51 protein-coding genes (1 of these 51 cut by a window edge) are annotated in these 57,671 nt (G+C 71.8%); 33 read left to right on the top strand and 18 right to left on the bottom strand.

The genetic code is table 11. The features are described from left to right. The 3 genes from PWG71_RS07030 to PWG71_RS07020 all read left to right on the top strand — a co-directional run. On the top strand, positions 1-530 hold the 3' portion of the coding sequence (locus tag PWG71_RS07030; protein ID WP_274808797.1) for an iron-containing alcohol dehydrogenase family protein. 520 nt of this gene lie to the left of the window's left edge; only the last 530 of its 1,050 coding nucleotides appear in the window; the start codon falls outside the window, past its left edge; it ends in the stop codon at positions 528-530. Beyond that, entirely contained in the window at positions 508-1,278 is a 771-nt protein-coding gene (locus PWG71_RS07025; protein WP_274808715.1) for a CDP-alcohol phosphatidyltransferase family protein, read from the top strand. Before PWG71_RS07030 ends, PWG71_RS07025 begins: the two co-directional genes overlap by 23 nt. A gap of 291 nt (positions 1,279-1,569) precedes the next feature. Further along, on the top strand, positions 1,570-2,400 hold the full coding sequence (locus PWG71_RS07020; protein WP_342455944.1) for a glycosyltransferase family 2 protein: 831 nt from the start codon (positions 1,570-1,572) through the stop codon (positions 2,398-2,400). Between the two features lie 401 nt (positions 2,401-2,801). On the opposite strand, the gene PWG71_RS07015 is transcribed toward PWG71_RS07020, so the two are convergent. Further along, the gene (locus PWG71_RS07015) at positions 2,802-3,182 is read right to left on the bottom strand and encodes a MarR family winged helix-turn-helix transcriptional regulator (protein ID WP_274808712.1); all 381 of its coding nucleotides are present in this window, start codon (positions 3,180-3,182) and stop codon (positions 2,802-2,804) included. A 362-nt stretch (positions 3,183-3,544) separates the two neighbouring features. Between PWG71_RS07015 and PWG71_RS07010 the strand changes: the two genes are divergently transcribed. The 6 genes from PWG71_RS07010 to PWG71_RS06985 all read left to right on the top strand — a co-directional run bounded on the left by PWG71_RS07010 (position 3,545) and on the right by PWG71_RS06985 (position 9,210). Continuing rightward, on the top strand, positions 3,545-4,618 hold the full coding sequence (locus PWG71_RS07010; protein WP_342455942.1) for a PP2C family protein-serine/threonine phosphatase: 1,074 nt from the start codon (positions 3,545-3,547) through the stop codon (positions 4,616-4,618). A 152-nt stretch (positions 4,619-4,770) separates the two neighbouring features. Then, positions 4,771-5,655 (top strand): STAS domain-containing protein, encoded by an 885-nt coding sequence (locus tag PWG71_RS07005; protein WP_274808711.1) that lies wholly within the window; start codon positions 4,771-4,773, stop codon positions 5,653-5,655. 15 nt (positions 5,656-5,670) lie between these two features. Next, positions 5,671-6,066 carry an STAS domain-containing protein gene (locus PWG71_RS07000; RefSeq protein ID WP_274808710.1) on the top strand — a complete coding sequence of 132 codons (396 nt, stop codon included), beginning with the start codon at positions 5,671-5,673 and terminating at the stop codon, positions 6,064-6,066. Continuing rightward, positions 6,063-6,506, top strand: coding sequence for an anti-sigma regulatory factor (locus tag PWG71_RS06995; protein ID WP_274808709.1), 444 nt, complete (start codon positions 6,063-6,065; stop codon positions 6,504-6,506). Before PWG71_RS07000 ends, PWG71_RS06995 begins: the two co-directional genes overlap by 4 nt. Then, positions 6,506-7,555 (top strand): SpoIIE family protein phosphatase, encoded by a 1,050-nt coding sequence (locus PWG71_RS06990; RefSeq protein ID WP_274808708.1) that lies wholly within the window; start codon positions 6,506-6,508, stop codon positions 7,553-7,555. Before PWG71_RS06995 ends, PWG71_RS06990 begins: the two co-directional genes overlap by 1 nt. Continuing rightward, positions 7,552-9,210 carry a PP2C family protein-serine/threonine phosphatase gene (locus tag PWG71_RS06985; protein ID WP_274808707.1) on the top strand — a complete coding sequence of 553 codons (1,659 nt, stop codon included), beginning with the start codon at positions 7,552-7,554 and terminating at the stop codon, positions 9,208-9,210. The genes PWG71_RS06990 and PWG71_RS06985 overlap by 4 nt, the downstream gene beginning before the upstream one ends. 71 nt (positions 9,211-9,281) lie before the next feature. Here the strand turns inward: PWG71_RS06985 and PWG71_RS06980 are convergent, their stop codons facing one another. The 4 genes from PWG71_RS06980 to PWG71_RS06965 form a co-directional block, all read right to left on the bottom strand. Then, positions 9,282-9,884 carry a malonic semialdehyde reductase gene (locus tag PWG71_RS06980; protein WP_274808706.1) on the bottom strand — a complete coding sequence of 201 codons (603 nt, stop codon included), beginning with the start codon at positions 9,882-9,884 and terminating at the stop codon, positions 9,282-9,284. Between the two features lie 97 nt (positions 9,885-9,981). Further along, complete coding sequence (locus PWG71_RS06975; protein WP_274808705.1) at positions 9,982-11,157, bottom strand: glycosyltransferase family 4 protein; 1,176 nt, start codon at positions 11,155-11,157, stop codon at positions 9,982-9,984. A 231-nt stretch (positions 11,158-11,388) separates the two neighbouring features. Beyond that, on the bottom strand, positions 11,389-12,741 hold the full coding sequence (locus PWG71_RS06970) for a nucleotide sugar dehydrogenase (RefSeq protein WP_274808704.1): 1,353 nt from the start codon (positions 12,739-12,741) through the stop codon (positions 11,389-11,391). A gap of 106 nt (positions 12,742-12,847) precedes the next feature. Next, positions 12,848-14,518: a glycosyltransferase family 4 protein gene (locus tag PWG71_RS06965; RefSeq protein ID WP_274808795.1), complete on the bottom strand. Its 1,671-nt coding sequence runs from the start codon at positions 14,516-14,518 to the stop codon at positions 12,848-12,850. A 282-nt stretch (positions 14,519-14,800) separates the two neighbouring features. On the opposite strand from PWG71_RS06965, the gene wecB reads away from it, so the two are divergent. The 3 genes from wecB (at position 14,801) to PWG71_RS06950 (ending at position 20,304) form a co-directional block, all read left to right on the top strand. Further along, positions 14,801-15,913 (top strand): non-hydrolyzing UDP-N-acetylglucosamine 2-epimerase, encoded by a 1,113-nt coding sequence (gene wecB / locus PWG71_RS06960; protein WP_274808794.1) that lies wholly within the window; start codon positions 14,801-14,803, stop codon positions 15,911-15,913. Positions 15,914-16,286: 373 nt separating this feature from the next. Beyond that, complete coding sequence (locus tag PWG71_RS06955) at positions 16,287-18,044, top strand: hypothetical protein (RefSeq protein WP_274808703.1); 1,758 nt, start codon at positions 16,287-16,289, stop codon at positions 18,042-18,044. Positions 18,045-18,102: 58 nt separating this feature from the next. Further along, entirely contained in the window at positions 18,103-20,304 is a 2,202-nt protein-coding gene (locus PWG71_RS06950; RefSeq protein WP_274808702.1) for a glycosyltransferase, read from the top strand. Between the two features lie 128 nt (positions 20,305-20,432). On the opposite strand, the gene PWG71_RS06945 is transcribed toward PWG71_RS06950, so the two are convergent. Further along, positions 20,433-21,719, bottom strand: coding sequence for a sensor histidine kinase (locus PWG71_RS06945; RefSeq protein ID WP_274808701.1), 1,287 nt, complete (start codon positions 21,717-21,719; stop codon positions 20,433-20,435). A gap of 68 nt (positions 21,720-21,787) precedes the next feature. Then, a complete protein-coding gene (locus PWG71_RS06940; RefSeq protein WP_017570862.1) occupies positions 21,788-22,456 on the bottom strand; it encodes a response regulator transcription factor in 669 nt (222 codons plus the stop codon). Positions 22,457-22,916: 460 nt separating this feature from the next. On the opposite strand from PWG71_RS06940, the gene PWG71_RS06935 reads away from it, so the two are divergent. Together PWG71_RS06935 and PWG71_RS06930 are read left to right on the top strand one after the other, a co-directional pair. Then, positions 22,917-23,492, top strand: a complete 576-nt coding sequence (locus PWG71_RS06935) for a hypothetical protein (protein WP_274808700.1) — start codon at positions 22,917-22,919, stop codon at positions 23,490-23,492. 218 nt (positions 23,493-23,710) lie between these two features. Continuing rightward, entirely contained in the window at positions 23,711-24,121 is a 411-nt protein-coding gene (locus tag PWG71_RS06930; protein ID WP_274808699.1) for a hypothetical protein, read from the top strand. A gap of 91 nt (positions 24,122-24,212) precedes the next feature. Here the strand turns inward: PWG71_RS06930 and PWG71_RS06925 are convergent, their stop codons facing one another. Then, complete coding sequence (locus PWG71_RS06925) at positions 24,213-26,306, bottom strand: bifunctional metallophosphatase/5'-nucleotidase (protein ID WP_274808698.1); 2,094 nt, start codon at positions 26,304-26,306, stop codon at positions 24,213-24,215. 303 nt (positions 26,307-26,609) lie between these two features. Between PWG71_RS06925 and PWG71_RS06920 the strand changes: the two genes are divergently transcribed. After that, entirely contained in the window at positions 26,610-27,155 is a 546-nt protein-coding gene (locus PWG71_RS06920; protein ID WP_274808697.1) for a hypothetical protein, read from the top strand. On the opposite strand, the gene PWG71_RS06915 is transcribed toward PWG71_RS06920, so the two are convergent. Beyond that, positions 27,140-28,207, bottom strand: coding sequence for a serine/threonine-protein kinase (locus PWG71_RS06915; protein ID WP_274808696.1), 1,068 nt, complete (start codon positions 28,205-28,207; stop codon positions 27,140-27,142). The genes PWG71_RS06920 and PWG71_RS06915 overlap by 16 nt on opposite strands. Before the next feature lie 143 nt (positions 28,208-28,350). Here PWG71_RS06915 and PWG71_RS06910 point away from each other — a divergent pair, with 143 nt between their 5' ends. The 8 genes from PWG71_RS06910 (at position 28,351) to PWG71_RS06875 (ending at position 37,442) form a co-directional block, all read left to right on the top strand. Then, complete coding sequence (locus tag PWG71_RS06910) at positions 28,351-29,415, top strand: hypothetical protein (RefSeq protein WP_274808695.1); 1,065 nt, start codon at positions 28,351-28,353, stop codon at positions 29,413-29,415. A gap of 84 nt (positions 29,416-29,499) precedes the next feature. Further along, a complete protein-coding gene (locus PWG71_RS06905; protein ID WP_274808694.1) occupies positions 29,500-29,898 on the top strand; it encodes an MmcQ/YjbR family DNA-binding protein in 399 nt (132 codons plus the stop codon). 13 nt (positions 29,899-29,911) lie between these two features. Next, positions 29,912-32,155, top strand: a complete 2,244-nt coding sequence (gene recD2 / locus PWG71_RS06900; protein ID WP_274808693.1) for an SF1B family DNA helicase RecD2 — start codon at positions 29,912-29,914, stop codon at positions 32,153-32,155. After that, positions 32,137-32,556, top strand: a complete 420-nt coding sequence (locus PWG71_RS06895) for a (deoxy)nucleoside triphosphate pyrophosphohydrolase (RefSeq protein ID WP_274808692.1) — start codon at positions 32,137-32,139, stop codon at positions 32,554-32,556. Before recD2 ends, PWG71_RS06895 begins: the two co-directional genes overlap by 19 nt. 144 nt (positions 32,557-32,700) lie before the next feature. Beyond that, the gene (gene typA, locus PWG71_RS06890; protein ID WP_274808691.1) at positions 32,701-34,593 is read left to right on the top strand and encodes a translational GTPase TypA; all 1,893 of its coding nucleotides are present in this window, start codon (positions 32,701-32,703) and stop codon (positions 34,591-34,593) included. 87 nt (positions 34,594-34,680) lie between these two features. Beyond that, complete coding sequence (locus PWG71_RS06885; RefSeq protein ID WP_274808690.1) at positions 34,681-35,340, top strand: DUF6758 family protein; 660 nt, start codon at positions 34,681-34,683, stop codon at positions 35,338-35,340. A gap of 103 nt (positions 35,341-35,443) precedes the next feature. Continuing rightward, the gene (locus tag PWG71_RS06880) at positions 35,444-36,319 is read left to right on the top strand and encodes a PHP domain-containing protein (RefSeq protein WP_274808689.1); all 876 of its coding nucleotides are present in this window, start codon (positions 35,444-35,446) and stop codon (positions 36,317-36,319) included. Positions 36,320-36,428: 109 nt separating this feature from the next. Further along, positions 36,429-37,442 carry an MBL fold metallo-hydrolase gene (locus PWG71_RS06875; protein ID WP_274808688.1) on the top strand — a complete coding sequence of 338 codons (1,014 nt, stop codon included), beginning with the start codon at positions 36,429-36,431 and terminating at the stop codon, positions 37,440-37,442. 56 nt (positions 37,443-37,498) lie between these two features. Here the strand turns inward: PWG71_RS06875 and PWG71_RS06870 are convergent, their stop codons facing one another. Both PWG71_RS06870 and PWG71_RS06865 read right to left on the bottom strand, forming a co-directional pair. Continuing rightward, on the bottom strand, positions 37,499-38,407 hold the full coding sequence (locus PWG71_RS06870; RefSeq protein WP_274808687.1) for an alpha/beta fold hydrolase: 909 nt from the start codon (positions 38,405-38,407) through the stop codon (positions 37,499-37,501). Between the two features lie 138 nt (positions 38,408-38,545). Continuing rightward, positions 38,546-40,093: a DEAD/DEAH box helicase gene (locus tag PWG71_RS06865; protein WP_274808686.1), complete on the bottom strand. Its 1,548-nt coding sequence runs from the start codon at positions 40,091-40,093 to the stop codon at positions 38,546-38,548. 580 nt (positions 40,094-40,673) lie between these two features. On the opposite strand from PWG71_RS06865, the gene PWG71_RS06860 reads away from it, so the two are divergent. The 3 genes from PWG71_RS06860 to PWG71_RS06850 all read left to right on the top strand — a co-directional run bounded on the left by PWG71_RS06860 (position 40,674) and on the right by PWG71_RS06850 (position 42,412). Further along, the gene (locus PWG71_RS06860) at positions 40,674-41,369 is read left to right on the top strand and encodes a ferritin-like fold-containing protein (RefSeq protein WP_274808685.1); all 696 of its coding nucleotides are present in this window, start codon (positions 40,674-40,676) and stop codon (positions 41,367-41,369) included. A gap of 216 nt (positions 41,370-41,585) precedes the next feature. Beyond that, positions 41,586-41,897: a DUF6401 family natural product biosynthesis protein gene (locus PWG71_RS06855; RefSeq protein ID WP_274808684.1), complete on the top strand. Its 312-nt coding sequence runs from the start codon at positions 41,586-41,588 to the stop codon at positions 41,895-41,897. Positions 41,898-42,169: 272 nt separating this feature from the next. Beyond that, positions 42,170-42,412 (top strand): hypothetical protein, encoded by a 243-nt coding sequence (locus PWG71_RS06850; protein WP_274808683.1) that lies wholly within the window; start codon positions 42,170-42,172, stop codon positions 42,410-42,412. A gap of 149 nt (positions 42,413-42,561) precedes the next feature. Here PWG71_RS06850 and PWG71_RS06845 read toward each other — a convergent pair whose 3' ends face one another. The 3 genes from PWG71_RS06845 to PWG71_RS06835 form a co-directional block, all read right to left on the bottom strand. Beyond that, positions 42,562-43,353 carry a mechanosensitive ion channel family protein gene (locus tag PWG71_RS06845; protein WP_274808682.1) on the bottom strand — a complete coding sequence of 264 codons (792 nt, stop codon included), beginning with the start codon at positions 43,351-43,353 and terminating at the stop codon, positions 42,562-42,564. Between the two features lie 317 nt (positions 43,354-43,670). Beyond that, complete coding sequence (locus tag PWG71_RS06840; protein ID WP_274808681.1) at positions 43,671-44,315, bottom strand: TetR/AcrR family transcriptional regulator; 645 nt, start codon at positions 44,313-44,315, stop codon at positions 43,671-43,673. A 185-nt stretch (positions 44,316-44,500) separates the two neighbouring features. After that, on the bottom strand, positions 44,501-44,716 hold the full coding sequence (locus tag PWG71_RS06835; RefSeq protein ID WP_274808680.1) for a hypothetical protein: 216 nt from the start codon (positions 44,714-44,716) through the stop codon (positions 44,501-44,503). Between the two features lie 283 nt (positions 44,717-44,999). Here PWG71_RS06835 and moeZ point away from each other — a divergent pair, with 283 nt between their 5' ends. The 6 genes from moeZ (at position 45,000) to PWG71_RS06805 (ending at position 54,803) form a co-directional block, all read left to right on the top strand. Next, a complete protein-coding gene (moeZ, locus tag PWG71_RS06830; protein ID WP_274808679.1) occupies positions 45,000-46,163 on the top strand; it encodes an adenylyltransferase/sulfurtransferase MoeZ in 1,164 nt (387 codons plus the stop codon). Between the two features lie 138 nt (positions 46,164-46,301). After that, a complete protein-coding gene (locus PWG71_RS06825; protein WP_274808678.1) occupies positions 46,302-46,688 on the top strand; it encodes an SPW repeat protein in 387 nt (128 codons plus the stop codon). A 76-nt stretch (positions 46,689-46,764) separates the two neighbouring features. Continuing rightward, complete coding sequence (locus PWG71_RS06820; protein ID WP_274808677.1) at positions 46,765-47,091, top strand: MGMT family protein; 327 nt, start codon at positions 46,765-46,767, stop codon at positions 47,089-47,091. An 86-nt stretch (positions 47,092-47,177) separates the two neighbouring features. Next, complete coding sequence (locus PWG71_RS06815) at positions 47,178-50,318, top strand: ATP-dependent helicase (RefSeq protein WP_274808793.1); 3,141 nt, start codon at positions 47,178-47,180, stop codon at positions 50,316-50,318. Continuing rightward, a complete protein-coding gene (locus PWG71_RS06810) occupies positions 50,311-53,868 on the top strand; it encodes an ATP-dependent helicase (protein ID WP_274808676.1) in 3,558 nt (1,185 codons plus the stop codon). The genes PWG71_RS06815 and PWG71_RS06810 overlap by 8 nt, the downstream gene beginning before the upstream one ends. A gap of 80 nt (positions 53,869-53,948) precedes the next feature. Next, entirely contained in the window at positions 53,949-54,803 is an 855-nt protein-coding gene (locus tag PWG71_RS06805) for an aminoglycoside phosphotransferase family protein (RefSeq protein WP_274808675.1), read from the top strand. A 4-nt stretch (positions 54,804-54,807) separates the two neighbouring features. Here PWG71_RS06805 and PWG71_RS06800 read toward each other — a convergent pair whose 3' ends face one another. Continuing rightward, positions 54,808-55,158: a DMT family transporter gene (locus PWG71_RS06800; RefSeq protein WP_274808674.1), complete on the bottom strand. Its 351-nt coding sequence runs from the start codon at positions 55,156-55,158 to the stop codon at positions 54,808-54,810. Beyond that, positions 55,155-55,907, bottom strand: coding sequence for an SDR family NAD(P)-dependent oxidoreductase (locus PWG71_RS06795; RefSeq protein ID WP_274808673.1), 753 nt, complete (start codon positions 55,905-55,907; stop codon positions 55,155-55,157). Before PWG71_RS06795 ends, PWG71_RS06800 begins: the two co-directional genes overlap by 4 nt. A 164-nt stretch (positions 55,908-56,071) precedes the next feature. On the opposite strand from PWG71_RS06795, the gene PWG71_RS06790 reads away from it, so the two are divergent. Beyond that, on the top strand, positions 56,072-56,686 hold the full coding sequence (locus tag PWG71_RS06790) for a TetR/AcrR family transcriptional regulator (protein ID WP_274808672.1): 615 nt from the start codon (positions 56,072-56,074) through the stop codon (positions 56,684-56,686). Positions 56,687-56,743: 57 nt separating this feature from the next. On the opposite strand, the gene PWG71_RS06785 is transcribed toward PWG71_RS06790, so the two are convergent. Together PWG71_RS06785 and PWG71_RS06780 are read right to left on the bottom strand one after the other, a co-directional pair. Next, positions 56,744-57,229 (bottom strand): SRPBCC family protein, encoded by a 486-nt coding sequence (locus PWG71_RS06785; protein ID WP_274808671.1) that lies wholly within the window; start codon positions 57,227-57,229, stop codon positions 56,744-56,746. Continuing rightward, positions 57,226-57,591, bottom strand: coding sequence for an ArsR/SmtB family transcription factor (locus tag PWG71_RS06780; protein ID WP_274808670.1), 366 nt, complete (start codon positions 57,589-57,591; stop codon positions 57,226-57,228). Before PWG71_RS06780 ends, PWG71_RS06785 begins: the two co-directional genes overlap by 4 nt. Positions 57,592-57,671: the final 80 nt, after the last annotated feature.

Here is a 57,671-nt window from a genome sequence, read left to right as displayed (position 1 = left end):
AGCTGTCGGGCCGGACCAACGGCGAGCCGGTCGACGGCATGGCCGTCACCTTCGCGCGGGTCGCGGCCGAGGCGATCCTGCACCGGCCCGACTCGGTCGACTCCGACGCCTTCCTCACGGTCCTGGCCGAAGGACTGGTCCTGTCCGGGATGGCCATGTCGGTGGCCGGGTCGAGCCGGCCGGCCAGTGGCGCCTGCCACGAGATCCTGCACGCCGTCACCCAGCTCCACCCGACTGCCGGGAACCACGGCGAACTCGCCGGTCTGGGCGCGCTGTACGCGTCCTTCCTGCGGGTCCGCCACCTGGGCTGGTCCGAGGCGCGCCTGGGCGAGATCCGCGACTGCCTGATCCGCCACGGGCTGCCCGTGATCCCCTCCGACGTCGGCCTCGACGAGGAGGAGTTCACGCGCGCCGTGGTCCACGCTCCGGGCACCCGGCCGGGCCGGTTCACCATCCTGGAGCACCTCAACCTCTCAGAGCACGAGATCGGGCGGAGTGTCGCCGACTATGTCGAAGCCGTCGGTCGCTGAGGTCCGCGCGGGCGGCCAGCCCGCGGGGATCAAGGAGCGGACGAACGAGGAGCACTGGGCGGGCCGCCTCTACATGAGGGACCTCTCGCCCTACGTCAGCACCGTGTTCGTCCGGCTCGGCGTGCCGCCGAACCCCATCACCTACCTGATGATGGCGTTCGGCGTTCTGGCAGGGGTGGTCGTCGCCTTCGGCGGCCCGTGGACGGCCCTGGTCGCCGCCCTGATGATCCAGATCTACCTGCTGTTGGACTGCTCCGACGGCGAGGTGGCCCGGTACACCGGACGCACCAGTGTCACCGGGATCTACCTGGACCGGATCGGGCACTACGTGTCCGAGATCGCGCTCCTCATCGGTCTGGGCGTGCGTGCCCAGGGCGATGGGGAGGCGGGCGGCTGGGTCATCCTGGGCATGATCGGCGCGATCGGCGTCGCGCTCATCAAGGCCGAGACCGACAACGTCGTGGTGGCCCGGGCCAAGGCCGGATTGCCGGAGAAGGTCACCGACGAGGCGATGCGTCCGCGTTCGTCCGGCCTGAGTCTGGCCCGGCGGCTGGCGTCCGCCCTCATGGTCCACCGGCTCATCCAGGCCGTGGAGCTCTCGCTGCTCATCGTGGTGGCCGCCGTGGTGGACGTGGTCCTCGGAGACCTGACCGCCACCCGCGTCCTCGTCGCCGCCTGCGCGGCGGTGGCGGCGCTCATGAGCGTCGCCCACTTCGTGAGCGTGGTGGCCTCGCGCCGCCTCGAATAACGCGTCGGTGACGTTCCCGTCACATACGGGGCCGCGGACACTACCCCGTCCGTGGCCCCGTACACCTGGCCTTTATCCTTTCGTTAGCCTGTTTCTGCGAATGTCGGTCTCCGTCAATCTGCAGGAAGCCTGTCGTCCACTGATACGGTCCCGAACATGACCACACCCGTGATTCCGCCCCGGTCGGACCCCGAGGAGTCCGAGGCGGAGGTCTCCCCAGGGTCCAGAACCGAACGGAGCCGTCCCCAGGTGTCCGGTAGCAAACCCAGCCTCTCCTGCGTTCTGCTCACCATGGGCAACCGTCCCGCCGAGCTGCGCCGCGCCATCACCAGCGTGTTCGAGCAGGAGGGCGCCGACGTCGAGGTGATCGTCGTCGGTAACGGCTCGGATCTCCCCGAACTGCCCGAGGGTGTGGTCACCGTCCGGCTGCCGGAGAACGTCGGTATCCCCGAGGGGCGCAACCACGGCGTGCGCGCGGCCCACGGGGACGTGATCCTCTTCCTGGACGACGACGGCTGGTACCGGTCCACCGACCTGGCCCGGCACGTGCGCGAACGGTTCGCGGCCGAACCGTCCCTGGGCGCCCTGTCCTTCCGCATCGCCGACCCCGACGGCGGCCCCGACCAGCGTCGGCACGTGCCCCGGCTGCGGGTCGGCGACCCGCGCCGCTCCAGCGTGGTCACCACCTTCCTCGGCGGCGCCTGCGCGATCCGCCGTACCGCCTTCGAGGCCGGCGGCGGTCTGCCGGGCGACTTCTTCTACGCCCACGAGGAGACCGACCTCGCCTGGCGGGTCATGGACTCCGGGTACACCATCGAGTACGACGCCGAGGCGGTCATGTACCACCCGGCGGTCGCCCCGACGCGGCACGAGAACTTCTACCGCCTCAACGCCCGCAACCGGGTGTGGCTGGCCCGCCGCAACCTGCCCTGGCCGCTGGCGTTCGTCTACCTGGGCACCTGGGTCCTCCTGACCGTGCTGCGCGAGCGCGACCGCGCCTCCCTCAAGGCCTGGTTCGCGGGCTTCCGCGAGGGCTGGCGCGAGGACGCGGGCCCGCGCACCCCGATCCGCTGGTCCACCGCCTGGCGCATGACCCGCGCCGGTCGCCCCCCGGTGATCTGAGCCGCCCGTGCCATGAGGGGCGCCCCGCCTCCACGTCCTGGGGGTCCCACACCCCGGGGAGGATCGTGTTCTCCGGTCCGTTGGTCGTGATCGTGGTCCGGGCCGCCGAACCCGAGGCACCGCACCGTCCGCCCCCTCGGGGGCAGGGGAACCCGCCGCCGCAGGGCCGGGACGGCCCCGGCGCCCCGCGCTGAACCGTGAACGACGAAGGGCTCCTCACCGGGCGGTGGGGGGCCCTTCGGGTGTGCGTCCGCCCTGATGGTAACTGTTGTCGCTTGACAATAGTTGCACTTGTCGGCATTGTTTCGGTTGGGATGCGGACCCTTCGGGGTCGCGGCGCTCCCCGGTGACGCGGGGGAGCGGAGCCCCTCCGCCCGACCCGGTCCGACGGGCGTGCCGCGTCAGGCCGTTCGGATGTCGGACCGCCCGGATCCATCGGAGTGCCGGTCGGAACGGTGTGCCGCCTCGCGGAAGGACGTCAATCCCTCCAGGAGCATCGCCCGCTTACGCGGGGGCATGCGGGCGATCACGTCGTGGAGCTCCGCCTCCCTGCGGGACCGCAGGTCCCGGAGGAAGGAGCGCCCGTTCTCGCTCAGCCACAGGCGCAGCTCCCGGCGGCTGGTGGCACTCGCCGTCCGCTTCACGAAGCCGACCGCCTCCAGGCGGTCGCACAGCCTGCTCACGGACGGAGGGGTGGAGCTCAGACGCTCGGTCAAGGTACGTAGGTTGACCCCGTCCTCCTCGTCGAGGACGAAGAGGACCTTGAGTTGCGATGGGGACACGGGGGATGAGGCGACCTCGCGGCCGCGTCCCCAGAGCACTTCCATGAGTTCGGTGGCGTCGGACGCCGCGCGGGCCGTCTCCGCCGTGTCTTCCCGCGGTTCAGGACTCACTTTCCACTCTCGCACTATCGCCTCGGTGAGCCGCGCCCGGTCGTGAACGGGCATCGGGTATCTCTACGACCATAACGGAACGTCCCCCTCCGCGCCCGCTCATGGCGCCGCGCCGGCACGAGGGCGCTGATAGAAAACGCAGGTTTACCACAGTGAACAGATCTCAGGCCGTGGCGCGCTCCCTCCGGGAAGCCGAGCCCTACCGGCTCATGTCAGTCGTCCGGGCCTCGCTCGCGCGAGACCACGGAGCGGTGTCCGCCGAGCTCTACCTGGCGGACTACGGACTCAAGACGCTCTGCCGCGTCGAAGGCCTCCCGGAGGAGGAAGGCCGCGATCACTCCGTTTTCAACACCGTCATCGGTCGCGTCTTCGGTTCGCAGGAGGTGTTCGCGGAGGAGCCGACCGAGGACGGGACGCGCGCCGTCCACCTGCCCGTCACCGCACGGGGCGAGCGGCTGGGCGTGCTCACCGTGCGCACGAGGCCCGGGACGCGGGTCCGCGCCGTGCTCCCCGACCTCGTCGACACGGCCGGCGCCCTGGGGCACGAACTGCTCGTGGCCGGGCGCCACACCGATCTCTACCGCGCGTTCCGACGGCGGGAACGCCTCACCCTGGCCGCCGAGATCCAGTGGGACCTGCTGCCGGGGCGCGGCTACGAGTGCGCCGAGTACGTCATCGGCGCCCAACTCGAACCCGCCTACGACGTCCGGGGGGACAACTTCGACTGGTCGGTGATGCCCGACCGCCTTGAGATCGGTGTCACCAACGGCATGGGCGAGGGCATCGATGCCTCGCTGCTCACCAACCTGGCCGTCAACGCCCTGCGCAACGCCCGGCGCGGCGGAATCTCCCTGGCCGACCAGGCGGCCCTCGCCGACAAGGCCGTCTACGCCCTCCACCGGGGAAAGCGCCACGTCGACATGCTCCTGCTGGGCTTCGACCTGGACACCGGCCGGGTCGAGGTGGTCGACGCGGGCTCCCCGCGCCTGTACCTGCTGCGCGGCGACCGCGTGACCCGTGTCCCCTTCGACGCCCAACTGCCGCTCGGCATGGCCGAGGACACGGTCTACGTCGCCCAGCGCTTCCAGGTCGAGCCGGGGGACCGGCTCGTCTTCGCCAGCGACGGCGTGTTCGACGCCGTGGGCCCCTCCGGTCCGGAGGCGTTCGGGGACCGGGCCCTGGCCCGTGCGATCCTGGGCACCCGGCTGCTGCCGGGCGCCTCGGTGCCGCAAGAGGTGCTGCGCCACCTGGTCGAGCATCAGGGCGGCCGGGAGTCCGAGGACGACGCGCTGGTGGTCTGCGTGGACTGGAGGGGGCGCCCCTGAGCCCTTCGGTCCCGGGAAGCCCTTCCTCCACGGTCGCGGTTCCCTCTTCGCCCCTTCCCGTTTTCGCGGGTTCCGGGGTCGTGGATACTTGTCGAGCGACAACTGAATGCCATCCACGAGGGTCGAGAGGACCCCTGAGGACGAGGAGACCCATGATCGACGGACCGCCCGACTCCGGCCTGTCGTCGACCGAAGCGCTGTCCGCGTTCCTGCGGCGGCGTACCGAACAGATCGCCCAACGATGGGCGGACCTGCCGCTCTTCCAGGCGGTGTTCACCGTGACCCGCGACGAAGCGGTCGAGGCCTGCCAAGCCGTGCTCTCGTGCCTCGTGGAGGTCGCCGAGAGCGGACGCCTGGAGGACCTGGAGGCCCCGGGCTTCCTTCCGGCCCGCCGACAGCTGGTGGCCATGACGGCCTCCCGCTCCCGCTCGGGTCTGTCCATCGCCCAGGTCGACCGCGAGTTCGGCGTCCTGCGCGACGCGGTGCTCGACATGCTGGCCGCTGACTCCTCCGGTGCGGCCCCGGAGGAGTCAGCGCGGCTCCGCCTGCTGCTCGTCACCCTCTTCGGCACCCTGCGCGTGGTGGTCGTCGAGACGATGCTCCAGGAGAACCAGGAGATCGTCCAGCGCCAGCGCCAGCAGCTCCTGGAGATGGCCACCCCCGTCGTCAAGCTCTGGGACCGCCTCGTGGCGGTGCCCCTCATCGGCATGCTGGACAGCGCGCGCAGCCAGGTCGTGATGGAGAACCTCCTGGAGGCGATCGTCGAGCACAACGCGGACATCGCCATCCTCGACATCACCGGAGTGCCCACCGTGGACTCCCTGGTGGCCCAGCACCTGATGAAGACCGTCGCCTCGGCCCGGCTCATGGGCGCCGAATGCGTGATCTCCGGCATCCGACCCGCCATCGCCCAGACCATGGTCCAGCTCGGACTGGACCTGGGCCACGTGACGACCCGGGCCACCCTGGCCGACGCCCTGGAGTGGGCGCTCGAACGGCGTCGACGTCGGGAGCGAGACTCCCGGATCCCGGAATGAGGGAGTGAACCGCACATGACGACGCATTCCTCGATCCCCGTCCTCGACCTCGGCGGCCTGCTGCTGGTCACCATCCAGGGCGAGCTGCCCGACGACGCCGCGGTCGCCCTCCAGGAGGAGGTGACCGAGACGATCTCGCGCACCGGGGCGCGGGGCCTCATCATCGACATCGGCTCGCTGGAGATGGTGGACTCCTTCCTGGCCCGCGTGCTGGCCGAGGTGGCCGCCGCCTCACGTCTCCTCGCGGCCAGGGCGGTTCTGGTGGGCATGCGCCCGGCGGTGGCCATCACCCTGGTCGAACTCGGCCTCACCCTGCCGGGCCTGGCCACGGCCCGGACGCTCACCGAGGCCGCGGCCGGTTTCGGGGTCTCCATCGAGCACGCCGGTTCGCGGGGACAGGGGGAGACGTGATCCCGGAGCGCGAACGGGTGGAGCTCGTGCACCTGCCGATCCGCGAGGACACCGACCTGACGGTGATCCGCCACCAGGTGCGCTCCCTGGCGCGGCTGGCCGGGTTCGGGCTGGTCCAGCAGACCAAGCTCGTCACGGCCGCCAGCGAACTGGCCCGCAACACCCTCCTGCACGGCGGCGGGGGAGAAGCGGAGATCCGGGTCCTGGACGGTCCCGACGGGCCGGGTCTGAGGGTGGTCTTCACCGACTCCGGCCCCGGCATCCCCGACGTGGAGCGCGCGCTCCAGGACGGTTTCTCGACGGCGAACGGACTGGGCATGGGACTGGGAGGTTCCAAACGCCTGGTGCAGGAGTTCCGGATCGAGAACCCGCCCGAAGGCGGGGCCAGGGTCACCATCGCCTCGTGGTCCGCCTCCTTCCCCGCGCGGTACGGAGTGTGATGACAGAGGTCTGGGAGATCGCCGTCACCGACACGAGCCGCATACGCGACGCCGCACGGGCCGCGTCCGAGGCGGCCCGTGCCGTGGGCCTGGACGCGTCCCGTACCGCCGCCGCCGTCCTCACGGCCTCCGAACTCGCCACCAACATGTGCCGCTACGCCGGTGGTGGTCGGTTCCTGGCCGAGACGGCGCGCGAGCCGTGGGGCGCGTCCCGGGCGCTCCAACTCGTGGCGCTGGACCACGGGCCCGGCATCGAGAACGTCCCGCGCGCCCTGGCCGACGGGTTCACCGGTCACCCCGACTCGCTGGGGGCCGGTCTGGGCGCGTGTCTCCGGGCCGCCGACTTCTTCGAGGTGCAGAGCAGCCCCGGTCGCGGCACGGTCGCCGTGGCCCGCTTCGCCCTTCCCGCCGACCGTGAGCGGTTCGCCGGGCCCGCCGTCACCGGCGGCCTGCACGTGCCCCTGGACGGCGCCGCCCTCTCCGGCGACGCCCTCGCCTTCCGTAACGACCGGGGGCGCCGCACCGTCATGCTGGCCGACGGGCTCGGCCACGGCGCCGCCGCCGCGCAGGCGTCCGAACTGGCCGCCCGCTTCGTCCTGGGACGGGGCGGAGACCCTCCCGAAACGCTCCTGCGCGACATGCACGAGGCCCTGCGCCGCAGCCGCGGGGCCGCGGTGGCCGTCGCCGACATCGACGAGTCCCACCGGCGGTTGACCTTCTGCGGGGTCGGGAACGTCGGGGCGCGGCTGTACCACGGAGGGCGGTGGCGGACCCTGACGTCCAAACCCGGGATCGTCGGGGCCTTCGCCCCGCGCACACCGTTCCCGCAGCGGCACGGGTGGGAACCGGGCGACATGCTCGTCCTGCACACCGACGGGCTGCCGAGCCGCTGGACACCCGACGGCGTCGAACGGCTGGCCGCGCACGACGCGGCCGTCGTCGCCGCCGTCGTCTTCCGGGACGCGGGCAGTGCCGCGCGTCCCCTGCGCGACGACACCGGGGTCGCCGTGGCCACGCACACCGTTCGACCGGACGGAGGAGACCGATGAGACGCAGTCGGATCGAGGTGCCGGTGCGCGGGAAGGTGGACGCGGCCCTGGCGCGCACCGCGGCCGCGCGCCTGCTCGACGCGGCCGGAATCTCCGACGAAGCCGGACTGGAGTTCCTCGACGCCGTCACCGACCGGGTCCTGACGGAGGTCGAGACCGGTCCGATGAAGCTGATCGTGGAACCCGAGGAGGCCGACGCCGTCATCCGGGCCACGGTCCGAGACGGCTCCGGGACCGACCGGTGGGTCGGGGTGCTGAGGCTGCCCGCCCCCGTCGACCCGGACGTCCTCGCCCTCGGGCGCCCCGAGGGCGACGCGCGCACGCTGGCCGAGGAACTGCTGCGCGTCTCCGCGAGGGCCGGCCGGCTCGCCTCCGTGGCCGCCGAGCGGGCCCGGGCGCTGCGGTGGCACCAGGCCGAACTGGAAGAGACCAATCAGGGCGTGCTCGCCCTGCACGCCGAACTGGCCCAGGTCGGGGACGAACAGCGGCGGGCCCTGGCCGCCGAACGCGCCGCCCGGGACGAGGCCGAGACCGCCCGCAGCCGGCTCACCTTCCTGTCCGGGGCCAGCGCCCGCCTCATGGCCACCCTCGACCAGAAGGAGTTGTTCAGCCTGCTGCGGGGCCTGATGGTCCCCGAGTTCGCCCACGAGATCCGGGTGTGGACCCTCGTGGAGGACATCGGGCTGCGGCGAGCCGACGACCCGTCGGACAGGAGCGCCCCTCCGGCCCCCGCCCAGGCCGCCGCCACCGGGAGCCGTTCGGTGCACGAGGGAGGGTGGTCGTGCCTGCCCCTGATCTCGGGAACCGAGGTGCTGGGGGTTCTGGAGCTGCGTCGATCCCGGCCGCACGGGGACGAGGAGCTGCTCCTCTCCGAGCTGGCCCGCCGCGTCGCCGTCGCCCTGGACAACGCGCGCCGCTTCGAGCACGAGCGCGACGTCGCCGCCACGCTGCAACGCGCCATGCTCACCCGGCTTCCGCGCACCCCGGGTATGGAGCTGACCGCCCGCTACCTGCCGGCCGCCCGGGGCATGAACGTGGGCGGTGACTGGTACGACGTGTTCCCTCGGGGGAACGGCGAGTTCATCGGTGTGGTCGGCGACGTCACCGGACACGGGATCCAGGCCGCGGTCATGATGGGCCAGCTCCGTACCGCCCTGCGCGCCTACGCGTTGGAGGAGCGCAGCCCGGCCGGCCTGCTGGCACGTCTGCACCGTCTGCTCGGTCACCTGGAACCCGACCTGTTCGCCACCGCCGTCATCGTGCGGTTCCGCCCGGGGGACCCGGAGATCACGATCTCCGGAGCGGGACACCCCCCGCCGCTGTGGCGGGACGGCACCGGGTCGGCCCTGGCCGTGGAGCTGCCCCCCGGCGGGATGCTGGGGCTGCCGATCGACCCCGCCTACACCGATCACACCGTGGTCCTGCCCCCGGGCACCGCGCTGTTGCTGTACAGCGACGGCCTGGTGGAGCGGCGGGGCGAGTCCATCGACGACGGCATCGGCCGCCTGCTGGAGTGCTTCTCCGGCCCGCCGTACTGGGAGGGCGGACCCGACGAGGCGGCCGACGACCTGCTCGACGCCATGGTCAAACAGCAGGACTGCGACGACGACGTGTGCGTGCTGGTCTTCCTCGCCTCGGAGCCCAAGGCGGGCTGAGCCGGGGCCGCCCCGAGGCGCGTACGACGATGGGCCCCTCGTTCCGCGAGGGGCCCATCTGACGGCGGGGATCAGACCTCGGTGACCACGAGGTCCTGCTCCAGGCGCGGCAGGCGGTCGAACCAGGCGTCCGGACCGGGGCGGCCGATGTTCATGACGACGACCGGGCGCAGGGGGGAGTCCTCACCGAAGAACTCCCCGCGCACGCCCTCGGCGTCGAACCCGGTCATCGGGCCGGCCGCCAGACCGGCCGCGCGCACGCCCACGATCAGGTAGGCGATCTGGAGGAACGCGTTCTTGACGGCCATGTCCTCGCGCGCCCCGACCGGCATCCCCGCGAAGTTCTCACGGGCGTCCGGGGCGACCGGGAAGGTCGTCGGGAAGTGCTCGTGGAAGTCGGTGTCCGCGGACAGGATGAGCGTCAGCGGCGCGGACGCGGTCTTGGGCGCGTTGTTGCCGGACATGTGCGGGACCAGGCGCTCCCGGGCCTCGGGGGAGCGGATCGCGGTGATCCGGAGCGACTGGAGGTTCATCGCGGTGGGGCCGTACTTGACCAGGTCGTAGATCGCGGCCAGCTGCTCCTCGGTCACCGGCTCGTCGGTGAAGGCGTTGGCGGTGCGGGCGGAGCGGAACAGGAGATCCTGGGCGTCCTTGTCGAGAAGCAACGGTGCCATGGTCCTACCTCGGTCGTGGTCGTGGGCTCCGACCGGCGGGAACGGTGCCTCCGGTCGCTACACGGATCCTCAACCTTGTTGACTGGGAAGATATTTCCTACGTCAGGTAGGTGTGGTCGTCCTCACTCGTCGCGGGGCTCTCGTCGCTGCGCTGCCGAGGGATCCTGGGCGCCGTCGGTCCGGCGGCCTCGTCCGCCCACTCCTCCAGCTGCTTGACGAACGCCCGAGCCTGCACCGGCCAGTGGTAGGAGGTCTGCGCGATGTGGTGCCCGGTCTCGGCCAGACGGTGGCGCAACTCCCGATCCGCGCGCAGCCGCAGGATCGCCTCGGCGGCCGCCGGTACGTCCCCGAACGGCACCACCAGGCCCGACGGGCCCTCGCGGCGTTCCGTCACCAGCTTCGTCGCCACCGGGCTCGGCGTCGTGATGACCGGCAGCCCGTGCGCCATGTACTCCACGACCTTCGTCGGCATCGAGTGGCGGTAGTTCGGGGTGTCGTGCAGCAGGCTCAGCCCCGCCAGCGCCCCCGCGCACATCCGCAGCGCCCGATCGTTGGGCACGAACCCGTACCAGGTCAGCGCGTCCTCCTGCTGGGCCTCGCGCAACAGCGGGCGGACCCCGGCGTCGGCGCCCCCGATGACCTCCAGCCGGATCCCCTGCGGACGCAGCAGCCGACCCAGTTCGATCATCTCCCGGGCGCCCCGGGCCAGGGACACGTGCCCCAGGTACACGATCCGGTCGTCGCCCGGCGGGCGGGCCGGCGCCTCGGGCACCTCGGTCGTGTTGGGCACCACCGGGTGCGGGCACCGGAATCGCGAACGGTAGCCCTCCTCGGCCAGCAGCAGGCGCATCCGCCGTTCCGCCCGGCGCTCGAAGGAGCGCACCATGAACCCCAGCGGCCTGCGGAGCGGTCCCGGCACCCACGGCTTGGTGAGCATGGCCGCCGCCGTGTCCTCGTGCACGTCCCACACCGTCACCGGGCGCTTCGCCGGCAGGGCCAGCAGGAGTTCCGGGTCGTGGAAGAGCAGGAGGTCGGCGCCGGGCGCGTGCTCGGCGAGCACCCTCCGGGCGGCCCGCAGAGCCGACAGGCGTTCCCGCCCGGAGGCACGCGGAACGTCCACCGAGCGCAGCTCGTTCCACGGGGTCACGCCGCACTCACGGAACGGCGCGACATAGGTCACTGTGTGTCCGGCGTCCAACAGGGCGCGGATCTGCCTGTGCAGGATCCGGGCATCCTCCGGATGATGAACGACCGTGGCCACAAGCGCGTGCATCAACTCACCTACCTGTGTCGCCGGTATGACGCATCTGAGAAGATGATCCGCTTTTGGGAAGCGGTACCGGCTATGCGACACGGTATTCAGTGGCGGAAACACGCAAAGGTCGGTGGGGTGGACTGTCGGCATGGAGCCGGTGAACCTTCACGTGATGGAATGTGAACGCACGAAGGCACGCCATCGGACACCGGGTGTCCGACGACGTGCCCTCGATGGGTCCGGCCGTGCCTAGAGGACCTCGATCCCTTCACGGCGGGCCCGCGAGGGAGCCGCCGGGGACTCGTCCGGGTGCGCACGACGCAGTACGCCACGGGTGTCCAGGAGCAACCGCGCGTACTCCTCCAACCGCTTGGGCCGGTACTCGCCGTGGTCGGTGAGCAGGATCGTGAGGTCGGCCTCGGCCAGCGCCCGGTCCAGGTCGGTGGACCGCTCCACGTCGGTGCCGTCGACCTGCCAGGAGTCCACGTGGGGGTCGTGGTAGGTCAGGGTGGCGCCCTTGGCGAGCAGCTTGCGGGCCACCGGGCGGGCCGGCGATTCGCGCTGGTCGGCGATGTCGGCCTTGTAGGTCACGCCGAGGAGCAGCACCTTGGACCGCGACAGCGCCAGACCGGACTCGTTGAGCAGTTCCTGCGCGCGTTGGATGACGTAGGACGGCATCCGACCGTTGATCTCCTGGGCCAGCTCCACGAACCGGAACGGGTATCCCAGGGTCTTGACCTTGTACGACAGGTAGTTCGGGTCGATGGGGATGCAGTGCCCGCCCACGCCCGGCCCCGGGTAGAAGGCCTGGAAGCCGAACGGCTTGGTGGCCGCCGCGGCGATCGAGTCCCACAGGTCGACGCCCAGCTCCTGGCAGAAGATGGCCATCTCGTTGACCAGGGCGATGTTGACGTGCCGGTAGGTGTTCTCCAGCAGCTTGGCCATCTCGGCCTCGCGGGTGCCGCGTGCGCGGACCACCGTGTTCACGAACCGGCCGTAGAACGCGGCCGCCGCCTCACCGCACTCGGGCGTCAGGCCGCCCACGACCTTGGGCGTGTTGACCACGCCGAAGGTCGGGTTGCCCGGGTCGATGCGCTCGGGCGAGAAGGCCAGGTGGAAGTCGGCTCCGGCGACCAGGCCGGACTCCTCCAGGAGCGGACGCACGACCTCCTCGGTGGTGCCCGGGTAGGTGGTCGACTCCAGGATCACCAGGGTGCCCGGGCTCAGGTGGGCGGCGATCGACCTGGCCGCGGAGGTCACCGCGCCCAGGTCCGGGCCGCCCTCCGGGGACAGCGGCGTGGGCACGCAGATGACGATGGTCCGCGCGGTGCCCAGGACCGACGCATCCGTCTCCGCCCGGAAACCGCGGTCCAGCATCGCGCGCACGTCGTCACCGGACAGGTCGTCCACGTGCGACACAGCGTTGTTGAGACCGTCGACGACGCGTTCGTTCACGTCGAGTCCGGTGACCTTCAGACCGGCCGAGGAGGCTGCGGCGGCCAAGGGAAGGCCGACGTAACCGAGACCGATGATGACGAGGTCGCCGACCGCCGCGGCGGGCTGCTCGGGTGCAGGGACTGGGTTGGAAGCTGCGGCATCCACTTCGTGGTCACACTCGCATTCATTTCGTGAACGGGCGCACTTCATCGAGGACGGCCGAGAACGTCACTGCTTGAGACGTCCGAGTGTAGGTAGCCGTTGTCCACGATCACGGGATATGGCCTGGTTCGGACATTTTCCGGATAAGAGCCCGATACGCATGGTCATAGCGGTATACGGCCCCGGTCCAGGTACGGTCCTTGCCCACAAGGCTGCGACCTGCGAGACCGTAGGCCTCTCGCTTTTCATGACTGTAAGCGAGTTTTGTCAGAGCATCAGCTAGACCTGCCGATTCGCCCGGAGGAATTAACTCTCCGGTCACCCCAGGTTCCACGATCTCTCGCAGAGCCGGAAGATCACTGGCCACAACCGGCAACCTTCCGGCCATCGCCTCGACCGGTTTCAGTGGTGTCACCACTCGGCACACCCTGTCGTCGCGCCGTGGCACCGCGAACACGTCCATCGCCGCGTGGTGTTCGCGGACCCGGTCCGCCGGCACCCGCCCCGGGAAATGGGCGACCCCCGTCAGTCCCAGCTCCTCGGCCAGGGCCCGCAGGGCGGGCAGCTCCGGGCCGTCGCCCACGATCAGCGCGTGCGCCGACTCCCCCCGGGAGCGCAGTTCCGCGACCGCCGCCAACAGGGTGTCCAGACCCTCGTAGCCGAAGCAGCTGGTCGTGGTCCCCACCACGAACTCCTCCGGGCCGATGCCCCACGCCTCACGCACCCCCGTCCCCGAGGGCAACGGTTCCAGGAACGAAGCGTCCACCGCGTTGGGCACCACCAGCAACCGCTCGCGCGGCACCCCCCGGGCCTCGATGTCGGCGCGCATCGCCTCGCCCAGCGTCACCACCAGGTCGGCGGCGAGCATGCACTCCGTCTCGCTCTTCCGCTCGGCCCGGTAGAAGGCGTCGTCCACGCTCCGGGACGGGTCGCGCGACAGCCACGACTCCTCCAGGAAACCCCGCACCTCGTACACCACGGGCAGGCCGAACCGTTCACCGAGGGCCAGCGCCAACCGGGCGTTGTGATGGTTGCTCGCGGCGTGCAGCACGTTCGGACGCAACCGTTCCACCAGCTCCGACGCCATCCGCAACCCGACGGCCAGCTCCTCCTCCGGGCCGGCCGGGGCGGTCCAGGGCAGCAGCCGGTGGTAGGCGACGCCGTCCACCCGCACCAGCGTCCGGGCGTCCGTGCTCCCCTTGTCGAGGGGGTGGCCGACCCGGGTGACCACGTGCACGTCCATGCCCGCCTCGCGCTGGGCGACGGCGATGCGATGGGTGCGCTGGGTGTACCCGGCGTTGGTGTGCGGCAGCGCGTTGGTGACCAGGTGCAGGACGCGCACACCCGCCCCGTCCACGGGCCCTTCGGCAGCCGATGCGGAACGTTCATCCGCCGTGGTTTCCGGTCGCCGAGCGTTCACCGTGTCGTCGGGTCGCGTTGGCGCGCCTCGGGTTAACGTGATCCCGTGAGGGACGGGCGACGGGGACGAGGACGCTATGACGGCCCGCCCCGTGGCCAGATCCGTCCGATGGGCGGCCCGGTCGCGGACCGGACCCTCCGGAAGCCGTTCGAGCAGTTCGCGGGCGGTCTGCGCGTCCCCGGCGGCCAGACAGGCCGCCACCAGGCGCCCCACCCGACGGGGACCGGCACCGGCCGACGCGGCGAGCACCGCCTCGCGCGCCTCGGTCCGCCGGCCCTCGTCCCACAGGGCGTAGGCGCGGGCCGGACCACCCACGCGGGTGGCCGTACCGCGCGCCGCGCGCCGGATCGGGCCCGGCATCAGCCGCAGCGCGAGCAGCGGTGCCCGGGCGGGATCGGAGCGCAGGTGGCGCCAGGCCGACGACGCGGTGAACGTCACCGCCCGCAGCCTGCGGGTCCGGGGGCGGGTCACTTCGGAAACACGGATGTCATGCACGGTCAGTCACCCAACCATGTGGATGTGGCCGGGCGGTGACACCACGGCGACACGGACGGGACGGGCCGGCGAGGAACGTCCCTCCGATCGCCGCGGCCCCACCGAGCCGGTGGGGCCGCCCAACGAGCAGAAGGAGACATGAGAGCCGTGGCAGCGAGCGCTCCCTTGGGGAGTCGGGACACCACGATCGTGCACATCGTCGGTGCCCGCCCCAACTTCGTCAAGGCCGCCCCCGTCGTCTCCGCCCTGCGCCGTCGCGGCGCCCACCAGGCGGTCGTCCACACCGGCCAGCACTACGACGACCGCATGTCCGCGGTGTTCTTCCGCGACCTGGGCCTGCCCACCCCCGACGTCGACCTCGGCGTGGGATCGGGTTCGCACGCGGCCCAGACCGCCGCTCTCATGGTCGGCCTGGAACGGGAGTTCGTCGCGCGCGCCCCCGGCATCGTCGTCGTCTACGGTGACGTCAACTCCACGATCGCCGCCGCCCTGGTCGCCGCCAAGCTCCACATCCCCGTGGCGCACGTGGAGGCCGGTCTGCGCTCCTTCGACGACACCATGCCGGAGGAGATCAACCGGCGGGTCACCGACCAGCTCAGCGACCTGTGCTTCGCCACCTCCCCGGAGGCGATCGGCCACCTGGCGGCGGAGGGCGTCTCCCCGGACCGGGTGCACCTGGTCGGCAACCCCATGATCGACACCCTGCTCGCCAACCTCGACCGGTTCGACGTGGCCGCCCTGCGCGAACGCGTGGACCTGCCCGAGCGCTACATCGCCGCCACCCTGCACCGTCCGGCCAACGTCGACGACCCCGACACCGTCGCCCGCCTGGTCGCCCGCCTCCACGAGATCGCCGATCTCGTCGACGTGGTCATGCCGGTGCACCCCCGCGGCAAGGCGGCCTTCGAGCGCGCCGGACTCGGTGACCACCCCCGGGTCCACCTGCTGGAGCCCCTGGGCTACCTCGACTTCGTCGCCCTCGTGCGCGGCGCCGCCGCGGTCGTCACCGATTCCGGCGGTGTGCAGGAGGAGACCACCGTCCTGGGGGTGCCCTGCCTGACCCTGCGCCCCAACACCGAACGCCCCATCACCATCACCCACGGCACCAACCGGCTCGTCACGGAGTCCGACCTGCTCCAGACCGTCACCAAGGTCCTCCAAGGTCGGGAATCCGAGGCACTCCTCGACACGACCCCGCCCCTGTGGGACGGCCGCGCCGGTGAGCGCGTCGCCGCCGTCCTCTCCCAGTGGTCCAGGTGATCCCATGTCCCACCCCGTTCCTCCTCGAAGAGCCCCCGCTCCCCGACCCCCCGCCGACGCCCTCGGCACCGGGGCGGCCCCTCGACCGTGTTCGGAGCAACGTTCCACCGATGACCCGATGCGACACAGGAAGGGTGAATGCACCGTTATTCGCCCTTTCGGGGGTACCGTTCCCCCACAGAGGGGCAGGTGAGCCCCATGTCCCATCAGAAGACACCACCGAACGCGTCCCACGAGTCCGCGACACGGCTCGCCAAGGGCATCCGGACCCGTCCCGGCACCCGCCGGAGGCCGTACCCGTCACCGTCGTGGCCCGGCCGCACGGCGAACCCGACGGTTCCGCCGATCCGATCCGAACACAAGGTGGCAGACCGTGAAACGGCGTGAACAGAGCCAGACCGAACAGCTCAGGCAGGCGCTGGCCGAACGCGAGGCCCAGCTTCAGGAGGCTCGCGCCCGCCTGTCCGCACTGGAGGACTCCACGTCGCTCCAGGTGGGCCGGGCGCTCACCGCCGCGGCCAAGAAGCCCGGCCGTTCCCTGGTCCGCCTCCCCCGGGACCTCTACCGTCTCTGGCGGCGCAGCGGCACCACCAACCACAGCGAGCAGCGCCGTCGCGGAGCCGAACCGATCCGCTCCTTCGACGCCGACCGTCAGGAGGCCCGTCTCCTGGCCGGTGCCGTCGGCGGCGCCTCGGAACTGCTCGTCGTCGCCACCATCGTCGGCCCCGCCGTCCAGCGGGCTCTGGACCCCTACATCCGGCCGGTGCCCCTGCGACCGCACGACTCCCAGATCGTCATGGACGGCGTCGACGTCGACCTCGTCCTGGTCTCCGCCTCCGCCGCGGCCCCGGGCTCGCCGTGGGCGCACGTCGGCGACCCCGCCGCGGCCGACCGCACCCGCGCCCTGCACTGGGTCCTGGAATCCGCCGCGTCCCGGGGCATCCCCACCCTGCTGCTCGACGACGCGCCCACCGCGCCGGGGTTGCGGGCCCTGGACTTCGACCGGATCCACCGGGGCGACGCGGGCGTGCCCCTACACCTGTTCAACCCGGTCGCCGCCGACCTCGCCGAGGGTCCCGAGGCCGTGTTCGTCCGTGACACCCCGGCCGTGCCCGTCCCCGACACCCTCAACGGGCTCGGGGCCGGCGTGGTCGACGCCGACGCCCCCGACCTGGCCGACGCCCTCCGCGCGGCCCACGTCGCCGTCATCCCCGCACACGGACCCTCCACCGAGGCCCTGCGCCACCGTGCCCAGGCCTGCGGCACCCGCTTCGTCGCCCACGACCCGGTCGCCGAGGAGACCGGGGCGGTCGAGGGGATCTCCGTCGCCGTGCCGCGGATGCGCGCCACCGCGCTCACCGCCGACGAGCAGCGCACCATGCTCCGCGAGGTCTTCCTGCGCGAGGCCACCCCGGTCCGGCTCGCCGAGATCCTCGGCGGACTGGACTTCCCGCCCGGCACCCCGGGCCCCGAACTGCCGCTGCGCGGCCGCGCCGTCGCCGTCCTGGCCGACCCGGCGGGGGAGGCCGAGGCCGCGGACCTGGCCGACGCCCTGCTCGCCTCCAGGCTGCGCCCGGCCGAGGTGGTCGTCCCCGACACGGCCGGCCGACTGCCCGGACTCCAACGTCTGCGCGCCGAAGGCGTCACCGTGCGCACCGCCCGGTTCAGCACTCCGGACACCCTCGAAGAGCTGACCCGCGCCGGCGAGCGCCCCTCCCGTGTCGGCGGCCTGGGCCCCGACCGGTGGGCGGTGCTGGCCGAACGCGCCACCGCGCCCTGGTCGCACCTGTGGTCCGGCCCTATCGGACCGGACCGCCTCGCCGACCTGGTCTGCGCGGTGGAGTGCTCCGACGCAGACGCCGTTGGGACCGCCGCCACCGGTCCCGCCGCCGAGGTGGGGGAGCGGGGCTTCTTCGACCGTCCCACCGGCGAGCAGTATGTTTTCGTCAGTTCCCTGACACCGGAGCTGGCCCGCACCGCCCTGGTGCGGCGCGGCTGGAACCCGGCGGAGTGGAACCGTCGCGGCACCCGTCTCCTGGCCCTGGGACCCGACCACGGGCCCGGGACCGACGGGAACGCCCAAGGGCCCGCCCACAACGCGGCGGACGCCTCGACCGGTGCCGTCGGTTGATCGCCGACCGCACCGCCCGCCCGGCACGGGCCACCCGCAAGCATTCGAAGGGAAGAACGTGAGCACACCTCCTCCGCGCGCACTCTTGTACGGGGACGTGGACCTGAACATCATCGACGGTTCCGCGATCTGGGCACAGTCGATGGCGCAGGCCCTGGCCGCCGCCGGATGCGAGGTCACCCTCCTGCTCAAGGCCCCCGTGCGCACCGACCGGCTCATCGCGCCGCTCGCCACCGTGCCCGGGGTCCACCTGCTGCGCCCCTACGAGGACGCACTGGTCCCGGACGCCGGACCGCGCGGGCTCACCCCCGAGCAGGCCGTCTCCCTGATGGTCGCCCGGCACGAACGCCGCCCCTTCGACCTGGTCGTCGTGCGCGGCCGCCGCCTGGCCGGGCTGGCCGCCCAGGAGGAGTCCCTGGCCGGACGGCTGTGGACCTACCTCACCGACTTCCCCCACGGTGTCGACGGTCTCACCGCCACCACCGTCGCCGAACTCACCGAGATCTCCCTGGCCTCCCGGTTCCTGCTCTGCCAGACCGAGGAACTTCGGGCCTTCCTGGAATCGTCGGTGCCCGCCGCCTGCGGCCGCTCGGTGCTGTTCCCGCCCGTCGTGGTGGTCCCCGAGGACGCCCGCGCCGACGGGCAGGTGCACGCACGTGCCCGACTGGCCTACACCGGCAAGTTCGCCCAGGCCTGGAACACCCTGGAGATGACGGGGCTGCCCGCCGCCCTGGAACGCCGGGGCGTGGAGTCCGAACTCGTGATGATCGGCGACAAGATCCACGCCGATCCCGCCGACTGGTCCAAGCGCATGCGCAAGGCCCTGGAGGGCACCCCCGGCGTGGACTGGCGGGGCGGCATGGCGCGCGCCGACGCCCTGCGGGCCTCCGCCGAATGCGACTTCGGCCTGTCCTGGCGCGACCCCTCCATGGACGCCAGCCTGGAACTGTCCACCAAGGTCCTGGAGCTGGGAGCGCTCGGACTGCCGGTGGTCCTCAACCGCACTCCCATGCACGAGGCCCTCCTGGGTTCCGATTACCCGCTGTTCGCCGGGGCCGACCTGGACTCTGTCGCCGAGGTCGTCGCCCGGGCCTACCACGACCGCTCCGTGTACGCCGACGCCGCCGCCCGCTGCCGGGCCGCCGCGGGGGAGCACACGCTGGAGCGGGCCGCCGAACGGCTGCGCGGATACCTCACCGAGGCGCTGCCGCCGGTCCCCACCGGGGCCGACCCCGAACGCCCGCTCAAGGTGGTCGTGGCCGGGCACGACATGAAGTTCTTCACCCGACTCGCCGAGTACCTGTCCTCGCTTCCGGGCCTGGAGGTCCGCATCGACGAGTGGGAGGGCCTGGGCACCCACGACCAGTACCGGTCCCGGGAACTCGCCGGTTGGGCCGACGTGGTCATCTGCGAGTGGTGCGGTCCCAACGCCCTGTTCTACGCCAAGTGGAAGCGACCCGACCAGCGGCTCATCGTCCGCCTGCACCGGTTCGAGCTGTACGCGGAGTGGCCGCGCCGGCTCGACATCGACAAGGTCGACGCCGTGGTGTGCGTCAGCCCCCATTACGCCGACCTCACCCGGGAGATCACCGGTTGGCCCGCCGACAAGGTCGTGGTGGTCCCCAACTGGGTGGACGACGAACAGCTCGCCCGGCCCAAGCTCCCGGGCGCCGAGTACTCGCTGGGCATGATCGGCATCGCGCCCTCCCGCAAGCGGATGGACCGGGGTCTGGACGTGCTCGCCGAGCTGCGGCGCATGGACCCCCGCTACACGATGTCGATCAAGACCAAACAGCCCTGGGACTACTGGTGGATCTGGAACCGTCCCGAGGAGCGCGCCTACTTCGAGCGCGTCTACCGGCGGGTCCAGCGCGAGGAGGCGTTGGCCGGGGCCGTGGTCTTCGACCCGTTCGGTCCCGACGTCTCCACCTGGCTGCGTCGGGTCGGGTTCATGCTCTCCACCAGTGACGACGAGTCGTTCCACCTGGCCCCGGCCGAGTGCGCCGCCTCCGGCGGGGTGCCCGCCCTGCTGCCGTGGCCCGGCGCGGACACGATCTACGACCCGCACTGGATCCACGACGACGCCGTGGCGATGGCGGAGGCGATCCACGCGGTCGTGCGGGAGGGGCGGTTCGAGGAGGAGGCCGAACGCGCCCGCGCGGAGGTGATCGGGGCCTACTCCCTGGGACGGGTCCGTGCCCTGTGGACCGACCTGGTGGTGCTGGGCACGGTCCCGGCGTCCGTGCCGGCCCGGGCCTGACCGGTCCGGGTCGGCCCCTCGGGGCGTGTTCGACACCGCCGTCTGCGAGGCCGTGACCGCGCCGCGGGCGTTCGTGAAGGACCTTCCGGGCTCGTGCGGGAACGTGTTCGCGGGACCCGCCCCAGGGGTCAGACCGGGCCGGTCATCTTCGACAGGCCGCCCGCTCCGGCGGGCAGGAACAGCGCGAAGGTGGTCGGCCTGGCCTGGATCAGTTCCACCCGGGCCCCCTCGGACTCGGCGATGTGCCGGGCCAGGGCCAGCCCCAGACCGGTACCCCCGCCTCCGCTGACCTCGCGTTCGAAGATCCGCCCGGACAGGTGCTCGGGCACGCCCTCGCCCTCGTCGCTCACCTCGATGCGCACCGACTGGCCGGTGTCGATCCGGCGGATCGTCACCGTGCCCGCGCCGTGCTTGTAGGCGTTCTCCACGAGGGTCGCCAGGATCTGGGCCAGGTCGGTGGGCACGGTCATCGCGGTCAGCCCCGGCTCGCCGGTGACCAGGAGCCTGCGGTCCTCCTTCTGGAACACCGGGGCCCATTCGGCCTGGAGGTGGTTGAGGACCGAGTCCACCTCGACCGCCTCCACCTCGGGGTTCTGGCTCTTGCGGGCCCGACCCAGCAGGCTCTCGACGGTCTCCACCAGCCGTTCGGTCTGGGCGAGGGCCGCCTCGCCCTCCTCCCGGACGACCTCGGGGTCGTCGGCCTCGGCGATGATCTCCTCCAGGCGCATGGTGAGCGCCGTCAGCGGGGTGCGCAACTGGTGGGAGGCGTCGGTGGCGAAGTGGCGTTCGGTGGCGATCAGGCCGGCGATGCGCTCGGCGCTGCGGTCCAGGACCTCGGCCACCCGGTCCGCCTCGGGGATGCCGTAGCGGTGACCCCACGGCGTGGTGACCCCCGAACCGAGCCGTTCGGCGGTGGCCGCCAGGTCGGCCAGCGGCAGGGTCAGCCGCCGGGCCTGGAACATGGACAACCCCACCGCCACGCCGATGGCCAGCAGCGACAGGGAGGCGATGCCCAGCCAGGCGCGCACCACGCTCTGCTGGACCTCGTCACCGCTCATCCACACCTCGACCACGGTGCCCCGCCCGGTGGTGGCCGTCGCCAGCATCAGCGCGGGGGCATCGGGTGCGTTCGGGTCCAGGGCCGGGTTCCCGGCCGTCACCGTGTTGGTGCCGTCGCCGGTCGTGATCCGGATGAACCGGTCCGGATGCTCCCGGTCGAACTCGGTGAGGTTGATCTCGTCGTGGATCTCCAACATGGTGTCGCTCTCGGCACCGATCAACTCCGCCTCGCCCTGGAGGGCACGACTGCTCTCGTCGTGCACCAGTTTGTAGGTGAGCGCACCCAAGGGCAGTCCGAGCAGCATGACGGCGATGACGGTCACCACCAGGGTGGAGAAAACCATCCGCCTGCGCATGTCACCTCATGTTCGTCCGACCGGGCGCCGGCCGACCGGGGAGGGGACGCGTCGAACCCACGGTCCGATCAGTCCCGCTCGAAGCGGAAGCCCACGCCGCGGACGGTCGTGATGTACGACGGCTGGTTGGCGTCGTCACCGAGTTTGCGTCGCAGCCAGGAGATGTGCATGTCCAGGGTCTTGGTCGACCCCCACCAGTTGGTGTCCCACACCTCGCGCATGATCTGTTCCCGGGTGACCACCTTGCCGGCATCGCGCACGAGCACGCGCAGCAGGTCGAACTCCTTGGTGGTGAGCTGGAGTTCGCGTTCGCCCAGCCAGGCCCGGCGGGAGTCGTTGTCGATGCGCACGCCGTGGACGACGGGCACCTCGGCTCCCCCGCGCCGCAACAGGGCGCGCACCCGGGCCAGCAGTTCCGCCAGCCGGAAGGGTTTGGTGACATAGTCGTCGGCGCCGGCGTCGAGGCCGACGACGGTGTCGACCTCATCGGCGCGGGCGGTGAGGATGAGGATCGGCGTTCCATGGCCCTCGGCTCGGAGCCGACGCGCCACTTCCAGCCCGTCCATTTCGGGCAGGCCCAGGTCCAGGACCATCAGGTCGATGTCCCCCGCACGGGCACGGTCGAGTGTCTCAATGCCGTTGACGGTCACGTCCACCGTGTAGCCCTCGCGGCGGAGTGCGCGCGCGAGAGGCTCGGAGATCGAGACATCGTCTTCGGCCAGCAAAACGCAGGTCATGCTGTCGATCGTAGGTCCGGGGTCGCGCATTTCCCTATTATGCGCGCCGGATGGCCCAAGGTTGGCCGAAAATACGGTATTCACATACCGGACAAACAACTCGATTGCTCAATCAATGGGCTTTCTTTGCCGCCGGCCGGGGGAAATCAGGGTTCTTGGTGAAGTGTGCCGCGCGGAGTGATCGAGGTGCGGCGCTCGGTCGCCGAAACCGGCCCCGGCCGGCCGCTTTGTCGGTACCAATGGGATGATCGTGGATGAAAGGGTGGAAGAACAACGGCGATGTGCGAGCGGTCCCCCATCGTCGCCGTCGGACCGCTCGACGCCGATGACGAGGAGAGAGCGCGTGAACCCCCACCGGGAACCCGAGCAGCCCCCATGGAATCCGCCGCCCGGCCCGCCGGCGGGTCCCCCTCCGCCTCCGCCGCACCCTCGACCCGCCGGCAGGTACGGCACCGGACTGATGGTCGTGCTCGTGGTCATCGCCGTCCTGGCGGGCGCGTCCGTCCTCGGCGGCGGACTCGTCCTGGGGAGCGTGATCACCGGTGGCGCGGCCGCGGGGGAGGCGGACACCGAACCCTCGCCCGAGCCCACCCGTGAGGAGACGCCCACCCCGGAGCCGGAGCCGGAGCCCGAACCGGAGCCCACGTCGGAACCCACCGATGAGCCCACTCCCGCCCCGGAGGACCTGCCGACCTCCGACGACCTGGTCGCCGAGTTGCGCCTGGAGTACGACATCCGAGAGCGGCGCAACATCACCGCCGAACTCTGCGAGGGCCCCGAACAGGAGGGGACGCTGTTCCAGTGCACCTCCGCCACCGACACCGAGGTGGTCCGCGTGATCGCCTACGCCCACGAGGGGTCGGCCTCCCTGGCCGCGCTCCTGCTGAAGGAGGGCATGGGGGAGGACGGGAACGACGCCGTGGACGTTCAGGAGGCCTGCCACTTCGCCCTCATCTGGTTCGAGGGGTCCGAGACCGATCAGGCGGAGCGCGACGAGATGGCGGAGTACGCGCGCGAAGCGGCGGGCTGCGCCTGACCCGCGGGGTCCGCGAACACGGCCGTGTCGCAACGGAACAAATTGTTCACTGTGAGTGACAATGTGTGGGTGGGCGGTGGTCGGTCACGATCATCGCCCCCCATCCCATTCCAGCAGGATCATCCGTCCCGGCGCCAGGGTCGGCGATGCCCTGGGGACGATGACCGTCCCGGGGCGCGGGCGCACCGGACCCGGGAGGGGAGTCGAGGAGCGTTCCGATGACCCGAGCAGGCACCTTGCGAACGGCGGCGCTCGCCGTCGCGCTCGCCCTGCCCATGGCACTGGCGGCACCGGCAGCCGCCCAGACCCGAGGCGAGACGGCGGCCGATACCACCTCGGCCGAGGAACGCGGCGCCCTCTCCGTCCGCCACTACTACACCACCTGGCGCGACGCCCGCTCCTACTGGTCGCAGGACACCCGCTACACCACCGGAGGCTGGCTGTGGGCCGGCCGCCACTACTTCTTCTGTCAGACCGAGGGCACCGCCCACTCCGACGGCAAGGGCGCCAACTCCACCTGGTGGGTGCTCACCGACGACGACACCGGCAACCGCGACGTCTTCGTCAGCGCCACGGCCCTGCGCGTCGCCGAACCCTGGAAACCCATCGAGGGGCTGCCCCGCTGCTGACCGGAGCGGTCCACCGGACACGAGGAAGGGGCCCGGCCGGGTGCGCACCCGGCCGGGCCCCTCGTTCCGTGAGGCTCGACGACGTCCGGTGTCAGCCGTCCAGCCCGGCCGGCTCCGCTCCCTTGCGCTTACGGCTCAGGTACAGGGCCGCGCCGCCCGCGCCCACGGCGACCACGGCGGCCGCGACCAGGCCGAGAACCGCCGTGCCGGTCCTGGGCAGCGAACCGTCGCCGCCGTCGCCCGGCTTCGGGCTCTTGCTCGCCGGGTCGGAGGGGTCGCCGCTCGGACCGTCGGTCGGACCGTCCGTGGGACCGCCCGTGGGGCCGTCGGTCGGGGACGGGGAGGGCGAGGGAGACGGACCGGTCCCGGGGTCGGGGACGGTCGCCTCCTCGCCCACCACGATGCGACCGGCGCCGCCCTCGGGGTAGGCGGCCTCGGTGATCCGCCCCTCCAGCCGCCCGGTGATGAGCCGCTCCAGGGCGCCCTGGTAGGTGGATCCCACCACGGTGAAGTCGGCGCCGCGGAACGGGTAGTTGTCGCCGCCCCGGGCGGAGAAGTCGTTGGTCACCACCGTGATCGGGGCGCCCTCCACGACCTTCCCGTCCTTCACGAGCACCGTGCCGTCGTGCAGGATCACGTTGCGGACCCGCTCACCCGGGGTCGTCACGTTGCCGTCCCCGCCGACGACCTGCGCGGTCCGCGTCGGGTCGTAGGCGAAGTTCACACCCGCGACCTGCATGAACGCGCCGCTGGCGGCCGGAGCCGCGGCCACACCCTGCTCCAGCAGCTCCTTGATCTGGGAACGCGGCAGATCGGGCACCACGGCCACCTGGTTGGCGAACGGGGCGATCGAATAGGTGTCCAGCGAGGTCAGCGGACCGGCCGGGATCACGGAGGCGTTGCGGATGCCGCCGCCGTTCTGGATGCCGATCTGCGGCTCGGGCACCCCGTACTCGGAGGCGTTGCGGACACCGGTGTCGAGCAGTCCGTCGGCCACCAGGTCGCCCAGGTTGGTCTCCTGGGTGCGCACGCCCGGGTTCTGGACGCCGTTGAGGTCCACCTCGCTCTGGGCGACCACGGTCTCGGCCAGTTCGGCCACGTAGTCGGAGACCGGCTTGGTCACCTGCGCCTCGACGTCGGCGTGCGGGGCCACCGCGTCGTCGCCCGCGCCCGACACCCGGACCGTGCCGGAACGGTCGGACACGGAGATCACGTCGCCGGCCGCGTCGAAGTCGAGGACCAGGCGCCCCACGTACTTGTAGTTGGAGCCGGCGGTCACGATCGGCACCTCCTCCCCGTCGGGGTTGGTGGCGATCAGGGGGTAGGACAGCGGTGCGCCCGTGCCCGGGTGCGCCGTGACCTGGTCACCGGGGACCAGGGCGTCGTCCGGGTTCGCCATGATCTCGTGGCCGCCGCCCGAGACGATCGCGTCGATCCCGGTCAGCTCCCGCGCGACCCGCTCCTCGTAGGCGATGCCCTGGAGGTGCGAGATCATGATGATCTTGTCGACACCCTCTCCGGTGAGCCGGTCGACCTCGGCCTGGACCGGGGCGACCACGTCCTCGATCACCACGTTGCGCGGGCTGCTGATGGTGGACAGCAGCGGGTAGAGCGCGCCGACGATGCCGACCTGCTCGCCGCCCGCCTCCACGACGGTGCTGGGGGCGATCCGGCCCGCGTCCCTCAGCGCGGCCAGGGACGGCTCCTTGGACACGTCGACGTTCGCGGCCACCACCGGCACGTCGGGCAGCTGCTCGATGAACTCGGCGTACACGTCCGGGCCGAAGTCGAACTCGTGGTTGCCCATGGCGATCGCGTCATAGCCGGCGTACCGTGCGGCCACCGCGTCGTAGAACGGGGCGCCGTCCTCTCGGGAGGCCGAGAACTCCGGGCCCGGCAGGTACATGTCGCCGGAGTTCACGGTCACCACACCGTCGGAGTCGGCCTCCTCGGCCTCGCGCAGGTCGTTGATCAGGGTGGTGAACCGGGCGGCGCCGCCGAAGTCCTCCTGCCCCGACGCGGACAACAGCCGCGACTCGGGGTCGTTGGCGTGCAGGATCGTCAAGGTGAAGTCGGCGTCACCCGAGGGTTCCATGGGGACGGCCGCGCCGGCGGTGGGCGCGAACGGCACCACGAAGGCGCTCGTCAGCAGAAGTGCCGCCGAGGCGCGCACGAGTCTGGACATGGGTCCGGGCTCCTTTTGGGGGTCGGGGGATCATCGTGTGCTCCGCCCGGGGCGGAAGTGGGGTCAGAGACGCCACATTAGAGGCGATCGCCGTGACGGTCATGGGCCCTGGGGTTACGATTTGCAGAATCCTGCTGTACCGATGGAGGTTTTCGACCCGTCCGTATCATCGGGATCGATCGCGGCGACCCGTCTCCCGGGCGGCGACCTCGCACCTCTCGCACCCGGTAGGGCGCCCTCCCTCCGGAGGGCGGCTCTACCATGAGTGATGTCACTGACCCCGAAACCCCTCGGAGGACGGCCTTGTCTCCCTCTGGCCAGGACCCCTATGAGCCCGACGGCATCCCGCCGCAGAGGGGCCTGCCGGACTTCGAAGCGGGCTTCGCCGCCCTCCACCCCGACGCGCCGCTGCCCCGCAGGGTCGCCGTGGTCCGCATCCTGATGTTCATCGGCGGCGCCTGCGGGATCGCCCTGTCCCTCCTGCTCCTGCAAGGCCTGGTCATCCCCCGGGCGCAGATGGAGGAGGCCCTGGCCGCCCAGGCGCAGATGCTCGGGGAACAGGGCGTGCAACTGGAGATCAGCGTCGAGATGATGCGCTCCCTGATCACCGTCATGGCCGCCGTCACCGGCGTCTACGGGGTGCTGTCCACCCTGCTGGCCGCGCGCATCCGCCGCCGGACGCTCGGCGTCTTCTGGGGCGTGGTGCTCTTCCAGGGCGCCGCCGGCGCGCTGCTGCTGTGGAACCTGCTCTCCGGGGCCCTGGAGGCGGTCGTCCCGCTCGGCTTCGCGGTGTACATGATCACCGTCATGTTCTCCCGCGAGGCCCGCGCCCACTACGGCCTGCTCTGATCCCGGGAGGGGGAGCGCCCGAACAGGCGCGCCCCCTCGCGGGGCGGGGCCGGTGCCCGCACCGCCACCTCCGTCCACCGCCGTCCCAGGAGTCCGCGCACGGCGGCCGCGCCGGTCCCCGGCGTGTCGACGCCCTCCTCCAAGGCCAGCACCTCGCGCAGCAACTCCGCCGCGTCCGGCCGCTCGTCGGGGTCCTTGGCCGTCGCGGCCACCACCACCCGCTTCAGGCCGGGCGGCAGGTACTCCAGGTCGGGCTCCTCGAACAACACCCGTCGGGCCATCTCCTTGGCGTCGGCCCGCCCGAACGGGTCGTGGCCCAGGGCCGCGAACGCCACCGTGGCCCCCCACAGGAAGACGTCGGAGCGCTGTGTCGTGGGTTGTCGCGAGTACTGCTCCGGACTGATCCACCCCGGGGTGCCGAGCTTGTCCACCCACGCGGTGATCCGCTCGTCCGGCAGGGTCTCCGGCGAGGGCAGCTTGAGGTCCCGGTAGGCCCGTCGCATCCGCCGCAACCGGATCCACTTGGTGGGGTCGGGGTCCTCCACCGGGTGCGCGATGCCGAAGTCCACCAGCTTGGGGCCCTTGTCGGACAGCACCACGTTGCTCGGCTTGAGGTCGCGGTGGACCACACCGGCCGCGTGGATGGCGCGCAACGCCTCGGCGGTCCCCGCCGCCACCCCGAGCAACATGCCCTTCTTCAGCCGGCCGTAGCGCTCCACGTGGTGGCGCAGGGTCGGACCGGGCACGTACTCGGTGATCATCCACGGCAGTTCGGCCTGCACGTCGGCCCGCACGAACCGGGCCACCGACGGGCTGTTCACCCGCGACAGCAGTCGGGCCTCCAACGCGAACCGGTCCCGGAACCGGTGATCGGACGCCTGTTCCGCGTGGATCACCTTGACCGCGAGGTACCCGTGCACCCCGGGCGAGTCCGCCGCGTAGACGGTGCCCATGCCCCCGGAGCCGATCCGGCCGACCACCCGGTGCCCGCCGACCTCACGCGGGTCGCCGGGTTCCAGGGGATGGAGTCTGCGGATGCCGCGCGCCTTCATGGGGGCTCCCGGGGATCGTGGGGGACGTCGAGCCGGAGTCTATCCACCGACCCCCGCCGGGGAGGGGACCCCGGAACCGGGTCGGGTCCGGGGCACGTCGGATATAAAGAACGCGTCACCCCCCGCCGCTCCCGAGGATCCGCTTGGAACTCACCCTCTCCGACGGTCGCACGATCTCCCTGAGCCCCGGAACCGCCCGGGCGCTGCTCGGGGCCGCGCCCCTGCCCGACGCCCCGGACGTGTGGTCCCCCGTGTACCGGGGCGCGCCGGGCAACACCGCCCTCATCGAACAGGGTCTGGCCGAACGCACCCGTCAGGGATTCCTCTCCCTGACCCTTCTCGGCCACGAGGCCCGGTCCCGTCTCCTGGACCCGCACGCCGCCGGCGGTCCGAGGCGGATCACCCTCGACCCCGACCTGTCGGACCGGGAGAAGAGGGCGGTCCTGGTGGCCTCGGCCGACCGGAACACCGCGGACCGGAGCGAACCCGCGGGGCGGAACAAGACCATCCTGCGGATGTCCTACGGCGCCCTCCTCACCTACGTGGCCTGCCAGATCCTCCTGGACCTGAGCCCCGTCGGGACGATCCCCCTCGTCCTGTTCGCGGCCGTCGCGGTCGCCGTCCCCTCCGAGCTGAGCGCCCGGGAAAGGGCCCGCCGCGACCCCCGCCGCGTTCTGCGCGACCTGGCCGACCGGTACGTCACCCTCGACATGGTCGAGGGGGAGTACCGCTCCCTGCTGGAGCGCGCCCAGCGAGCGGTGGACACCGTCCTGGAGTCCGGACCGCACCGCGAGGGGCTGCTCCTCGACACCGTTCGCAACGAGGTCGTACTGGCCGAGACCGAGTGGATCATCGCCCACGGGCTGGTCCGTCTGGGACGGGAGGCCGTCCGCGCCGACCGCACCCCGGTCACGGGCGAGCGTTCCAGGGCGGCCGCCGAGCGGGCCCGCGCCGCCCTGGCCGGGGAGCGCGGTCGCCTGGAACACCGCATCGGACTGCTGGAGGAGTACGCGGCCCGGGTGCGCGCCTTCGAGGACGAGCGCACCGACGCCTCCTCCGCCCGCGCGTTCGACGCGGTCGCCGATCGGGTCGTGGAGTCCGGCGCCGCGCACGAGCACCATGAGGCGGAACTGCGCTCCCTGGTCCGCGCACAGGAGGCCGCCCTCCGCCTGTCCGAACCGACCGACCCCGACGCGGTCGGGGCCTGACCCCGGTCGTTCACAGGGGCGGGCGCACGGCCCCGAACGTCGCCCGTCTCTGGCAGGCTCGAAGACGGAAAGGAGGCGATCGCCATGAAGTCGTCCCGGTTCGTCGAGGCCGCCCTGTGGTTCCCGGAGGCCGTCGAGACCGAACCCTTCGGTCCCGGTCCACTCGTCTACAAGGTGTGCGACAGGATGTTCGCCCTGCTCATGGAGGGTTCCGGCGGCGACGCCCCGGCTCGGGCCAACCTCAAGTGCGACCCGGTCCACGCCCTGGAACTGCGCGACCGCTTTCCCGCCGTCACCTCCGGATATCACATGAACAAGGACCACTGGAACACCGTGGTCCTGGACGGCACCGTCCCCGAGGACGAGGTGCTGGAGATGCTGCGCGACTCGTACACGCTGGTCGCCCGAGGGCTGCGCAAGGCCGACCGGGAACGTGTCCTGGCCGTGCTCGGCGACGACCTCCCCGAGATCGGGGACGCCTGAGAAAGGGGACCGTGTGCCCGACGAGAAGCGTTCGCCCGCCGTGGTCCAAGGCGTCCTCGAACGCGTCACCTACGCCAACGAGGAGACCGGCTACACCGTCGCCCGGGTCGATACCGGGCGCGGCGCCGACCTGCTCACCGTGGTCGGCACCCTCATGGGCGTGCAACCCGGTGAGGCCCTGCGCATGCACGGCCGCTGGGGCTCGCACCCGCAGTACGGTCGCCAGTTCCACGTCGACGACTACACCACCGTCCTGCCCGCCACCGTCCAGGGCATCCGCCGCTACCTGGGCTCGGGCCTCATCAAGGGCATCGGCCCCAAGATGGCCGAACGCATCGTCGAGCACTTCGGCACCGACGCCCTCGACGTCATCGAACAGGACCCGGAACGCCTCATCGAGGTCCCCGGCCTGGGCCCCAAGCGCACCCGTCTCATCGCCGACGCCTGGGAGGAGCAGAAGGCCATCAAGGAGGTCATGGTCTTCCTCCAGGGCGTCGGTGTGAGCACCTCCCTGGCCGTGCGCATCTACAAGAAGTACGGCGACACCGCCATCGAGATCGTCCAGAAGGAGCCCTACCGGCTGGCCACCGACGTGTGGGGCATCGGCTTCAAGACCGCCGACACCATCGCCCAGGCCGTCGGCATCCCCCACGACAGCCCCCAACGGGTCATGGCCGGCATCCAGTTCACCCTCTCGGAGTCCACCGGCGACGGTCACTGCCACCTGCCCGAGGAGAAGCTCATCTCCGCCGCCGTCAAGATCCTCGGCGTCGACTCCGGCCTGGTCATCGAGTGTCTGGCCCGGCTCATCGAGGACGAGGGAGTGGTCCGCGAAGAGGTCCCCGGGCCCGACGGCGCCCCGGTGCGCGCCGTCCACCTGGTGCCCTTCCACCGGGCCGAGGTCGGCGCCGCCGCCGGGCTGCTCACCCTGCTGAACCACCCGCACGACCGGCTGCCCGCCTTCGCCGACGTCGACTGGGAGGTCGCCCTGGGCTGGTTGCACCGGCGCACCGGCACCGAACTCGCCGACGAACAGCGCGAGGCGGTGACGCAGGCGCTCACCCGCAAGGTCAGCGTCCTCACCGGTGGCCCCGGCTGCGGCAAGTCCTTCACCGTCTCCTCCATCGTCACCCTGGCCGCCGTCAAGGGCGCGAAGATCATCCTGGCCGCCCCCACCGGCCGCGCGGCCAAACGCCTCACCGAACTCACCGGGCACGAGGCCGCCACCGTGCACCGGCTCCTCGAACTGCGCCCCGGCGGCGAGGCCTCCTACGACCGCGACAACCCCCTCGACTGCGACCTGCTGGTGGTCGACGAGGCGTCCATGCTCGACCTCATCCTCGCCAACAAGCTCATCAAGGCCGTCCCGGCCGGCGCCCACCTGGTGTTCGTCGGCGACGTCGACCAGCTGCCGTCCGTCGGCGCCGGGCAGGTCCTGCGCGACCTGCTCGCCGAGGGTTCCCCCATCCCCAGCGTCCGGCTCACCCGGGTGTTCCGCCAGGCACAGGAGTCCGGAGTGGTGAGCAACGCCCACCGGATCAACAAGGGCGAACCGCCCCTGTTCGAGGGCATGCGCGACTTCTTCCTCTTCGCCTGCGAGGAGTCCGAGGACGCCGCGCTCATGACCGTCGACGTCGTCGCCGGCCGGATCCCCCGCGCCTTCGGCCTGGACCCGCGTCGCGACGTCCAGGTCCTCACCCCGATGAAGGGCGGGCCCGCCGGGGCCGGCAACCTCAACATCGCGCTCCAGGAGGCCCTCACTCCGGCGGGGGAGGGGATCCCCGAACGCCGCTTCGGCGGCCGGACCTTCCGGGTCGGCGACAAGGTCACCCAGATCCGCAACAACTATGACAAGGGCGCCAACGGCGTCTTCAACGGCGCCCTCGGCGTCGTCACCGGTCTGGACCCCGTGGCCCAGGAACTCACCGTGCGCACCGACGAGGACGAGGACATCACCTACGACTTCGCCGAACTCGACGAGCTCGCCCACGCCTACGCCATCACCGTGCACCGCTCCCAGGGCAGCGAGTACCCGGCCGTCGTCGTGCCCGTCACCACCAGCTCGTGGATGATGCTCCAGCGCAACCTGCTCTACACCGCCATCACCCGGGCCAAACGCCTCGTCGTGCTGGTCGGCTCCCGCCGCGCCCTGGCCCAGGCCGTCCGCAACGCCTCCTCCGGCCACCGGCACACGGCCCTGGCCCACCGCCTGCGCACCGCCCGCTACCCTGGTGGATCGTGGACCGAGACACCCTGATCGTCGTGGGCGCCGCCATCATCCGCGACGGCCGCATCCTCGCCGCCCAACGCGCCGAACCCGCCGTCCTGCGCGGCCGGTGGGAGTTCCCCGGCGGCAAGGTCGACCCGGGCGAGACCCCCGCCGACGCCCTCGTCCGCGAATGCCGCGAGGAACTCGGCGTCACCGTCCGCGTCCGTGAGGCGATCGGCGTCGACGTCCCGTTTCCCGCGACCCCGGGGCGCACCCGGTCCGCCGTCCTGCGGCTGCTGCGCGCCGACCTGATCGACGGCGAACCACGTGCCCTGGAGCACCTGTCCCTGCGCTGGCTCACCGCCGCCGACCTGGGCACTCTCGACTGGCTCCCGGCCGACGTGCCCTTCCTCGACCCGATCGGGGCGCTGCTCGTCCCGACGGGATGAACCGCGCCTCCGGCCTTGTTCCCCCTGTAGGGGTGATCAGGGTGACCTGTGCGTTTCCCGACCAGCCCCTCATGACCGCATAAACTGGCAACGGGCCGTGGCATCCTGCGGTCTCTTCCCAGACCAGGAGATCGAGACTTTTCCATGTCCAGCGCTACGCCCGTCGAGGGCTCCGCACGCCGTCGCGACCTTCGCAACGTCGCCATCGTGGCCCACGTCGACCACGGTAAGACGACCCTCGTTGACGCCATGCTCTGGCAGTCCGGTGTCTTCCGGGACAACCAGGATGTCGACGACCGCGTGATGGACTCCAACGACCTGGAGCGCGAGAAGGGCATCACCATTCTCGCGAAGAACACGGCCGTCCACTACACCACGCCCGAGGGCGAGGACGTGGTCATCAACATCATCGACACCCCCGGCCACGCCGACTTCGGCGGTGAGGTCGAACGCGGCCTGTCGATGGTCGACGGCGTCGTCCTGCTGGTGGACGCCAGCGAGGGCCCGCTGCCCCAGACCCGCTTCGTGCTCCGCAAGGCCCTCAAGGCCAAGCTCCCCGTCATCCTCGTCATCAACAAGGTGGACCGGCCCGACAGCCGTATCGCCGAGGTCGTGGACGACACCTACGAACTGTTCATGGACCTGGAAGCGGACGAGTCCCAGATCGAGTTCCCCATCGTCTACGCCTGTGCCCGCGACGGCAAGGCCTCCCTGGAGCGCCCCGCCAACGGCACCATTCCGGACAACGACAACCTGGTGCCGCTGTTCTCCACCATCCTGAACACCATCCCGGCGCCCGAGTACGTCCCGGACGCGCCGCTCCAGGCCCACGTCACCAACCTGGACGCCTCCCCGTTCCTGGGCCGCCTGGCGCTGTGCCGCGTCCAGCAGGGAGAGCTGCGCAAGGGCCAGCAGGTCGCGTGGATCCGCACCGACGGCAACGTCCAGCAGGTCAAGATCACCGAGCTGCTCATGACCGACGGCCTGGAGCGCAAGCCCGCCGAGAAGGCCGGCCCCGGTGACATCGTCGCCATCGCCGGCATCGAGGACATCATGATCGGCGAGACCCTCGCCGACCTGGAGAACCCGGTTCCGCTGCCGCTCATCACGGTGGACGAGCCGGCCATCTCCATGACCCTCGGCACCAACACCTCGCCGCTGGTCGGCAGGGTCAAGGGCGCCAAGGTCACCGCCCGCCTGGTCAAGGACCGCCTCGACAAGGAGCTCGTCGGCAACGTCTCGCTGCGCGTGCTGCCCACCGAGCGTCCCGACGCCTGGGAGGTGCAGGGCCGCGGTGAGCTGGCGCTGGCCATCCTGGTCGAGCAGATGCGCCGCGAGGGCTACGAGCTGACCGTCGGCAAGCCGCAGGTGGTCACCAAGGTCGTCGACGGCAAGGTCCACGAGCCCGTCGAGCGTCTCACCGTGGACGCCCCCGAGGAGTACATGGGCGCCATCACCCAGCTCCTCAGCGTCCGCAAGGGCCGCATGGAGAACATGGTCAACCACGGCACCGGCTGGGTGCGCATGGACTGGCTGGTCCCCTCCCGCGGCCTCATCGGCTTCCGCACCGAGTTCCTCACCGAGACCCGCGGCACCGGTATCGCGCACCACGTGTTCGAGAAGTTCGAGCCGTGGTTCGGCGAGCTGCGCACCCGCCCCAACGGCTCCCTGGTGGCCGACCGGGCCGGCGCCGCCGTGGCGTTCGCGATGTTCAACCTCCAGGAGCGCGGCACGCTGTTCGTCGAGCCGGGCACCGAGGTGTACGAGGGCATGATCGTCGGCGAGAACTCGCGCTCCGACGACATGGACGTCAACATCACCAAGGAGAAGAAGCTCACCAACATGCGCTCCGCCACCGGCGACGAGCTGGTGCGCCTGGTGCCGCCGCGGAAGCTCTCCCTGGAGCAGGCCCTGGAGTTCTGCCGCGAGGACGAGTGCGTCGAGGTCACCCCCGAGCACGTCCGCATCCGCAAGGTCGTCCTCGACCAGAAGGAACGCGGTCGGATCACCGCCAACAAGAAGCGCCAGCAGCAGTAGGACCCCGTGTCCTCGGGACGGGCGGGCCGCGACGCGGCCCGCCCGCCGTGCGTTTCCGCCCAGGTCAACCGGGTAGATGGCTAAGACATGAAGACCGATCCCTCGTGTCCCCGGTGTGGACGCGCGGTCCGGCCCCCGGGGTTGTGGACCAGCGCCTGGCAGTGCGACGCCCACGGCTCGGTCAGCCCGCTCCAACCGGTGCGCACACCCAACACGTCCGCACTGGAGGCGTTGCTGCCCCAGTCCCGGGTCCCGGTGTGGGTCCCGTGGCCGCTGCCCACCGGGTGGGTGGTCACCGGATTCGCCGAGGCCGGTGACGACCGCAGCGGCGCCCTGGGCATCGCCGTCGCCCTCTCCGGGCCGGACCCGCTGGGCGGTGTCGGCGAGGCCGTCATCGTCGCCGAGGCCCCCGGAGTCGGACTGGGCGCCCGCCTGGCCGGGTTGGAGGGCCCCGACCCCGGCGACGGCCTCGACACCCGGGCCGCCGACGCCAAGGTCCGCTTCGAGGGGCACGAGATCCCGCTGTGGAACCTCGATCTGGGCCGTGACCGCGCCGGATACACCGGCGAGGCGCTCTCCCAGTGGCTGTGGGTGATCTTCGCCTCCACCGACACCGCCCTGCTGATGTGCGAGATCAACGCCCTGCGCGATCTGCGCGACATCAACGACGGCGGCGTCGCCTTCGAGCCGCCCTTCGGCGCCCCCAGTCCCTTCCTCTCCGGAGAGTTGGCACCCCGGTCGCCCTGACCCGGGTGGCGGCCCGCCGACGGCGCACCGGCCGATCAGGGCGTGCCGGGGCGCCGCGCGGCGAGGTGGGCGTCCGCGGAACACGCCCTAGTACGATCACCCGGTGACACGTATCGACCTGCACTCCCACAGTTCCGTCTCCGACGGCGGCGATTCGCCGGCGGAGGTCATCGAGTACGCGGTCGCCGCGGGTATCGACGTCCTCGCCCTCACCGACCACGACACCGTCGGCGGTATCGCGTCGGCGGCCGAGGTCCTGCCGCCCGGGTTCACCCTGGTACCGGGGATGGAGCTGTCCTGCGCCTACCGGGGTTCCAGCGTCCACCTGGTGTCCTACCTGTTCGACGCGGACCACCCCGGCCTGACGGAGGAGCTGCGCCGGGTCCGTTCCGACCGGGCCTCGCGCGCCGAGGAGATGGTCCACAAGCTCCGGGCCCAGGGCGTCGACGTGACCTGGGAGCGCGTGCTGGAGATCGCCGGCGCCGGACACGAGGAGTACGCCGACGCCAACACCATCGGCCGCCCCCACCTGGCCCGCGCGATCGTGGAGGTGGGTGCCGCCCGCAACGTCCAGGACGCCTTCGACCGGTGGATCGGCTCCGGGGGACCCGCCTACGCCTCCCGGTACGCCATCGACCCGGTGCGCGCGGTCGAGCTGGTCCGGGCCGCCGGAGGGGTGTGCTCCCTGGCCCACCCGGCCCGCGCCGAGGGCGCCCTCAACGGGGAGGTCCCCCTGGAACTGGTCGAGCGCATGGTCACCGCCGGACTCGGCGGCATCGAGGCCGACCACCCCTCGCACAACCGTGAGCAGACCCGCCACTGGCGCGGGGTCGCCGCCGACCTGGGCGTCGTGGTGACCGGTTCCAGCGATGACCACGGCTCGCTCACCGGGCACCGGCTGGGCGCCCGGACCACCGGGCCGGAGGCCTTCGAGGAACTGGTGGCGCCCGCCACGGGAGTACCCCTGATCAGGGGTTGAGACTGTCGGCGCCCGCCCGGAGTTCGGTACGGTACGGACCATCGCGCGCGGGCGCGACAATGGTCGCAGCATAACCACCCATATCGAACGAAGCGAAAGGTCTGACGCCGTGTTCTGGAAGCGGAAGCCGAAGAAGCAGGACGGCCCGGAGGCCACCGATTCCGCTGCGGAGGTCGCGGTGGACGACAAGGAGGCCGTCGAGGAGACCGGGGCCGAGGAGACGGCGAAGGCCGACACCGAGGTCGTGGCCGCCGAGAAGGAGACCTCCGCGAAGAAGGACGAGGCCGGGGAGGCCGAGGGGGCCGCGGCCGAGACCGACGGCGGTCCCGCCACGGACGTCGACGCCGAGGAGAAGACGGAGGAGGCCGAGGAGGCCGACTCCGACGACGCCACGGAGGACGAGGCCACGAAGGACGAGGCCACGGAGGTCGTGGCCGCCGAGAAGGCGGTCCCCCACATCTTCGCCGACGAGACCGAGGAGACCGGTGTCACCGGCCCCGACTCCGACGGCGTCACCCGTGTCCGCACCGCCGGCACCTTCGAGTTCGACGACGAGAAGTTCGATTTCGTCGGCAACACCTGGATCGTCGACGCCGACGACGAGGGCGTCATCGTCATCGACCCGGGTCCCGACGCCGAGGCCGTCCTGGAGGCCGTGGGCGAGCGCGACGTCTACCTCATCGCCTGCACCAACGCCTACAGCCCGCACATCGAGTCGGCGGTGAAGATCGCCGAGGAGACCGAGGCCTCGATCGCCCTGCACCCGCGCGAGATGCGCCTGTGGCGGCGTCTGCACGGCGCCGAGCACCGTCCGGACGTCGAGGTCGAGGGCGGCGGTTCCATGACCGTCGGCGACCTCCAGATCGACGTCCTGCCCCTGCCCGGCACCTCCACGGGCACCATCGGCTTCTCCATCGGCCAGCTCGGCGTCGTCTTCTGCGGCGACACCCTGCGCAAGGGTGAGCCCGGCATGGTCGGCAACACCTACATCGACTACACGACCCAGCTCGCCTCCATCGGCGAATCGCTGCTGTCGCTGCCGCCGGACACCCGCATCCTGCCCGACCGCGGCCCCGCCACCACCGTGGCCGCCGAGGGCAAGAACTTCGACACCTGGGTCTGACCCCAGCGACGCGCCCCGGCCCGCGAAGGGACCGGGGCGCGTCCGCGTGCGGGAGGTCAGCGACGGCCGACCGACTCCACCCCGTTCCAGAACGCGGTGAACGCGCTCGCCGTGGTCTCGGGGGCCTCCACGTTGGGGGAGTGGCCCGCGCCCGGCACGACGATCCGCCGGGCGTCCAGCCGTTTCGCCATGTCCTCCTGCGCGGCCGGCTCCCAGGCGTCGTCGTTCTCGCCGTAGACCACCAGGGTCGGCAGCTCCAGCGCGGCCAGCTCGTCCACCCGGTCGCGGGCGCCCAACAGGTCCTCGGCGCAGCGCAGCAGGCCCAGCGCGCTGCTCTCGACCAGCCGGTCGCGAAGGAAGGAACGCACGTGCTCATCGGGGGTGCGCTGCCGCGCTTCGGCGTCGAACCGCTCCTCCCACAGCTCTTCCAGCCGTTCCCGGGAGGGGTCCATGGACAACGCGGCGATGAGGGATCGGACGCGCATCGCGCCCTGACCCTGGAGGGCTGCGGGACCGCTGCACAGCAGCGTCAACGACGCCAGGTCGACCATCCCGCTCAGCGCGGTCTCGCGAGCCACCAGACCGCCGAAGGAGTGTCCCACCAGGTGGACCGGTGCGCGGCCACCGACGAGTTCGACGACCTCGGCGACGGCCTCGCCCAGCGAGGACAGCCGGTAGTCGGGGCGCTGCGCGCCCGGTGGCGGGGTGAGGGTCTCCGGCCCCGGGGACGCGTAGGTCCCGGGCAGGTCGATCGCGACCACCTCCCGGCCTGCCTGGGCCAGGGTCTGGAGGACCGCGATGAAGTCCTCCTTGCTGCCGGTGAAACCGTGCACGAGCACGGCGGGCGACAGCTCCACGCCCCCGGAGACGGGCAGTGCCCGCAACGCCGCCACCGGGCCGTAGGACAGGTCGAGATCGACTCGACGCACGCCGGGCGGCAGGTCGAGGAACTTAGGTGTACTCACGTCGGGTCACCCTAGACGATGACGGCCCGGTCCGTGGCGGACCCGGCCGGGGGCCGTGCGCGCCGGCGCGGTGCCTTCGGGCACCGCGCCCGCTCGGCGCCGTGGCACCCGGGGTGGGGCCACGGCCTCGGCGTTCGGTCAGGTGTTCTCCGGGTCACGACGGACGGCCGCGCCACTACGGGTGCGACGGCGACGGCGGACCTTGCGGGCGCCCTCACCGCCCTCGGACTCGCGCGCGGGCGCGGCGGGGGCCGCGGAGGCCGCCGCGGGGGCCTCGGTGCGCTCGGCGGCGGGTGCGGCCACGGGGGCCTCGGCACCCTTCACCGCGCTCTCACCGGAGCGGGTGCGACGACGCGGTCGGCCGCCCCTGCTCCGCCGGCGGCTCTCGTCGCGCTCCTGGTCGCGACCGTGGTCCCGCTCGCGACGACCGCGCTGGACCCGGGGGCCACCGGTGTCACCGATGTCCTCGATCTCCTCGGCCTCAAGACCGGCGTGCTCGTCGCGCTTGTCCGCGGCCAGCCGACCCTTGGTGCCCGCGGGGATGCCGAGCACCTCGAAGAAGTGCTTCGACGTGGAGTAGGTCTCCTCGGGCTCGTTGAACGGCAGGTCCAGTGCGGCGTTGATGAGCTTCCAGCGCGGCATCTCCTGCCAGTCGACGAACGTGATGGCGGTGCCGCTGCGTCCGGCCCGGCCGGTGCGGCCGATCCGGTGCGTGTAGGTCTTCTCGTCCTCGGGCGTCTCGTAGTTGACGACGTGCGTCACGTCGTCCACGTCGAGTCCGCGGGCGGCCACGTCGGTGGCGACCAGGATGTTGATCTTGCCGTTGCGGAAGGCCCGCAGGGCCCGTTCGCGCTGACTCTGGCCCAGGTCGCCGTGGACGGCGGCCACGGCGAAACCGCGGTCCTTCAGTTCGCCCGCCACCCGGTCACAGGCCCGCTTCGTCTGGCAGAAGACCATGCTCTGACCGTGGTCCTGCGACTGGATGAGACGGGCGAGCATCTCGATCTTGTCCATCTGGTGGGTGCGGAACGCGTGCTGGGCGATCCGGCCGGTGATGGCCGAACCGTCGATCTCGTTGTCGTCACCGGCCCGCACGTGGGTGGGCTGCCGCAGGTACTTGCGGGACAGGGAGACGATCTCACTCGGCATGGTCGCCGAGAAGAGCATCACCTGGCGCTCGGTCGGGATCTTGGTGAGGATGCGCTCGATGTCGGGCAGGAAGCCGAGGTCGAGCATCTTGTCGGCCTCGTCCAGGACCACCGCGCCGACCCCGTCGAGCCGCAGGTGCTTCTGGTTCTCCAGGTCGAGCAGGCGGCCCGGGGTGCCGACGACGACGTCCACACCCTCCTTGAGGCCGTTGATCTGCGGCTCGTAGGAGCGGCCGCCGTAGACGGTCAGGATGCGGGAGCCGCTGCGCTTGCCCGCGGTGGTCAGGTCCGCCGCGACCTGGATGGCCAGCTCGCGGGTGGGGACGACGACCAGGGCCCGGGGGCTCTTCGACGTCCCGGGGGTCTGCTGCGCCCGCTGGAGCAGGGGCAGGCCGAAGGCCAGGGTCTTACCGGTACCGGTACGGGCCTGTCCGATGATGTCGCTGCCGCCGAGTGCGATCGGCAGGGCCAGTTCCTGGATGGGGAAGGGCTCGATGATCCCCTCCGCCTCCAGGGCGTCGGCGAGTTCCACGGTCACACCGAGGTCGCGAAAGGTGATCCGGGGCTGTTGTGTGTCTTCTGTGATGCTCAGGGCTCAGGCCTCCATCTTGGCGGTGACGCGAGTGGCGTCGCCGCGTCGGGATCGCGGTCGCGGGCGGCTTTCGAGGGCCGCCGCGGAAGGCGCGGCTCGCCGTCCGTTCCGGGGGAACGGTGCGGCGGCGCTGCCGTCGGATCCGTGGCCCGGGGGCTCCCGGCCGAATATCGGATCCATCCGCTCGGCGCGCTCCCGTTTTCCATCGGGGGCCCGCCGTGGGTCGTCGGGTTCGTTCGCGCGGCCTTCGGCCACCATCGGGTGACCGGGTCGCGCGGCGGGTGCGGCGTCCGTACGGCGCCGCCGCGTGCGGGAACGTCCCCGCGTGCGTTGAGGAGAGGTCCGTTTCGGCCGCACACGCAGGTCGTCACGCAGAGTCTAGCCGGTGCCCCGGCCGATGGACATGGACGTTCACCGGGCCGGACGGACGACTTGGACCTACCCGTCCCCAGCACGTGCAACCGCACCGTCGGAACGTTTAGTCCCCGGTTCGGTGTGAGAACCGCCGAGCGATACCCTGGCGGGCATGACCAAAGGCCCCTCTGTGAACCCCGGTGTGATCGACCTCCTCGGCCTGTTGGCCTACGCCGAGCTGGGTTCCTTCTTCCGGCTCGCCGGTGACGCGGTCTTGGCCCCGACCCTGCGCGGCAAGGGCCGGCTGGCCGGTCTGGCCGCCACGGAGCAGTCGCACTACCAGGTGCTCCGCGACCGGCTGGAGGAGCTGGGGGTCGACCCCGAGGAGACCATGGCCCCCTTCGTGGAGCCGCTGGACGCCTGGCACGCGCGCACCGAGCCCAAGACCTGGTTGGAGAGCCTGGTCAAGACCTACGTCGCCGACGGCATCGCGGGTGACTTCTACCGCCGTGTCGCCGAACTGGCCGACGACGAGACCCGGGCCCTGGTCGAGGGGGTGCTCGCCGAGACCGGCCGTGCCGAGTTCGTCGCCGAGACGGTGCGCGAGGCCCTCGCGCAGGACCCGGTCCTGGCCGGTCGACTGTCGCTGTGGGCGCGCCGCCTGGTCGGCGAGGCGCTCAGCCAGGCCCAGACGGTCGCCGTGGACCGTCCCCGACTGGCCGCGCTCCTCGCCGAGGGTGTGGAGAGGCCGGGGGACTCCGGGGAGGGCGTCACCGGCCTGGGCGATCTGGCCGCGGTGAGCCGCATGTTCGCCTCTCTCACCGACCGGCACGCCGCCCGCCTGGAGGCGATGGGGCTGAGCGCCTGATCCGGGCGTCCGCGGGTCTTCGCCCGAGCTTCCGTCCGTGTCCGGATTCACCGTCGAGGGCGACCGCCCTCTGTTCTGTACGGGTTCTTGACCCGCGCTTGGGGACACTCTGGTCAAGAGCGGGTAATTTCCAACACTTTCGTGACGATCGGTTGGGGCCCGGACGTAAACTCGATGACGATTCCCGTGTCTCGACCACCCCGAGTAGGTACTTCCATGCCCCGTGGGACCTCCGTGCGCCACCCGCTGGCCGGACTCACCCGTGACTTCCATCGGATCGGCCCCCTGGACGGCCGACTCGCCCCCTGGATGTGCGCTGAGCTGGACCAGCACGCCGCACAGGTGTGCGACGGCATCGTCGCCGCCGGCGGCGAGGTGACCGCCCGGACCCTCGGCACCTACCTCCACGGTTTTCTCGACGGGTGCCTCGAACGCGGCTGGGATTCCGCGGCCGTCGAGTACGACTGGGAGACACTCCGTGTACTCGCCATCTGCCGCTTGGCGAAGGAGCGCGGTTTCGTCCGCTAGGTTGTTGCCATCCGCAGGCACCGATGTGACCGACGACGCGCTCTCCCTCTCGGTCACCCGCCCCGCCCCGTTCACCGGCGAGAATCCCCTTCACGGGCTTAGGCTGGGAGCATGGGCGACCCCACGGCGGCCGGAACGCGACCCGGGATCGGAACCGGGCGCGGGGCACTGCGGAATGCAACGTGGGATCCACGGTGTTATGCCGGTCCGGAGTGGACCGGACACCGTGACTGGCGGAGCGGCCCGCGGGAGCCGCGAGAAAGGAATGGCGAATGAGGAGCGGTCGGCATGGGGCGGCGCGCCCACCGGTCGGCGTCCTGATCCAACAGGATCGCGTCGACTTCGCGCTTTTCGCACTGATCTTCGTCGTCGCGCTGGCCTCGATGGCCTTCAGCGGTCCCGGCAGTGCGGTCTTCTGGCTGGCGCTGGTGCCCATGGTCGCCACCGTGGTCCTGGCCTTTCGGCGGATCGAGCACCTGTCCCGCCTGGAACTGCGCGACTCGGAGTTCCTCTAGGTCGCCGACACGGGTGACATCGGAGACGACGGGAGGGCGGGGCCGTGAGGCCCCGCCCCTCCCTTATCTCCCTTGTCTCCTCTGTCCGACACCTCTCCGATATCCGGCTCCTTTCTCCTCGACAGCACTCCTGATGCGCCTGTGACCCGTCAGGCGCCGCCCTCGGTGTGTTCGGCCGTGCTCGCCCCGGCCTTGCGGGGGCTCTCGGCCGGCGTCGCGGTCCCGGCCGCGGGACGGCCCATGGCGGCCTTGCGTCCTGCCTGGTAGCTGCTCTGCTCGGCGAGTCGGCCGGTCTCCTCCTCGGCCCGGTTCAACCAGTGTTCCCAGCGGCTCTGCATCGGCCGGATCAGACCACCGCCGACACCGACCACGAGGATGCCTCCGACGGTGGCCAGCACGGCGATGAGCACCGGCGTGGTCACGGTCGTGGCGATGCCCATCTGGTTGAGCGCCGCGATGACACCCAGGGCCAGGATGGCCACACCCGCGATGTTGCCCAGCAGGCGGCCGTAGGACAGCCCCCCGAGCGCCCCGCTGATGATGTCCCTGACGGCCTTGGCGATCATCGCGGTCACGACCACGATGATGAGCGCGACGATGCCGCGCGGCATCCAGGCGATGACATCGTTGAGAAGCGTGCTCACCGGGTTCGGTCCGAAGACGTTGAACGCGAGTGTGAACACGAACAGCAGGGCGACGTAGTAGATGATCTTCCCGCACAGCTCGCTGGCGCTCCATCGGCTGCGCTCGAAGTACTCGCCCACCCCGCCGCGGTGGAGCGCGCGATCCAACCCTGCGCCGTGCAGGCCCTTGGCGACGGCCTTGCCCACGAGCCAGGCGATGAACCAGCCCACCACGAGGATGATGAGAAAGCCGATCAGCAACGGCACGAAGGCCGCCACTGACTGCCAAGCGGTCGACAGACCCTGACCCACGTCCATGACGTCTTCACCCCCAAGTCGCTCGCTCCATTCGGTCGTACCGAAAGGTCGCCGTTCGAAAGCGGCGAAGAGAGGCGCGGTGCCCCTCAATCCGGCGATACCCGGAGCGCTCGTTTCAAATCATTTATCGAGGGCTGATCAGGGGTATTGCTTTTTCTTTGTCCTTTGTTGGCGAAGACAGGGGTGATAAATGTTTCCCAGGGGAGGACAATGCGCCCGGAAGGCGGTATCCCGGACATGGGAAAGGGCCCCGGGCGCGTACACCCGGAGCCCTTCGGCACGTCCGTGTCCCGACCCTCGCGGTCGGTCGCGCGGGGTCAGGAACCCCGCGCCTCCTCGCCGCCGCGATGCAGGTCCCAACCGCTGATCCCGCGCCATGCCAGGCGGGCCACCAGTAGTTCGGCGGCGTCCTTGGGCACCGATCCCCGCGTGTTGATCCAGTAGCGGGCGCTGGTCTCGGCCATGCCGACCAGGCCGATGCTCAACAGGTGCGCCTCCTCGTCGGAGATGCTGGTGTCCTGCCGGATCACCTCGCCGATGAGTTCGGCGCAACGCTGGAACGTCTGCTCGCTCTTCTCGCGCACGGCCGGCAGATTGCGCAGGTCCGATTCGAAGACCAGGCGGAACGCCTCACCGTCGCCCGCCACGAAGTCGAAATAGGCGCGGAAACTGGCGATGACCCGCTGGCGGTTGTCATCGGTGCTCTCCAGCGCCTCGCGCTGTTTTTCGACCAGGGCCTCGGAGTGTTCCTCCAACAGCGCCAGGTACAGCTCCAATTTCCCGGGGAAGTGCTGGTAGAGCACCGGCTTGCTGACACCCGCGCGGTCGGCGATCTCGTCCATCGCGGCCGCGTGGTACCCGCGGGCGACGAAGACCTCCTGCGCCGCGGCCAGAAGTTGTCGGCGGCGCCTGACCCGGGGCAGACGGGTGCCCCGGGAGCGGGCGTCTGAAGGAGCTGTCACACCCACACCCTCCGAACTCGGCATGGCAGATGCACGCCATCATCGGACATCTGCGTGGCTGACACCGTCGCACACGTCATCGGCTCATGACACGCCCCACGGCTTTTCGGCCATCTTACTCCTGCGTAAGTTCCCTGTGACATAGGTGTTCCCCCGACCACGGCGCGCGCGGCCCGGGGGCGGGGTCACCGGTGCTCATCGTCGTCGCCCCCGGCTTCGCGGAGCTGTTCCACCACGTCGGCCTCGTTCGCGGTGGGGAAATCCTCGTTCTCGGCGCGCTCCAGCCAGTCCTCGTCCCCCGTCTCGGTGGCCGGCAGTCGCTGCTCGGCCGCGTCGGCCTCGGGGACCGCGGCGATCGGGTCCTCCCCGGGCGCGGGACGTGTCCTCGGATCTTCGGTCACGGGTCCTCCCAACGTCGTCGGACGTACCGCCGACACTACCCGCCGCCCGCCCGACGCAGGGGGAGGCGAACGCCGGGAGCGGATCGGCGGGTCAGGTGGGTGTCCGCCCCGCACGACGTGAGCGGGTCGGAGGCGCGTGTCACGTCTCCCCGGGCTGGGAATGGAAAACCCCACCCGTTAGGTTGGGTATGAGTGCAAGCACGCTTCGCGCCCCGCGACCCCCGCACCCGTGGTCTTCCTTCGGGCGGTGTGAAGCATCACGAATCAGACATGAGGAGTCACCGTGTCGCTGCCGCCGCTGGTGGAACCAGCTGACGAGCTGACCGTGGACGAGGTGCGTCGCTATTCCCGGCACCTGATCATCCCCGACGTGGGCATGGACGGGCAGAAGCGCCTGAAGAACGCCAAGGTGCTCGTCGTCGGCGCGGGCGGCCTGGGTTCCCCGGCGCTGCTCTACCTCGCCGCCGCGGGCGTGGGCACGCTCGGCATCATCGACTTCGACGTCGTCGACGAGTCCAATCTCCAGCGCCAGATCATCCACGGCCAGAGCGACGTCGGCCGTCCCAAGGCCGAGTCGGCCCGCGACAGCGTCAAGGAGGTGAACCCCAACGTCGAGGTGATCCTCCACCAGGACCGCCTGGACTCCGACAACGCCCTGGAGATCTTCGCGGACTACGACCTGATCCTGGACGGGACCGACAACTTCGCGACCCGCTACCTGGTCAACGACGCCGCCGTCATCCTCGACAAGCCGTACGTGTGGGGTTCCATCTACCGCTTCGACGGTCAGGTGAGCGTCTTCTGGAACGAGTACGGGCCTCAGTACCGCGACCTGTACCCGGAGCCCCCGCCGCCCGGTATGGTCCCCTCCTGCGCCGAGGGCGGCGTCCTGGGAGTGCTGTGCGCCTCCATCGGTTCCGTCATGGTCAACGAGGCCATCAAGCTGATCACCGGCATCGGTGAGCCGCTCGTGGGCCGGTTGCTCATCTTCGACGCCCTGGAGATGAGCTGGCGCGAGGTGAAGATCCGCAAGGACCCCGACACCGAGCCGGTCACCGAGCTCATCGACTACGAGGCCTTCTGCGGCGTCGTCTCCGAGGAGGCGACCCAGGCCGCCGCCGGGTCGACGATCACCGCCGGCGAGCTCAAGGAACTCCTCGACGTCAAGCCCGACGAGATCTTCCTCGTGGACGTGCGGGAGAAGAACGAGTACGAGATCGTCAGCATCCCGGGTGCCACGCTCATCCCCAAGGGCGAGTTCCTCAACGGCAAGGCCTTCGAGAAGCTGCCCCAGGACAAGCGCGTGGTCCTGCACTGCAAGTCGGGCGTCCGCTCCGCGGAGGCGCTGGCCGTGGTCAAGTCCGCCGGTTTCGCCGACGCGGTGCACGTCGGCGGCGGCGTCCTGGCCTGGGTCAACCAGGTCGACCCCAGCCTGCCCGCGTACTGACCCGGTCACCTGCACCGTTCGGACGGCGTCGGGATCTCCCGGCGCCGTTCGCCGTATCGGGGACGCGAGTGGGTACAGGTCCCTACGAGGGCCGTCGACCGAGAGTCGGGGGCGGCCCGGCCGCAGGGAGGTGGCGCTATGCGCGAGAAGGGACGTCGGACGGACTGGGTGGCGATCGCCGCCGGTCTGGCCTTGGGGTTGAGCTTCCTCTGGCACGGGATGTACGGGTTCAGCGGGGGCGCGCTGTTCGTGCTCGGCCTGGGTGTCATCCTGGCCTCGGTCATCTCGCTCACCCGGCCCGGTGCGCTGTCCGGCGAACTCGCCGTGCTGGCCATCGGCGTACTGGTGTTCACGATGCCGTGGCTCCTGGGTTACACCCACCTGCCCCTGGCGGCCTGGACCGCCTGGATCATCGGCGGCGGTATCGCCCTGCTGGGCGCCTACGGCCTGACGCAGGCCGGCCGGACCCGCCGACGCGACCCCGAATCCATGTGGGGCACCAACGCGAACGAGATGCCCACCTGACCCGCGATCCCCGGGGCCGGCGCCGTACGGCGCCGGCCCCGGCGCACGTGTCGTCGCCCCCGGCTAGGGTGTGGCCGTGTTCATCGACGAGGAGGGCGGCCCCGACGACTACGCCGAGGAGGTCCTCGCCGTGGTCGAACGGATCCCGCCGGGACGGGTGATGTCCTACGGCGACATCGCCGAGTACGTCGGGCAGGGCGGGCCGCGCCAGGTCGGCTCGGTCATGTCCGCGTGGGGCGGTGCCGTGCCCTGGTGGCGGGTGGTCCGCTCCGACGGCCGACCTCCCTCCGGCCACGAGGTGAGAGCCTTGTCGCACTACGCCGCCGAGGCCACCCCGATGCGCCCCGGAAGCGACCGGGTGGACATGCGACAGGCCCGATGGGACGGGGAAAGCGGAGGCTGAGGGCACCGCCGGGGCGGCGGAGGCCGTTCGGGACGGTCGGCACCCTCTGGTGAACTGGTGGGGTGAACACATCCCCGTACCGTCTCGTGCGGCGCCCCCACCGGGTGCAGCCGCCGCCGGTGCTGGACGAGAACCAACGCAAGGTCGTCGACCACGAGGGCGGCCCCCTCCTGGTGCTCGCCGGTCCCGGCACCGGCAAGACCACCACCATCGTGGAGGCCGTCGTCGACCGCATCGACAACCGAGGCGTGGACCCCTCCCGCGTCCTGGTGCTCACCTTCGGCCGCAAGGCCGCCCAGGAGTTGCGCGAGCGCATCACCGCCCGGCTGCGCCGCACCACCCGCGAACCGCTCGCCCTCACCTTCCACGGGTACGCCTACGCGCTCATCCGCCGTGAGTTCCAACGGATGGGCGACCGACCGCCCCGACTGCTGTCGGGGCCCGAACAGCTCATGGAGGTCCGCGAACTCCTGCGCTGGGAGGCCGCGGACGGCGGCTCTGACTGGCCCGAACGGCTGCGTCCGGCCTTGGAGACGCGCGGATTCGCCGAGGAGCTGCGCGACTTCCTCATGCGCGCCGAAGAGCGCGGCCTGGGCCCCGACGCCCTGGCCCGCCTCGGTCGCGAACGCGGCCGTGACGACTGGGAGTCCGCGGCCGGCTTCCTGTCCCGTATGAACGGCCGGTTCGACATCGCGCCCGTGCCCACCCTCAACTACGCCGAACTCGTCCGGATCGCCGCCGGCCTGCTCTCCGATCCCGAAGTGCAGGAACGCGAGCGCTCCGCCCACGAGATCGTGTTCGTCGACGAGTACCAGGACACCGATCCCGCCCAGGAGGAGCTGTTGCAGGCCCTGGCGGGGGACGGCCGCGACCTCATCGCCGTCGGCGATCCCGACCAGTCCATCTACGCCTTCCGCGGCGCCGAGGTGCGCGGCATCCTGGAGTTCCCGCACCGTTTCCCCACCGTGCGCCGTGGGCCCGCCCCGGTGGTGGCGCTGCGCACCTGCCGCCGCAGCGGCGCGGACCTGCTCGCCGTCAGCCGCGCGGTCACCCGGCGTCTGCCCGCCGTCGGCTCCGCCCCCGGCCACGTCAACGAACACCGCGCCCTGGCCCCCGCCGACGGCGTCCCCACCGGGCGGGTGCGCCTGCTCATGGCCGACAGCCCCACTCAGGAGGCGGCGGTCATCGCCGACACCCTGCGCCGCGCCCACCTCGTGGACGGCGTCCCCTGGTCGGACATGGCGATCCTGGTGCGCTCCGCCACCCGCCAGCTCCCGGTGCTGCGCCGTGCCCTGACCGCCGCGTCGGTGCCCGTCGCGGTCGGCGCCGACGAACTCCCCGTGGCCGCCGAACCCATCGCGCGGCCCCTGCTGGCCCTCATCCGGTTCGGGCTGAGCCCCGGGGAACTCGACGACGACACCGCCCGCGACCTGCTCACCGGGCCCTTCGGCGACGCCGACGCCATCGGCCTGCGCCGGCTCACCCGCGCCCTGCGCCGCCTGGACCTGGACCGGGCCGCCGCCGAACGCGGGAACGGCGAAGGCGAGGGCGGCTACCGTCCCGCCGCCCGTCTCCTCGTCGACGCCCTGCGCGAACCCGCCGACCTCACCCTGATCGAACCCGAGGTGGCCGCACCGGCCGTGCGCATCGCCACCGCCCTGGCCACCGTCCGCGAGCTCGACGCCCGGGGCGCCGACGCCGAGCAGGTCCTGTGGCGGTTGTGGCGCGACAGCGGTCTGTCCGACCGGCTGCTGCGGTCCAGCCTCGCCGGGGGACGCCGGGGCGCCGCCGCCGACCGCGACCTCGACGCCGTGGTCGCCCTGTTCGAGAGCGCCGCCCGCTACTGCGACCGGCTCCCTCCCGGCACCCCCGAGGGTTTCCTCGCCGACCTCGCCGCCCAGGAGATCCCCGGCGACAGCCTCGCCGAGCGCGCCCCGGAGGGCGAATCGGTGCGCATCCTCACCGCCCACCGGTCCAAGGGACTGGAATGGGGACTGGTGGTGGTCGCCGGCGTCCAGGAGGGCGACTGGCCCGACCTGCGCCTGCGCGGCTCCCTGCTGGGGGTGGAGGAACTCATCGACGTCGACGTGCACACCGCCGACTCCTCCGGCGCCGCCATGGCCTCCAAGCTCCTCGACGAGGAGCGACGCCTGTTCTACGTCGCGCTCACCCGTGCCCGGCACACCCTCGTGGTCACCGCCGTGGGCGGTGAGGACGCCGAGGAACGCCCCTCCCGCTTCCTGAACGAGATGGGCGTCGGCGACCCCGAACCCGTCGGCACCGGCGTGCGCTGGCTGTCGCTGCCCTCCCTGGTCGCCGACCTGCGTTCGGTCGTCACCGACCCGAGCGCGCCGGGCGCCCTGCGCGACGCGGCCGCCGTCCACCTGGCCCGCCTCGCCGAACAGGGGGTGCGCGGGGCCGACCCCGCCGAGTGGTACGCCCTCACCCCGTTCTCCGACGACCGACCCCTCGCCGACGAGGGCGACACGATCCGGGTCTCGCCCTCCCAGGTGGAGAGCTTCACCAACTGCCAGCTGCGCTGGCTGCTGGAACGCGCCGCCGGGGCCTCCTCCGGCGACTCCGCGTCCGCGCTGGGCACCATCGTGCACGCCGTCGCGGTCCTGGTCGCCCAGGGCACCGCGCCGGAGGACATCGACCGGCGCATGGACGAGATCTGGGTCGACCTGGACTTCGGCGGCCCGTGGCAGTCCGACAAACAGCGCGAACGCGCCGACACGATGGTCCGCAAACTCCTCACCTGGGACGCCGCCAACGACCGCGAACTCGTCGTCACCGAGGAGGGGTTCAAGGTCGAGGTCGGCGGTATCGAGATCACCGGCCGTGTCGACCGGCTCGAACGCGACGAACGGGGACGCGCCGTCGTCGTGGACATCAAGACCGGCGCCGCCAAGGCCGAGGACCTCGAACGCCACCCCCAGCTCGGCGTCTACCAGATGGCCGTGCTCAAGGGCGCGTTCGCCGAACTCGGCCTCACCGAGCCGGGCGGGGCGATGCTCGTCCAGCTCGGCGAGAAGCTCAAGGCCGCCCGCGAGCAGGTGCAGGCGCCTCTCGGAGAGGACCCCGACCCCCGGTGGGCGCAGGACCTCGTCATCGGCGTCGCCACCGGTATGGGCGGCTCCCGGTTCACCGCCACCCGCAACAAGGGATGCAGATCGTGCGCCGTGCGCGCCTGCTGCCCGGTTCAGGACGAGGGCAGACATGTCTGAAGCCCACCCCCACCCCCATCCCGACCCCCGCCCCCACCCCCGGTTCACCCCCGCGGAACTCGCCCGGGTCCTCGGACGGCCCGAACCCACCGCCGAACAGTCCGAGGTGATCTCCGGTCCCCTGGAACCCGGGGTGGTCATCGCCGGCGCGGGTTCGGGCAAGAGCGAGACCATGGCCTCCCGGGTCGTGTGGCTGGTCGCCAACGGGTACGTCCGTCCCGAGCAGGTCCTCGGTCTGACCTTCACCCGCAAGGCCACCGCCGAACTCGCCGAACGCGTGCGCAAACGCCTCGACCAGGTGCGGGAGAAGCTGGGCGAGGACGTGATCGGTGAGGGCGTCCTCGACGGCGAGCCCACCGTGTCCACCTACAACGCCTACGCCGGGCGCATCGTGGCCGACCACGCCCTGCGCGAGGCCGTCGAACCCACCGCGCGGCTGCTCAGCGAGGGGCAGTCCTGGCAGCTGGCCGCCCGGATCGTCGGCGAGTACGACGGGCCCATGGACCTGATCACGGTGGGCGCGGACACCGTCATCGAACGGGTGCTGCACCTTTCGGGGGAGATCGCCGACCACCTCACCACACCGGAGAAGGTGCGCGGCATCGGACGCTGGCTCCGGTCGCAGGTGGACGTCCTGAAGAAGACCACCAAGGAGACCCGCGACCTGGTCGACACCCAGCGGCGGCGCGAACAGCTCCTGCCGCTGGTGGAGCGCTACGAACACGCCAAGCACATCCGGGAGGCGATGGACTTCGGCGACCAGATGGCGCTGGCCGCCCGCATCGCCGAGCACCACCCCGAGGTCGGGCTCATCGAACGCGGTCGGTTCCGGGTGGTGCTGCTGGACGAGTACCAGGACACCAGCCACGCCCAGCTCGTCCTGCTGCGCTCGCTGTTCGGCGAGGGGCACGCCGTGACCGCCGTCGGTGACCCCTGCCAGTCCATCTACGGGTGGCGGGGGGCGATCGCCGCCAACCTCACCCGGTTCCCCACCGACTTCCCGGCCGCCCCGGGCCGCCCCGCCGCCGTGCGCGAGCTGTCCACGAGCTTCCGCAACGGCGAACGGATCCTGGGGGTGGCCGGCTGGATCTCCGAGGAACTGCGGGCCGAGGCCGCCGAGGTGCCGATCCTCTACCCGGGACCGGCCCGTCGAGGGCGAGGACGGTCCGACGTCGCCCTGTTCCGCACCGAGTCCGAAGAGGCCGCCTGGATCGCCTCGCGCATCGCCGAACTGGTCAAGGGGGTGCGCCGCGATCCGGAGACCGCGCCGGACGGGCTGCCCTGGCCGGCCGGTGAGACGGGCGGCGCCCGGGACGGCGGGGTCGGACCGGGCGACATCGCGGTGCTGTGCCGTCGCCGGGCCCAGTTCCCGGCGCTGCGCGAGGAACTGGAGGCGCGCGGAGTCCCCGTCGAGGTCGTGGGCCTGGGCGGACTCATGCTGGTGCCGGAGGTGCGCGACATCATCGCGACCCTGCGGGTGGTGCACGACGCGGCGGCGGGAAACGAACTCGCCCGACTCCTCACGGGGCCGCGCTGGCGGCTGGGGCCGCGCGACCTGGCGGCGCTGGGGGCGCGGGCCACCGAACTGGCCCGGCACTCCCGGCGCGACCTCACCGAGGACGGGCCCGAGGACGACGACCGCGACGACGTGCTGCGTCGCACCGTGCTGGACCTGACGGCCGAGAGCGGCAGCCTGGTGGACGCGGTGGACGACCCGGGGGAGGTCGAAGCCTACTCCGAACTCGGGTACGAGCGGCTGTCGCGGCTCTCCGAGGAGCTGCGCTCCTTGCGCAAACTCGTGGGGCAGCCGTTGCCGGACCTCATCACCGAGGTCGAGCGGATGCTGGGACTGGACATCGAGGTGGCGGCCCGCAGCGGTCGCGAACCCCTGTCGGCGCGCGCCGATCTGGACGCGTTCGTCGACCACGCCGTCCGGTTCGTCGGTAACAGCGAGGACCCCGGTCTGGGGAGTTTCCTCGGTTACCTGCGGGCGGCGGAGGAGAACGAGAGCGGCCTGGCGCCGGGGGAGCGGGTCGGCGGATCCGACAGCGTCAAGCTCATGACCATGCACGGGGCCAAGGGGCTCCAGTGGCCGGTGGTGTTCGTGCCGGGGATCAGCGGGGGACGCAACCCCGTGTTCCCGGCCGCCGCCCGCAACTCCCTGGCCTGGGTCAAGGCCGACCACCTGCTGCCCTACCCGCTGCGGGGGGACCGCGACAGCCTGCCCGTGCTGGGCGGTGTGGACAAGGGGGCGATCACCGCGTTCAAGGAGGAGGAGACGGCCCGCCACCTCATGGAGGAACGCCGCCTGGCGTACGTGGCGGTGACCCGGGCCTCGTTCCTGCTCGTGTGCACGGGGCACTGGTGGGGGCGCACGGGGACCACGCCCCGGGGCCCGTCGGTCTTCCTGGAGGAGATCCGCGAGGCCTGTGAGCGAGGGGCCGGTCGCGTGGTCGCGTGGGCGGACCCGCCGGAACTCGACGAGACCAACCCGCACGACGACGAGGAGGGGGAGGCCGTGTGGCCGCCCCTCCAGGGCGACCCGCAGAGCGACGGGGAGGCCACCCCGGGCACCCTCGCCCAGGTGGAGGGGGCGGTGACCCGCCGGGCGCAGATCGAGGCGGGCGCCGTCCTGGTGGAGCGGGCCCGGGCGGCGCTGCGCGAGGGGAGGGCGGTGCCTCCGGACCCGGCGCGGCACGAGAAGCTGGGCCGACGGCTTCAGGGGTGGGAGCGGGACACGCACCTTCTCCTGGCGCACCGCGACCGGGAGGCGCGCCGGGCCGACGACGGGACCGTCCAGGTGGAGCTGCCCGACCACCTGTCGGTGTCGTCGATGGTGTGGCTGGCCCGCGACCCGGCGGGGCTCGCCCGGCAGATCCGGCGGCCGCTGCCCCGTCCGCCGGCGCCGCACACGCGGCGGGGGACGGCGTTCCACACCTGGCTTGAGCGGCGGTTCGGGCTGGGAACGGCGACCCTCCTCGATGAGCTGCCGGGGGCGGCCGACGAGACCGCCGGAGAGGACGAGGACCTGGAGGAGCTTCAGCGGCTCTTCGAGGAGAGCGAGTGGGGGAGACGGATCCCGAGCGAGGTCGAGGTGCCGTTCGAGACGGTGATCGGCGACCGTCTCATCCGCGGCCGGATGGACGCGGTGTTCCACGACCCGGAGACCGGACGTTACGACGTGGTCGACTGGAAGACGGGGCGCCCTCCGCGGAACGCGCGCGAGCGGAGCGCCGTCGGTGTGCAGCTCGCGGCCTACCGGCTGGCCTGGGCCGACCTCCAGGGCGTACCGCTGGAGGAGGTGCGCGCGGCGTTCCACTACGTGCGAGCGAACGAGACCGTGCGCCCCTCGGACCTTCTGGACGCCGACGGCCTGGCCGCCCTCATCGAGTCGGTCCCCGAACCCGGCGGCTCCGCTCCGACGGACGGGTCGTCGGCCCCGGGGGAGAGCCGCCCGCGCCCGGCGTCCCCCCGCCGGCCGAAGCACGACCCCCGTCCGCGCGGCGACGCCCGCCCGGACGACGGTCGGGTCGACCGCGCCGTGGAGTGAGTCCGGTCGTGCGGACCGCCCCGGGTGCGAAGGGGAAAAGGGTCGGCGTGGCTCGGGCGGACGTGCGAGGATCGGCGGCCATGGAGACGATCGCGACCGCCGTCGCGGCACGGCACGGGATCCCGCCCGGTGAGGTGACGGCCCTGCCCGCCGGGGTGGCCAATCATGTGCTGGCACTGGGGGACGCACTCGTGCTGCGGATCCCCCGGGACTCCGGTTTCGAGGAGGATCTGCGCAAGGAGGCGGCGCTCATCCCCGCCGCGCGCGCCGCCGGGGTGCGCACACCGGCGCTGGTCGGGTTCACCGATGGCGCGCCGCCGACGATGCTGCTGGAGCGGGTCCCCGGCACCGACCTGGTCGGGCGCGAACCGAGCCGGGGCGTGCTGGTCGACCTCGGGGAACAGCTGGCGAGAACGCACGCGATCCCCGTCCCGCCCGGCCTTCCCCGTGACACCGGTACCCCGGATCCGGCGGCCCTGGTCGGCCGCGTACGCGACGACGGTCTCATCGACTCCGGAACCGCCGACCGGCTGCGCGTCTGGTGCGAGGATCTCGCCCATCGGTCGCCCGCCGAGGTCCGACCCACCCTGATCCACGGGGACATCGCCCCCCAGAACCTCATCGTGACCGCGGACGGCGCTCTCTCCGGGATCGTGGACTGGGGCGACGCGGCCGTGGCCGACCCCGCCACCGACTTCGCCAAGCTGCCGCCCGCCTGGCTGCCCGCCGTGCTGGAGGGGTACGGCGGCGAGGGCTGGGAGGCGCGGGTGCTCCGGCACCACCTCACCTGGGCCCTCGGCCGGTTGGCGTCGCCGGACCCCGTGCCGGGGGGACGCCACTGGACGGCGCCGCCCCTGAGCCGGATCCTCGGTCTGCTGTGTTTCCTCGCGTCGGGCCCGCCCGAGCCGTGGCCCTCGCTCGCCCCACCCTCCTGAGCGGTCAGGCGTGTCCCTCCGCCAGGTGCAGCCCGACCACTCCCGCCAGGATCAGCAGGACGCAGCCGATCCGCAGCGGGCTCGCGCTCTCGCCCAGCATCGTGATCCCCGCCAGCACCACCCCGCTCGCGCCCAGACCCACCCACACGGCGTACGCGGTGCCGACGGGCAGGTCGCGCAGCGCCAACGCGAGCAGGCCGAAGCTCACCGCCGCCGCGCCGACGGTCACCACGCTCGGCCACAGCCGGGTGAACCCCTGCGACTCCTTCATCGCCAGCGCCCACACCACCTCCAGCGCGGCGGCCGCGGCGAGCAGCACCCAGGCGGTCGGGAACCAGTCCGGCGGCCCGCTCACGCGTTCGCTCCCGCGTCGACCAGGATCGACGTCCCGGTGATGCTGCGCCCACCCGGCCCGGCCAGGTGCGCCACCGACGCGGCCACGTCCTCGGGTGAGCAGTAGCGACCCAGGGCCGTGAACGCGCGCTCGGCGTCGGCGCCGGGCCCGTCCGCCGGATTCATGTCGGTGTCGGTCGACCCCGGGTGGACGAGGTTCACCGTGATCCCCCGGGGACCGAGTTCACGGGCGAGGGAGCGGGTCAGCCCCGACAGGGCGGACTTGCCGGTCGAGTACAGCACGGCCTCCGGGAGGGCTGCGCGTTCGCTCAGGTTGGTGCCGACACCGATGATCCGGTCACCGGGCCCCATGTACCGGACGGCCGCCTGGGCGGCGACGAACGCGGCGCGGGCGTGGACGGCGATCGCCCGATCGAAGTCGGCGACGGTGAACTCCTCGAACGGCCCGAAGGGCGCCACCCCCGCGTTGTTGACCAGGATGTTCGGCCCGCCGAGTCGTTCGTGGACGAGGTCGACGGTCGAGCGCAGGGCCTCGGGGTCGCCCGAGTCGGCGCGGACGGCGAGTGCCCGCACGCCGAGGGCCTCGGCGTCCCGGACGACCTCCCGGGCGCGTTCCTCGGAACGGGTGTGGGTGAGGGCGACGTCGGCCCCGTCTGCGGCGAGGCGGAGGACGATCGCGGCGCCGATGCCACGGCTGCCTCCGGTGACGAGTGCGGTGCGTCCTTCGAGGGGGCGGATGCTGCGGGCCATGGACGGCTCCCGGTTCGTGGATGGGTGATCCGATACCCCGACACTAAGTGGAATTAATTCCGTTTTCAAGTGGCGCGGGGGGTCCCACCGCGGATCCGGCTATAATCGCGACGCATCCGCAGGTCGGCCACGGGCCACCCGGAGTCCCGAGGGAGGACGGTCACGTGAGCGGTCGCGCCCCTCGACGCCCGCCGTTGCCGATGGCCGGGCAGACCCGCCCCGAACGCGCCGACGCGGCGCGCAATCGCAGGCTCCTCCTCGCCGCCGCCCACGAGATCCTCGCCGAACAGGGCGTCGGCGGCATCACCCTGGAGGCCGTCGCCGCGCGCGCGGGGACCGGGGTGGGGACCGTCTACCGGCGGTTCGGCGACCTGGCCGGGCTCACCCACGCCATGGTCGACGCCCAGGAGTACGGGTTCCAGAAGGGCTTTCTGCAAGGTCCGCCGCCGCTCGGCCCCGGGGCGCCGCCGCTGGAGCGCCTGCACGCCTTCGTCGACGCGTTCGTCGACCGGCTGGAGGCCCAGGCCGAACTGCTCGCCGTCGCCGAGACCGCCTCGGCGCAGGCCAGGTACGAGAGCGGCGCCTACGCCGCCCACCACGCCCACCTGGTCGCCCTCGTCGCCGAACTGCGACCGGACGCAGACGCCGCCTATCTGGCCGACGCGCTGCTCACCCCGTTGGAGGCCGCCCTCCACGTGTACCAGCGCAGGGTCCGGGGGATGTCCGCCGAACGCGTGCGCGCGGGCGCGCACGAGGTGGTCGACCGCCTCGTCGGCTGAACGTGCGACGGCCCCCGGCGGGAGCGCCGAGGGGCCGCGCGGTGGCGTGCTCGGGCCTCAGACGGCGAGCAGGGCGTCGATCTGGCCCATCGCGCCCTCCATGCCCTCGTCCATGCCCATCTCCATGAGTTGCTCCATGTGCTCCCTGGACCGGAACGTGGAGCGGACCACCATGCGGGTGCCGTCGCCGTGCGCGGAGATCTCGACGGATCCGTGGGTCGTGGGCATGTCGGTGCTCGGGGCGCCGTCGGCGTCGGAGAAGCCGTCCACGAACTCCAGGGCCGTCGGCGGGTTCACGGAGACGATCTCCCACCAGCCCCGGTGCTTCTCACCGTCGGGGCCGGTCATGTGGTACGTGACCTTGCCGCCGGGGGTCAGGTCGTGCTCCTCGACGGTCGCGGGGTAGGTGGGCGGGCCCCACCACCGCTCCAGCTGACGCGGGTCGGCCCACAGCCGCCACACCCGCTCGACCGGGGCGGAGAAGTCGGCGGTCAGGGTCAGGGAGAGGTCGTCGAAGTTCTTGTCGACGCTGGTGACGCTCATCGGTCCGTCTCCTTCGGTTCGTCCGGTCCGCTGGTTCCGGCCGGTTCGGCGAGCAGGTCGACCATGCGGTCGACCCGTCCGCGCCAGAGTGCTTCGAGGTGGTCCAAGGCCTGCCGGGCCCGTCGTACGCCGTCGGGATCGGTGCGTACGCGCTGCTCCCGCCCGTGCCGTGTCTTGGTGACCAGTCCCGCCCGTTCCAGTACGGCGACGTGTTTCTGAACCGCCGCGAAGCTCATCGGGTACAGCTCGGCGAGCCGCGACACGGACGGTTCGCCTTCGATCGAGCGGCGAAGGATGTCGCGCCGGGTGGTGTCGGCCAGAGCGTGGAACAGACGATCGGCGGCCTCTTCATCTACAACCATTTGGTTGTACGTTAGCGCGTGCCGACGACGAAGTGAAGGGAGCGCGGGGGTGCCGCCGGGTCGTGGACGGCGGGACCGGT

Source organism: Nocardiopsis sp. N85 (assembly GCF_028882275.1).
Taxonomy (GTDB): Bacteria; Actinomycetota; Actinomycetes; order Streptosporangiales; family Streptosporangiaceae; genus Nocardiopsis; species Nocardiopsis lambiniae.
The sequence above is the reverse complement of the archived record's forward strand: the minus strand, read 5'-3'. Positions and strand labels throughout refer to the sequence as shown.

Coding starts and splice junctions, on each gene's coding strand:
- PWG71_RS07000 (WP_274808710.1), top strand. CDS start 5,671: ATGACGACGCATTCCTCGATCCCCGTCCTCGACCTCGGCGGCCTGCTG.
- PWG71_RS06980 (WP_274808706.1), bottom strand. CDS start 9,884: ATGGCACCGTTGCTTCTCGACAAGGACGCCCAGGATCTCCTGTTCCGC.
- PWG71_RS06925 (WP_274808698.1), bottom strand. CDS start 26,306: ATGTCCAGACTCGTGCGCGCCTCGGCGGCACTTCTGCTGACGAGCGCC.
- PWG71_RS07025 (WP_274808715.1), top strand. CDS start 508: ATGTCGAAGCCGTCGGTCGCTGAGGTCCGCGCGGGCGGCCAGCCCGCG.
- PWG71_RS06810 (WP_274808676.1), top strand. CDS start 50,311: ATGTCTGAAGCCCACCCCCACCCCCATCCCGACCCCCGCCCCCACCCC.
- PWG71_RS06795 (WP_274808673.1), bottom strand. CDS start 55,907: ATGGCCCGCAGCATCCGCCCCCTCGAAGGACGCACCGCACTCGTCACC.
- PWG71_RS07005 (WP_274808711.1), top strand. CDS start 4,771: ATGATCGACGGACCGCCCGACTCCGGCCTGTCGTCGACCGAAGCGCTG.
- PWG71_RS06945 (WP_274808701.1), bottom strand. CDS start 21,719: ATGCGCAGGCGGATGGTTTTCTCCACCCTGGTGGTGACCGTCATCGCC.
- PWG71_RS06860 (WP_274808685.1), top strand. CDS start 40,674: ATGACCAAAGGCCCCTCTGTGAACCCCGGTGTGATCGACCTCCTCGGC.
- PWG71_RS06855 (WP_274808684.1), top strand. CDS start 41,586: ATGCCCCGTGGGACCTCCGTGCGCCACCCGCTGGCCGGACTCACCCGT.
- PWG71_RS07020 (WP_342455944.1), top strand. CDS start 1,570: ATGGGCAACCGTCCCGCCGAGCTGCGCCGCGCCATCACCAGCGTGTTC.
- PWG71_RS06965 (WP_274808795.1), bottom strand. CDS start 14,518: ATGCCGGGCCCGATCCGGCGCGCGGCGCGCGGTACGGCCACCCGCGTG.
- typA (WP_274808691.1), top strand. CDS start 32,701: ATGTCCAGCGCTACGCCCGTCGAGGGCTCCGCACGCCGTCGCGACCTT.
- PWG71_RS06825 (WP_274808678.1), top strand. CDS start 46,302: ATGCGCGAGAAGGGACGTCGGACGGACTGGGTGGCGATCGCCGCCGGT.
- PWG71_RS06785 (WP_274808671.1), bottom strand. CDS start 57,229: ATGAGCGTCACCAGCGTCGACAAGAACTTCGACGACCTCTCCCTGACC.
- PWG71_RS06985 (WP_274808707.1), top strand. CDS start 7,552: ATGAGACGCAGTCGGATCGAGGTGCCGGTGCGCGGGAAGGTGGACGCG.
- PWG71_RS06915 (WP_274808696.1), bottom strand. CDS start 28,207: ATGAAGGCGCGCGGCATCCGCAGACTCCATCCCCTGGAACCCGGCGAC.
- PWG71_RS06805 (WP_274808675.1), top strand. CDS start 53,949: ATGGAGACGATCGCGACCGCCGTCGCGGCACGGCACGGGATCCCGCCC.
- PWG71_RS06975 (WP_274808705.1), bottom strand. CDS start 11,157: ATGCACGCGCTTGTGGCCACGGTCGTTCATCATCCGGAGGATGCCCGG.
- PWG71_RS06845 (WP_274808682.1), bottom strand. CDS start 43,353: ATGGACGTGGGTCAGGGTCTGTCGACCGCTTGGCAGTCAGTGGCGGCC.
- PWG71_RS06885 (WP_274808690.1), top strand. CDS start 34,681: ATGAAGACCGATCCCTCGTGTCCCCGGTGTGGACGCGCGGTCCGGCCC.
- PWG71_RS06905 (WP_274808694.1), top strand. CDS start 29,500: ATGAAGTCGTCCCGGTTCGTCGAGGCCGCCCTGTGGTTCCCGGAGGCC.
- PWG71_RS06850 (WP_274808683.1), top strand. CDS start 42,170: ATGAGGAGCGGTCGGCATGGGGCGGCGCGCCCACCGGTCGGCGTCCTG.
- PWG71_RS06990 (WP_274808708.1), top strand. CDS start 6,506: ATGACAGAGGTCTGGGAGATCGCCGTCACCGACACGAGCCGCATACGC.
- PWG71_RS06930 (WP_274808699.1), top strand. CDS start 23,711: ATGACCCGAGCAGGCACCTTGCGAACGGCGGCGCTCGCCGTCGCGCTC.
- PWG71_RS06780 (WP_274808670.1), bottom strand. CDS start 57,591: ATGGTTGTAGATGAAGAGGCCGCCGATCGTCTGTTCCACGCTCTGGCC.
- PWG71_RS06935 (WP_274808700.1), top strand. CDS start 22,917: ATGGTCGTGCTCGTGGTCATCGCCGTCCTGGCGGGCGCGTCCGTCCTC.
- PWG71_RS06940 (WP_017570862.1), bottom strand. CDS start 22,456: ATGACCTGCGTTTTGCTGGCCGAAGACGATGTCTCGATCTCCGAGCCT.